Here is a 57,671-nt window from a genome sequence, read left to right as displayed (position 1 = left end):
TTTTTGAAGTAGAGAGAGTGCCAATTCTTTGGAGTCTTCATCAGGATAATCCGCACCGATGCATGATGGACATCCTGAACGGCATGGGCAATTGCCTATTAGTTCACTTGCACTTGTAAGTAGTTCATTTATATAGTCGTACGCTTTTTCGCTTAACCCGACTCCTCCCGGATAACGGTCATAAAAATAGACAACGGGTTTTTCATCGTGCGTGGACTTGACTTGAGGTACCACCTGCATATCCATCGGTTCACACATTAATAACAATGGAGTCACATGTTTAAGGGCATGAGCGATACCCAAGAGACTTTTCTCCAAATCATCACCTTTAAGTCGCTCTGTAATTTCTTCTTCAAGTGTAATCCACGTTGCACTTGTCTGAAGCTCTTCTTCTGGAAGGTAGATTGGCCCTGAACCGATGTTTTCGTGCGTTTCAAATTTTATCTTTTTAAAAATAGTTGCCATCGCCCGTACCGAAACATCTCCAAACGATATAGTGCCTGCTTGGTAATCGGTCTGTTTGTCCACCTCAAGTACATCAAGGGAAACAGCAAGATTCGCATCGGTAAAATAGTCTACATTTACTTCTCTTACAAATGCTTTCTTTTCTTCCCAGTCAAGTTTCTCTACTTGATATTGAACACCCTGGTGCAAATAGATCGCTTCATCATGAAGAAGTGTCATAGAACTGAAACGGTCCATTTCCCCAATCACTTTATTAGCAGGTTCTGATGATTGGTCAATAATAATGACATTTTCCTGTGAAGCTGAACGCAAGCTGATGTTATGTGCCGGGAAAGCATCATTCATCCAATGAAATTTCCCTCCGTTTTCGTGAAGTACTCTTTCTTCTGCCAAATAGTCTAAAATATCCTCAAGCTCCACGCCATCAAAGGTATCGCCTATTTTAAACGGTAACTCATAGGCAGCACACTTTATATGGTCCACTAGTATCACGAGATTATTTGGATTAATCCTGGCTGACTCGGGATTACTTTTCAGGAAAAATTCCGGGTGTTGGATAACATATTGATCTAACGGGTTGGAGCTTGCCACCATGACAATAACCGCTTCTCCTTGTCTGCGCCCAGCTCTGCCAGCCTGCTGCCAAGCACTTGCAATCGTTCCTGGATATCCTGTCATGATACAAACCTGCAATTGCCCTATATCCACTCCAAGTTCCAGCGCGTTAGTACTGATAACACCATAAATTTCTCCGTTTCTTAAGCCTTTTTCAATCGCCCGGCGCTGGGTGGGAAGATATCCTCCCCTGTACCCTTGAATGGACTTTTCTCCGAGTTGATTTTTGACTAGATCCTTTAGGTACGTTAACAGAATTTCTACTCGTACCCTGCTTTTGGCAAAGACGATGGTTTGAATTTTTTCCTGAAGAAACTCTGCAGCCAGCTTTCTTACCTGAAGCGTTGCACTCCTTCTGATATTCAGCGGCTTATTGACAATCGGTGGGTTATAAAAAACGATATGCTTTTTACTCGATGGAGCTCCATTATTATTGATAAGTTCAAAGTCCTCCCCAGTTAGTTCCTGAGCCAGTTCTTTTGGATTTGCTATCGTTGCAGATGTACAAATAAATGTAGGGTCACTTCCATAAAAATTACAAATCCGCTTTAACCTTCTAATAACATTAGCAACATGACTTCCAAACACACCTCTGTACGTATGCAACTCATCAATCACGATATATTCCAGGTTTTCAAAAAGTGAAACCCATTTAGTATGATGAGGAAGGATTGCCGAATGTAGCATATCAGGATTGGTTATTACTACATGTCCGGCTTTTCTTACCTTTTGTCTGATAGTAGGGGCCGTGTCGCCATCATATGTATAACTGTTGATCGGCACCCCCATTTGGGTAATGATTTCGTTCAGTTCACTCTTTTGATCCTGGGCAAGTGCTTTTGTCGGGAACAAATACAGTGCTCGCGCGTCATTATTTTGTACAATTTTTTGAAGTACCGGCAAGTTATAACATAAGGTTTTTCCTGAAGCAGTCGGGGTAACCGCTACAAAATGTTTTTTATGGATTGCAGCCTCGAATGCCGCTGCCTGGTGGGTATATAAAGAGTTGATACCTCTTTCGGTCAATGATTTCATCAAACGTTCATCTATTTGAGCAGGAAACGGGACTGTTTGTGCTTCTTTCGGTGGAACAGTTTCCCAATGTACAATATTTTTTGCTATGGATTCCTCACTTTTCATCCAATCAATCACTTCATAAATCGTTTTTCTCCATTTCATTGCAACTCACCTCATTCTCTACTCTCTATTTTAGCGAATAAGCGTTCGGTTCGTAAAGTCCAAAAAGAAAAACCAAGCACTTGAAAGGCGCTTGGTTTTTCCATCTTGGTATATTTACATCTTCTGATTTTGACTGTAGTTATTGATGACTGCTAGCACTTTGGTAGATTGTGTCATGCCGCTGTGGCATAGAGGACATGTTGGGATGTCGCTTTCGCTGTTCTTAAAATTATCTCTCATCCAACCATTGCAATCCTCTGATTCACAAACCCAAACTTTCGTTTCCTCGGTAACGATTTCTTCTACTTCTCTTCTTCCAAAAGCCATAGTACCACTCTCCTATCTTTTGAGGTGGGGCGCAGTTTATCCTCACTAATATACTCTTAGTATGCCAATATACGAGGAAAAAATAAGAAAAAAATAAAAAAAGCATCCTCGTCATACAATCTCTTCCAATATATTATAGCATAAATTTAGGTTAAATGCATTCTTCTAAAAGATTTATCCAATGCAAAATCTGCAATATAAAAACACCAAATACAGTAACCCGACTAAGCCCAAAACTATATAGTAATGATAAAGAGCACGAAAGGAGTCCTACCATGAAAGATGAACAAGGTAAGCTTCCAAACAAAAATATCCCTCAAAACAATATTATGAATTCTATTGATACATTTTTCAGCAACTCACCAATAAAAGGGATGCTTCAACAAATGGATAACTTCTTTGGCCATGCATTTACAGAAGCTTCATTGCCAGTGGAAACACGAGAAACAACTGGAGAGTTTATTGTTATTTGTAAGCTCCCTGGAATTAAAAAGGAACAAATTACAATAGAGACCTTTGATCGATACTTAACCATTGGAGTCAAAAATGAAGAACAACTCGAAACAATTGATGAATCCACATCTTTTGTAAGCAACAGCTATACAATGAAGCACCAAAAACGGACTATCCCTGTCCCACCATATGCAAAATTACATGCCCTTCAAGCCAACTACCGAGACGGACTACTCCAAATCCGCATACCAAAGAAAAACATCAAACAAATTAAAATTGATGATTGAAAGCATAGTAAAATTCAATAAATTTTAGTTGATAGCTATTCGCCGCTGTTCCTTTCCGCAAATGACTTCGCTTTCCGCGGGACGGTGCTTGAGCCTCCTCACAACGTTTCAGGGGTCTCAATCTACCGTTACTCCCCCGCTGGAGTCTCCGCCATTTGCTCCAATCCACAGCTAGAAATTTTAAGAGCTTAATGGAAATATTTTTACAGTGTAATCGGTTAGAATTCCTACTCTTTGGTAATGAAGCTCTTGTTGATTGCCGTGGAAGTTGCGCAGACTCCTATGGGAGGAAGGGACAGGGAAGACCCCGCAACGGAGTGAGGAGGCTTCCGGACCGCCCATGGAAAGCGAAGCAACTGGAACGGCAATCAACGGTTAAATGCAATTTTGATATTCTCAATAACAACAAAAGCAGTCACCCATAAAAGTGACTGCTTTAGTTTAGTTTTTATGCGATTTTGATCCGTACTTCGCATTCTCTTCAGGAGTAGAATCCATCTGAATGCTTGCCAATTCCTTAGAAACTTCTTGCTGATGCTGATTATTAGGATATTTATTCTTGCGTTCTCTATTATCATTTCTATTCGTCATCATTACGCCTCCCAAAAAAAGTTTTCTACCTACCTCTATAGCATGGATGGAATCAAAAATTTTATGAATGGAAATAAAAGTCCTAATACACCCCTACATAAATCCCTCACCAGTACACAATATAACCAATAGGAGGTGTACAAGATGAGCAAACAGTATAAAAAAGTGTATGCAAGCCCATCCACTTCGCCATCACTCGTAATAAAAACCAACCTTGATAAAGAACAAAAAGAAGAAAATCCATATTACAGTTCCTCCCTTAATCATCAGGAAGAAGAAAAATTGGACAACTACTTCTTTGAACGAACAAGACCCAAAAGGCGATTATCATAAGTAACGCCAGGAGAGAACCTTCTCTCCTTTTTTTACCATTCAGGGGGGATAAGAGTGAAGATGCGTGTATTGAAAAAAAATGACGCAGAGCAATTTAGGCAATTGCGTTTAGAATCCTTATTAAAAGAACCCGATTCCTTCTCTTCCAGCTATGAGGAAGAACATAATAGATCCTTAGATGACATAGAAAATCGTATTCCAGAAAATCAAGAATCCTTTATTTATGGTTTATTTGATCAAGAAATTCTTGTTGGTATGATTGGTTTTAAACGAGAAGACAAAATAAAGTTCAAACATAAAGGATTTATTTGGGGCGTTTATATCGCAGAGAATTATAGAGGACAAGGCTATAGCAAGCAGATGCTAAGAGATACACTAAATAAAGCGAACGACATACCAGGATTAAAGCAAATTCAATTAACGGTGGCTGCGACCAATAACTCTGCAAAAAAATTGTATGAAAGTTATGGATTTAACACTTTTGGATATGAGAAAGGTGCTCTATATGTAGACGGTTTTTATATAGATGAAGAACACATGGCTTTACATATATCAAAATAAGATGCCCTCTATTGGAAGGCATCTTTTATTATGCTTTAAATGTTGAAGCAAGTCCTTTAAACATATTATTAAGTTGATTGACTGTGTTCATCATTTGCCCAGCTGTGTCCATCATTTTCTTCATATCCACATTCCCGTCCTGCCCTTTAAATTGATTCATAAAGGAATTCACTTGGGATGTTTGAGGCTTAGTTGATTGTCCCTGGGTAGGATATGGATTCATAAATGGCATACTCATTTGATTTGGCATAAAATTACCGCCAGGTCCCCCACCCTGTTGTGGAAATCCTTGAGGATATCCGTTCTGACCCATTGCATTAAACGGCATGCCTTGGACAAAGCCATTTTGCCCCATACCGCCGTTCAATGGCATAGTTTGTGGGAAACCATTCTGACTCATATTATTCATCATATTAAAAGGAAACGCCGAATTTTGTGTACCATTCCCTGAATATGGTATCGCATTCATAAAGTCAGGACCTATCCCTTGTTGATTCATCCAGCCTCCGTTCATTACCTGCTGAGGAAACATCCCTTGCATGGATCCGCCGCCGGAATAAGGCAGTAAATTATTTAAAAAAGGAAGCTGACTTAACATATTCATATTCCTATTATGTGATAAATGTCTAGGCCTCGCGTACATTCTCCTAAACATTCGAATCCCTCCTCTTTTCTAGCTATAAATAACGTATGAAAAAACCCGGGAAAGGTGCCTATTCAACTTTACAATAAAAGAGCAATGAGTCTTGCCACAATACTCCATTTTTGTCCCAATTTGTCGGAAGTTTCATTTTTTCAAAAACAAGAAAAATTTATTTTGCATGCTATGATGGAATTAACTTCAAAGGGGGGATTGGATTGGTACTTGAAGAGTTGCGTCATAAATTTATAAGTTGTAAGACCTATGAACCAATGGAGCATAATGAATTAATGGATTTTGCCAGACAGCTGTACCTTAGAGGGGAATTAACGATTGGTCAGTTTCGAAATTTGATTCGGGAGCTCGAATCAAAAGGTGCTGTTCCACCAAATACGTTTGAAGACATTTTAGAAGTAACATGATAAACAATATTGTTAGGAGACCTTTATGGGTCTCTTTTTTTTACCTTAATTGCGTAATGAGAAGTGCAATGTGGAAAGCTAAGTAGGATAAAAAAGGAGGGATATAGATGAGTCGCGGAAAAAACTTTAACCATATGAAAAAAGGACACGAACCTACTATCGGGGCAAAGCCGGCTGAAAGAAAGGTGTTCGAAAAAGTGGAATACGCAATCGAGCCTGTGGCTACTGCTGAGGAACGCCCAGTAACGAACAAAGCTGAGAAAGATCGATAAAATGACCCAGCCTGATCTGCTACTGATCAGGCCGGTTTAATTACATATTTTTGGATATTGTATCATTCAATACATAGCGAATAGACTGTAACATGCCTTTAAAACGTTTTTCACGGGTATCCGGATAAAAGCATTGCACAGCTACCATATTGATATTTTCAACTGTACTATCTATTTGTTGGACGTGTATATATTTGGGTTTTTCTGATATGATCCAGTCCTTAACATTACTCTCCCATTGTTCGACTGTCGCATACACTTTGTCAGCATACGGCTTCACTGTTTGAAAGAAATCAGGTTCCTTTTTACTAGCTTTAACTTCAATAAAGTTTGCTTCTATCCTGTCCAATTCCATCAAAATTTGTTTTGTTAATTCCTTTACACTATTTTCATTGCCAGACATCTCACTTCACCTCTAGCAATACATTACCATATCTTCTTAAACAGAGTAAGCACTCTGACTAAAGTCAATTGTTTTTGGAGAGTGTATTTTTAACAGCCGTTGCTCCCCCATCACTTTTTCCACTTCATCTAGTGTGACATGCAACCGTCTAATTTGATGTTTCATGACTTCTTCCATCTCTTCTCGCTCTATTTTAAGTGAATTTGACATCGTCTCCTCTAATACATCCATTTGAAGCATCATTTCATTGAACAAGTCCGCGATCTCATTTCTTGAAACAACTACATTGGACATACAAATCCCCTCCATACTTTGTTAGTTTATATTTTCTCCGTTCATCTCTCACTCCCTTCCTGTGTGACAAAACTAGAAGCAATTCGTCAAAGAAAGTGTTTATTTGCAAAAACACCTCCCATTTTTCGCATGATTGCTTGCCACTTTGTAAAAAATAAGATGGTAAAAAAATTACTAAAGGAGGTTTTAGCAATGTCAAAACAAAAGAAAAATCAACAACAACGTAAAAACCAAGTTGAAAGTGCACCTGGCCAAGAAGATAAAAAGTTAAAAGGACCAAACCGTCCTTCCACCTGATATCATTCCACTCAAAAAACAGCTCCTTTTTCGGAGCTGTTTTTATATGCTATAACCACTTTTTTAAAGCAATTAAACTATGCATCTGATGTTGTTTATGAATAAACCACTTCGTTATCTCTATCTCCTCTCGCTCTGTGTTCCTTGCCCTTTGCTTCCACTTTGCAAGATGCTTTTCCTGCCTAAAAACCCAGTCTTCTTGTAGGAAAGGACGATGAGGAATCACAGGATATACAGCTCTAAGAACAGGAGTTTCTCTAAATACCCCTTTATGCAAATGCTGCTCATAGTCAAATCGCGATCCTGTAGGTTCTGTTTCCTGCGAGAAAATCAAAAATGAATCAAATAGTCTCCGGTCAAACAGAAGATCTGCCAATCTCTTTCCTAAATCAATTCTATTATGGAGCTTTTGAAATCCATGCACAGAATATCCATATAACTTCCCTTTAATTGTTGGAAAAATGACACAACTAAAATGACCAAGATCTTGAAAGGCATATACACTTGTTCCAAAGACCTTTCTTTTCAACTTTTTGTTTTGAAGAACCGGTTCTTGAATAAGATTTTGTTCATTAATAATAAGGGAAGTCATTAACCTATCTATATCCCTTTTCTCCCAAAAATACTGCCACTCCGCTTCCATAAAACAAGAAACATGGAACTCTTTTAATAAATGAAAAAGTGGTTTGTTATATTTCTTGGACAACTCATATAGTAATAATTGAGGGTAGGCATCCTGGAATATCATCCAATTTGCTAATTCGTAAGTCAAAAAAATTGGATATCTCTTTCTCCAATCTAAAGCAAGCTTGAACCATTTCCCCTCCAAGTCCGTTATGTTCCAGCCAGCATTTCGTGAGACCATGCTAGCCAAAAAAGCCCATCGAATTTCTTTGTTTCTATTATAATAATCAATATAGGCTTTGGTCCTAGAAATATTGTCAGCATTGTATTTCGCTGTATTTTTTTGAATAGTAGTGATAAAATTACTTTCTTGAAAGGAGTACTTGTATGTCAATCTTCTTTTTTTTATTTCCGAATATGGAGTACTCTGTTTCACTAACATATCCTCCTCCTTTCAAACAAAAAGTGACAAAGTTTACAAAAAGATGACGTTTTTTTCTAATATAAGATTAGTTTTAGTCTAGAGGGGGAAATTTATGACTATACGATACCCAAATGGTAAAGTATTTCAGGGAAATAGCAGTTCACCTTCCAAAAAGACTGGCCCAACATTGTATGGCAACAGAGGAATGAGTTTAGAGGATGATCTTCATGATTCCAATATGTATTATCTCCACCAAGGAATTGCTGTTGTCCATAAAAAACCGACACCAATTCAGATAGTTGATGTGCACTATCCAAAAAGAAGTGCTGCCGTTATCAAAGAAGCTTACTTCAAACAAGCATCGACAACAGATTTTAACGGAGTGTACAAAGGAAGGTATATTGATTTCGAGGCAAAGGAAACGAAAAACAAAACTTCCTTCCCTCTCCAAAACTTTCATGAACATCAAATTCAACATATGAGACAAGTTGTGAAACAAAATGGAATCTGTTTCGTCATATTAATGTTCCGTCTTTTTAATGAAGTATATCTGCTTCCGGCCGAAAAGTTATTTCATTATTGGGAAAGGAAAGAATCCGGTGAAAGAAAGTCTATTACAAAACAAGATATCGAACGGTACGGCTACTTGATTCCTCAAGGTTATCAGCCAAGAATCGATTACATCAAAATAATAGACATGTATTATTAATAGCTCCGGAATTACTGTATGTGTGAAGAAAGGCAGGTCTGAAACATGACTGAGAAGTATCAATCAAGAGAACAAAGACGAAAAGCTATGGAAGAAGAACGAAGTGCCAAGTCCGGCACGAAAAAGAAAGGGCCTAAAAAAGGACTTTTCAAGAAAATATTTTTATCCGCACTTATTATAGGAATTGTAGGATTAATAACAGGTATTGGTACATTCGCATACTATGTCCAAAGCACTCCACCGTTGGACGAAACGCTACTTAAGGTCCCTGTACCGTCCAAAGTTTATGGGATGGATGGTGAGCTGGCTGCTGAAATAGGCGGGCACGAAGCTAGGGAATATGTAGATTCTGATGAAATCCCAGACCTTGTTAAAGATGCCTTCTTGGCTACAGAGGATGTTCGATTTTATGAGCATAATGGTGTAGATTACAGACGTTTGGCTGGAGCAGTACTTGCAAACGTTACAAGAGGCTTCGGTGCTGAAGGTGGTAGTACCATAACTCAACAGCTAGTAAAATTATCATTTTTATCAACTGATAAAACCTTAAAGAGAAAAGCACAGGAATTCTACTTGGCTTATCAACTAGAATCCCGTTTCACCAAAGACGAAATACTGGAAATGTACTTAAATCGTATCTATTTTTCAAATTATGCATATGGAATTTCCAATGCTGCAAAAAATTATTATGGAAAATCTCTAGACGAGTTAGAATTGCATGAAGCAGCGATGCTTGCTGGACTCCCTCAAAGTCCTAACAATTATAACCCTGTTACAAATCCTGAAAATGCTGAACAGCGCCGTAATATTGTACTGACACTTATGGTGAAGCATGGAAAAATCACAGAGGAAGAAGCCGATGCAGCAAGGGCAATTCCGGTAGACTCGACACTAGCAGACGATGTAGAGAAAACGAATTACTCGAATAAATACAACGCGTTCATTGATCGTGTAATTGAGGAAATCTCTGATCAACTAGGGGATGTAGACCCTCAAGCAGATGGACTAGAGATTTACACCACACTTGATGTCAATGCACAAGAACAAGTGGAATACATTTTATCAGATGAGAGTGGCATCCCGCATTTAGAAAATGAAGACTACCAAGCAGGTATTGCCTTAATTGATACGCAAAGTGGTGAAATTCGCGCCATTGGCGGTGGTAGAAACCATATGAAGACCGGTACCAATTACGCTACAGACATAAGAGTTCAACCAGCGTCAGCGATTAAACCAATTCTAGATTATGCTCCTGCAATAGAGTTTTTGGATTGGTCAACCTATCATCAAATTAATGATGAACCTTACAGTTACTCTTCCGGAACGGAAATCAATAACTGGGACAACAAGCATAAAGGTTTCCTTAGTATGAGACAACATATAGCCGACTCCCGTAACATCCCGGCATTAAAAGCCCTTCAAGAAGTCGGTTTGGACAGAGCAAGGGATTTTGCAGTTAAGTTAGGCATACCTCTTGAAGAAGAAATAAATGAAGCATATGCAATTGGTGGATTTACAAACGGTATTTCCCCTCTTCAAATGGCTGGAGCATACAGTTCATTTGGAAGTGGCGGTGTATATACCGAACCGTTCGCAGTGACAAAAGTCGTCTTCCAAGATGGAACTAGCGTCAACCTGAACAAAGAATCTGAAGTGGTGATGAAAGATTCCACAGCTTTCATGATTACTGATATGCTTAAAACATCCGTAAGAAGCGGATTAGCAACCGCTGCAAATGTTCCTGGATTGAATATTGCAGGGAAGTCAGGAACTACAAACTTTTCTGATGAAACAATGGCAGAATATGGGATACCTGAAGGCGGTGTTCCAAGCACTTGGTTTGCTGGGTATACCCCAACATATACTGCTGCAGTTTGGACTGGATTTAGAAGAACCGGAACTGATAATTATCTGCGACCGATTAATGGCGTAAATCAAGATCAATATTTATCTCGGATTATCTTCAAGCAATTGATGGAGAACATATCTACGACAAATGAAGATAAAGCAGATTTCCCTGTTCCTAACAGTGTTGTCCGTGTTGCAATTGAGAAAGGATCTAATCCACCATTAAAAGCAAGTCAGTTCACACCATCTGACCAAATTACAAATGAATATTTTGTCAAAGGTACAGAACCAACAGAGGTATCTAAAGAATATGATAAGCTGCCTACTCCGTCAGGTTTCACCGCACAGTATGACGAAGAAGCAAATGTTATCAACTTGAATTGGAAATACCCTGAAGAACGATTAGAAGGTGTGACATTTACAATTAACGTAGCTGTTAATGAAGGTTCCCCTCAATCTCTCACTGAAACGAAAGATCTAGGTTTGGTTGTGGAATCACCAGACCCTGGTGCTACCTTCACCTTTGAAATTATAGCAGTACAGGATGAAAACAATGAGAATAGAAGTGATGCAGCAACACAGACTATAACAATTCCTGAATTGGTTGAAGAGGATGAAAGTATCATTCCTGAGATTCCAAACCCGCCTGGGGATGGGGAAGAGCCCCCTGGTGATGGCGAAGAGCCTCCTGGTGACGGGGAAGGTACTCCTGGTGATGGCGAAGAGCATCCTGGCGACGGGGAAGAGCCTCCTGGGGATGGGGAAGAACCTCCTGGGGATGGCGAAGAGCCTCCTGGCGACGGGGAAGAGTCTGATGATGCTAATACACAGAGCAACACAAACAGAAATGGGCAACGAAATAATTCAGAAGAAGACAACGATTAAAGCAAAAAGGGCTACCTGCTATGGTAGCCCTTTTTGTGTAGTCTCTAGATTTACTTCTTCTCTAACACCTTAATTTTATAAAACAACTTGGCACATTCGGTGTAGAGCTGTTGAAGTTGAATAAATGAATGATACATTTCAGGTTTTTTAATGACAAATTCCAACCTCTCATCCACATTTATCGGCTTCCATTTCAATCTGCACACTTCAATTTTCCAATCGGTCAAACCTCTTACTGGTTGCCCATTCATCCAAAACAGCAATTGCAGAAACCAAGCAATTGGCAGCACAATTTGTTTTCTTGCTTCCTTTCGATCCCTTACTTCGTGAAGAGAGTTTAAAAGGATCTCTTTCTCTTTCCAACTAGTGAGAATATGCGGTATGGAATCACTTGTCATCTCCCAAGGCAATTGATCTGGCGCTACTCCCAGGTAGTATGCTATGTCAAACTTAAATGGGACTTCTATGATATCTGCCAAAGAAAAAATTTTTATGGAAATGGAGTCTTGATTCGAGTAAAAATGGGGATGAAGAAAGCTTTCTGGTATCTTCATTAGCCCACCTTCTTCTTCATTCTCTTCTTGCCTTCTCTGCACATTTCAAGTAAAGGACAGCTTTCACATTGAGGATTCTGAGCTTTACAATGATATCTGCCAAAGAAAATAAGGCGGTGATGCGTGTCAGACCATTTTTCTTTTGGAATTTTTCTCATCAACGTCTTTTCTACTTCTAAGACGCTGTCTTTCCACTTACAGATACCTAAACGCTTACTAACTCGTTCTACATGAGTATCTACTGCAATAGCTGGGACACCAAAAGCAACAGAAACTACTACATTTGCTGTTTTTCTACCAACACCCGGAAGCTTAACGAGTTCATCCCTTTCTTTTGGAATTTCACCATTGTATTCCTCTAAGAGAAGTTGGCATAAACTTCTAATATTTTTTGCTTTATTTCGATAAAGACCGATAGAGCGGATATCTTGTTGCAATTCTTCCAGTGTAACGGCAAGGTAATCCTCAGGCTTTTGGTATTTTTCAAATAGGTTCTTCGTTACTTTATTAACAAGAGCATCTGTACACTGAGCTGACAGCGCGACTGCAATCACTAATTCGAAAGGGTTTTTATGATTGAGTTCGCAATGTGCATCAGGAAACATCTCTCCCATTACATCTACTACTTCGTTTATTTGTTTAAGATTTAACATTCCATAGGTCCTGCCTTTCTTCAAATAATTGATAAAAAAGGGAACACGCAATTCCTCATTACGTGTCCCCTTTTTTTAATCAAGCCAGTTATAAAATGGAACAGTTGAATTGCTTGATTTATTGGGTGGAACGGAAGTTATCTTTTGTTGATTTTTACGGAACTTTTTACCATACTCATTAGCTTGATTGATTGTCTTTATCCCATTCTTCTTCCATTCAAAAAGGATCCTATCAATATAACGAAAATTCAACTTCCCAGAAATAACAGCCTCTCTTAATGCCGCTTTAATAATGGTTGGATCATGGTGATCCTGGTCCATCCACATATTCAAAGACTCACACTCAAACGGCGATAATGGTCTTCCGAATTCCTGCTCAAACACAGTATAAAGATTCATTTCTTGTTGTTGATTCAAATGTTGTGTCGCTTGCTTGTTTTGGTCCATCATATAGGTAATCATTTTTTCCCAAAGAGGTTGGAGAGAATAGCGTTCATATTTGATGGAGTATTCATCCATTTCATCACTAATGGATACATACCCTTTTTGAAGTAGATGACGCAAGATTTCCATACATTCTGAAGGGTCAATTGTCATCTTATCTGCGATTTCCATAGGGGTTGGAAAAATAATTCCACTTTCCACGAAAGAATGTACATGTAGAAGAAGGATAAACTCTTTTTCATTTAACCCAAGATTTACGTAATTGTTTAACAAATATTTAGGAACGGACAGGTTGCCCTCTTCCATGAATTGAATAAATTGTTCTTTTTTCATCTGAGACACCTCTCCGATAAGTATAACAAATATCTACTGATTCTTCATAGGTAATATATTTCAATCTGTTGATGGTTATTTAAAGTGTTATGTTATTTCAAACAAAGGTATGGTTTTAGCAGTATTACAAAAAAAAAGCCTCTCTAGCTCTGTTTGGCTTAATTGAGGGCTTAATTACAACTCTCACGACCTCTCATGGCCTTGTTCGGCTTAACTGAGGTCTTCATTCTACTTCTCATGACCTCTCTCCTCTTTGATTGGCTCAACAGAAGTCTTCATTCAGCTTCTGAAGGCCTCTCACAGCTATGTTCGGCGCAACTGAGGTCTTCATTCCACTTCTCATGACCTCTCTCAGCATTGTTCACCGTAACTGAGGTCTTCATTCTACTTCTCATGACCTCTCTCAGCTCTGTTCGCCTTTACTGAGGTCTTCATTCCACTTCTCATGACCTCTTACAACCCTGTTCGGCGTAACTGAGGTCTTCATTCTACTTCTCATGACCTCTTACAACCCCGTTCGGCACAATTGAGGTCTTCATTCCACTTCTCATGACCTCTTACAACCCTGTTCGGCGTAACTGAGGTCTTCATTCTACTTCTTAAGACCTCTTAAACCCCCGTTCGTCCGCATCTGAGGTCTTCATCCAATTCCTATGACCTCTCTCAGCATTGTTCACCGTAACTGAGGTCTTCATTCTACTTCTCATGACCTCTCACAACCCTGTTCGCCGTACCTGAGGTCTTCATTCCACTTCTAAAAACCTGTCTACCTATACTTTAGTATTGAGATGACGAAAAAGTTCATAAAAACAGTCACCCGTCTTCCAAAGCGGGTGACCATTGTTATTTTTATGGATATAGACGATTTAGTAATCTTGGGAATGGAATTGCTTCACGAACGTGTTCTGTTCCGCTAATCCATGCTACCGTACGTTCAAGTCCAAGACCAAAGCCAGAATGCGGCACAGAGCCGTATTGGCGAAGCTCCAAGTACCACTTGTATGCATCAGACTCCAAGTTATGCTCTTCTAAGCGTTGTTTAAGTAGGTCATAATCATGAATACGTTCTGATCCACCGATGATTTCTCCGTATCCTTCTGGAGCAATTAGATCTGCACACAACACTACATCGTCGCGCTCTGGATGAGGCTGCATGTAGAATGGTTTAATTCCTGTAGGATAATGCGTAATGAAAACAGGCATATCATAGCTTTCAGCAATGGCTGTCTCATGAGGTGCACCGAAATCATCGCCCCACTGGATATCATCAAAGCCTTTTTCATTTAAGAATTTAATGGCATCATCGTAAGAAATTCTTGGGAATGGAGCTTGGATTTTTTCAAGCTTAGATACATCTCTATCTAGAATACCTAATTCCAATTTGCAGTTTTTCACAACCGATTGAACGATGAAAGAAACATATTGTTCTTGAACAACAAGGTTGTCTTCGAACTCATAGAATGCCATCTCAGGCTCAATCATCCAGAACTCAATTAAATGACGTCTAGTTTTAGACTTTTCCGCACGGAATGTAGGGCCAAATGAGAATACTTTACCTAGCGCCATCGCTGCTGCTTCCATGTAAAGTTGTCCACTTTGAGAAAGATATGCGTCTTCGTCAAAGTATTTCGTTGCAAACAGTTCAGATGTTCCTTCAGGAGCACTACCTGTTAAGATTGGAGGATCTACTTTTGAGAACCCATTTTCGTTAAAGAATTCATAAGTCGCACGAATTACTTCATTTCTTATCTTCATGATGGCATGTTGTTTTTTGGAACGCAACCATAAATGGCGGTTATCCATTAAGAATTCTGTTCCGTGGTTTTTTGGAGTGATTGGGTAATCAACCGCTTCATGGATTACTTCCACTCCTGTAACCCCAAGTTCGTATCCAAAAGGTGATCTTTCATCTTCACGCACGATACCTTTTACATATACTGACGTTTCCTGGGTGACAGATTTTGCTGCTTGGAATACAGACTCCTCTACTTCCGCTTTTACGACTACTCCTTGGATAAAACCGGAACCGTCACGTAATTGTAGGAATGCAATTTTCCCACTAGATCTTTTGTTGGCAATCCAAGCACCAATGGTTACTTCTTCTCCAACATGTTTATGTACTTCAGATATTGTTGTTTTCACTACTTTATTCCCTCCAGCAATGTTCTTGCAATGTATTTACACTTTTATGTACATACCCTCTATTATACAAGCCTGTAATATCGTAAGCAAACAATTTTCCATACATTCTACAAAAGGTGAAGGCTAAGTAATTTTACTTAGCCGCCACTTTTGCCATATAGTTTGCAATCCGCTCTACAGCACTTTCCAATAAGTCCAGACTTGTTGCATAAGAAAGACGAACATAATCATCCGCTCCAAATCCTGAACCAGGAACAAGTGCCACCTTTTCTTCCTCCAGCAATGCTTTTACAAAACTATCTACATCATTAAAACCTGCCATTTTTGCAGCTTCAATGGCTTTAGGGAAAAGATAAAATGCCCCCTGTGGCTTAAGGCAATGGAAACCAGGAATCTGATTTAGTTTTTCAAAAATAATGTTTAGTCTCTCCTCAAATGCTTGTCGCATGAGTTCTACATCATCCTGCGGTCCTTGGTATGCAGCAATGGTTGCATATTGTGAAATGGATGTTGGATTTGATGTACTATGGCTTGCTAAGTTTGTCATCGAGCTGATAATGGTTTGGTTTCCTACAGCGTACCCGATTCTCCACCCTGTCATAGAGTGGGATTTGGATACCCCGTTAATGATGACTGTTTGCTCTTTCAATTCTGGTGAAAGTTGAGCAATGGATACGTGTTGGTTTCCATCATAGAGAAGTTTTTCATAAATCTCATCTGATACAATAAGAATATCATGTTCTAGGCATACTTTCCCTAGCACCTCTAGTTCTTCCTTGGTATAAACCATACCTGTTGGGTTACTTGGAGAGTTCAATACTACTGCCTTGGTTTTAGGAGTAATTGTGGCTTTCAGCTGCTCAGCTGTAATTTTAAATTGATTTTCTTCTTTTCCTTCTACATATACAGGTACACCTTCAGCAAGCTTTACTTGTTCTGGATAGCTAACCCAATAAGGAGTTGGAATGATCACTTCGTCCCCTTCATCAAGGATAACTTGGAAAAGAGTATAAAGCGCATGCTTAGCACCGATACAAACAATCACTTCTGAAGGTTTATACGTTAATTCTTGATCACGTTGAAGCTTATTGATGATCTCTTTTTTCAAAGTAGGAAGTCCGCCTGATGGCGTATACTTAGTGAATCCTTTATCCATTGCTTCTTTTGCAGCGTCCATAATATGTGCTGGTGTATTGAAGTCAGGTTCTCCTGCTCCTAAACCGATAACATCATGACCTGCGTCTTTAAGTTCCTTCGCTTTTGCCGTAATTTCCAATGTTGTGGATGGTGTTAATGTTGATACCCTTTTGGCTAATTTCATTTTTACTTCCTCCCGTTACCATTAAAAGATTATTCGTTGAAAGTATTCTCCATTTTCGAATTTAACGTAATAAAGATTATATTGATCATTGATGTCTTTATATTTAATTTCCCATAATGGGGTGTTTTTTTCCATTGCAAGAGAGATGGAAATAATCTCTTTTGGCTCCCTGTCAGTCTGAAGATAGTTCAACACTTCTTCTTTTGGAATTCCGTCGTTCATTTTCATTGTATGGACAATTTCCTTACTTTCTTTCACCCACACAACAAGCTCTTCTTTTTCACTATCGGTTCCTTGTACAATAACATAGGAGTCTGTTCCATTGTATGCCGCTACATCTTCCACTGTTTGCAGCTCTGCCCCTTTTTGGGCAACTGCCACCCCTTTTTCAATCTGATCTTTTACTGGTGACATGGCTGTTTGGTATATAGAGATAAATTGCCACAAAATGATGATGGCAATTATAATAATGCTAAAAATAATCCATTTTTTCATTTCATCACTTCTTTATGTACGATATATTGTAATGACGGCTTTTTCTTTATCTTCCTGGTCTAAAGCCAAGCCAAACATAAGGTTTTCTCTTTTTAATGTTCTGTTTAATGTATCCACGATTTTATATAAATCCGATGAATTCTCTACGGTCACAGTTGACAGAACCTCAATTTTACTTTCCATCCCAAAATCCTCCTGCGTTTAAACAATTTTTGTTACTTATACTGACCTGTATTGTCGGTTAGAATATAAGTACTGAATCACCTATAGTGTTCAAACACATTATAACAGTTTCTATTCAGTTTAGTACATTGATGTACGTGAAAGTATAAAATTTGCTCCTATCCCACACCAACTTTGATGGGTGAATCCTTCTAAAATGGAAGATTCACCCCTTTTTTTATATAAGCCGCAGTTAATTTCCGCAAAAGGCTTCGCTTTCCTAGGGGCGCTGCTGGAGCCTCCTCGGCAAGCCTGCGGGGTCACCACCTAGCGCTATCTCCCTCAGGAGTCTTCGCCTTTTGCTACAATCAACTGCTTTAGACTAATTTAAATTATTCATGATGGCAAAGAAGGAGTCCTTCTTAACAATTGCGTTAGGGATGGATTGTAGGAAGGTGTTACCGTATCTTTTTTCCACCACTCGCTTATCAAAGATGAATATTTCTTTTGGACCTTCTGCTTCTAAAAAGCGACCTATCATTGCTTTGAATCTTAATACTGCTATTGGTAATGATACATCTGTAAATGAATTGCGGCCTTGTCCCTCAACAGTGGTAATTTTAGCTGCCATCACCGGTTCGTCCATTGATTTGAATGGAAGTCGCATGACAACAAGTTTGTCTATTTTTTCACCTTGTAAGTTAACTTCTTCTAGGAATCCGTTAGTAACCAACAGGATGGCCTTTTCAAAGTTGGCTGCAGCTTTTAAAATTTTTTGCTTTCCACCTGACAAACTACTTTGACTGACCACTACTGTTTCATCTGCATTTGGCAGGGATTTGATCGCCTGATAAACAGCAGTCAACATCTCAAGGGAAGAGAAGGTAACAAGAATTCTTCCGCCTCTATCTTCCAAAAGCTCTAATAGTTGCAAGGCAGCAATCTCATTGAATGCTTCATTTTTCCCTCTTGTAATCGCTGGCATATCTGTTGGAATAAATACATCTGGATAATTAGTTCCTGTGTTTTCAACAGTTATGGTCTTAGGATAGAAGTCTGTCAGTCCTAACTCCTCAAGCATATAATCAAAATTCTTGTCCACACTTAATGCTGGTGATATAAAAAGTATACTACTTTTTTGCTGATAAAACATTTCAGCAAGAGTATGGGAAACATCAAGAGGTTGTTCATAAATGGTAACCGAATTCTTTGCCCCTTTTGTGTGAACATCAAACCAAGTTAATCCATGTTTCTCGATACTAAATAACAGGCCATGAAAGGTATCCCTCATTTGTTTCAATGGTGTTGATTCAGCTTCTTTTTCCAACGATAAAAGGACTTCTGTCAACTTCATATACAGCCTCTGGGCAGCTTCTAGAACAGCATACCACCCTGGTGATTTTTCCTTCAACACATCATATCTGTAAATGACTCTTGATTGCTTCTTTTTTGTTCTCAATAGGCAGTAACTTCGGATTAACCGAAATGCCTCGTCCAGCTCCTCTTTTGCCTGTTGGACGACAATGGTTTCCTTAAGTCTGGATAAAGCAAAATATAAATCCAGATAGCTGATTTCTTTCCCAAGGAACCTGCTTACACTTTGGTGAAAAAGACTGGCATCTTCAACAAGAAAATGGTCCATTTGCCTAAAAGCTTCGGGCTTCCAAATTTCCTTTGCTAAAAACATGTGATTTGTAAAGATAATGGAGGCACTTTGTACTCTATTCTTTGCTCTTGTATAAAAACAAAGGTCATCTTGTGAGTCATCAGTTGATTCTCCGTAAGAACAATTGATGGAATCCCAGAGCAACCTTCCACCAGAAGAAAGAGAAAGTTCTTCCATATCACCTGTTTCCGTTTCTGTTAACCAAACAAGAATCTGCGCCTTTGTTAATACAGCATCATAGTTATCATCCGCTTCTCCTAGCACGGTCCCGAACCTCGACAAGCTAAGATAATAATACTTTCCTTTTATTTCTGATAAGAGAAATGCCGCATGCTTATTTAGTGCTAACACTTGTCTCTCAAGCTCCCGCTTCGTTTCTTTTGATACAGAACTCACTACCACTTTCTTGTTTTTTTCCAGAGAAAAAGCGAGCGCGCCTATATTATGCGTTTTGTGAGAGGCTGTAATTTCCAATAAACCATGTTGGCGAGCATCGAGAAGGGCAGTCAATTCTTTATCAATGGGATTTAGCTGACCCTTGACTTTTGTTAGCATCTCATTTTTCACTTTTGCTAGTTCTTCCATAGGCTGCAGGGAAGCTTTTCTAACAGCAAGTTTTTCATCATATAGAACATGGTTAGGAGAAGAAGACACACCATTTTGTTGAAATAAAAGGTGAATATCACTTTTCATCGTATGTAAAAATGTATGTAACTGATGAATTGTAATGGAGGGTAGACGTTGAATCTTCTCCATCAACTTTAGAAAAATAATGGCCGTTGCTTCTGCATCACTATCTGCTCTATGTGGATTGTCATGATTCAACTCATAAAATATAGATAAGTCCGTTAATTTATAGCTTTTTTGTGTAGGCAGTAAAATCCGGGCCAATTCAACTGTATCAAATGTATTTCCTGAAAATGTAGGATGGCCGCTAGTTTTTAGCTCATGTTGCAAGAAAGAAAGATCAAAAGGTACATTGTGAGCAACTAAGGATGAACCTTTTAGCATTTCACAAAGCATAGGAGCTATTTGTGCAAATGTCGGAGCCCTGTCGACCATTTCCTGATTGATATTGGTTAGTTGCTCAATAAAAGGCGGGATGGTACATTGAGGGTTCACAAAGCTTGCAAAGCGCTCGACTATTTCACCATCTTCTATTAAAACAGCGCCAACTTGTATTATTTTGTCATTTTTCTTGGGAGTATTCCCTGTCGTTTCCAAGTCAAGAACGACAAATCGCTGTTTCATTTCATTCCACCTCATTACATCTGTTCAACATATATAAAAGGTACCATAGACATCATCTGAAAAAAATATGTATTTTTATTTTTCCCATGTTTAAATAGAAAAACCCCCTGTTTTGAGGGGGATATGCATAAAACAGTTGATTTTCGAGCATTCCAATGCAATCAACAGATTGTCTCATTCAATTTATAACATCACCGTTGAGGCTGGTTCTGTCCCTAGCATTTCTATGATTTCATTGTATTCGTTCATAACCGCGACTTTTGGTTGATGGTCTTTTACTTTTTCCTCAGCCATCATAGCATAGGATATGACGATGATGACGTCGCCTTCTTGAACGAGTCTTGCTGCTGCACCGTTTAGGCAAAAGTCTTTCCCGCCTCTTTTACCAGGTATAATATATGTTTCAAAGCGTGCACCATTATTATTGTTCACAATTTGTACTTTTTCGTTTGCAGCCATACCAACCGCATCGAGGATATCCTCGTCAATGGTGATACTGCCTACATAATTCAGATTAGATTCCGTTACTCTGGCACGATGTATTTTTGCGTTCATTAGTGTACGAAACAATTTTTATTCCCCCTTAGAATATGAAAAAACCATGTTGTCAATGAGTCTTGCTTTTGAAAATTTCACTGCAATAGCAATGATAATGCTCTCCTCTTCCTTTACCTTCTTTAGTTCTTGAAGGGTCGGATACGTGTAGATCTCTATATATTCCGCTTTGTGTCCTGTATGGAGGAGAATATAGTCCTCCATTTCTTGTTTTACAGCATAGACATCCACTCCGTCTTCCAACTTCGCCTTACCGAGTGAAAGTGCTTTAAACAAGGATGGAGCTTTGCTTCTCTCCACGTCGCTTAAATACACATTACGGGAGCTTTTTGCAAGACCATCTTCTTCCCGGACTGTCCCCACTCTGACCAATTCAATTGGCAGATGGTAGTCATTTATCAAACCGTCAATCACTGCAACTTGCTGTGCATCTTTCATTCCGAAGTATGCTGTATCTGGTGTCACAATCTGGAAAAGTTTCATAACAACTGTTGCTACTCCGTCAAAATGGCCCGGACGATGTTTACCACAAAGAACATCTACTCGTTGTTCCACCTTTATGATGGTTGTACGATTTTCTTTGTACATTTCCTCTACTGAAGGATAAAAAAGATAGTCCACTCCTCGTAATTTTGCAATCTCTTCATCCCGTTTAAAGTCACGAGGATAGGCTTCTAAATCCTCATTTGGTCCGAACTGCAGAGGATTAACAAAAATACTTAACACGACAATATCATTGTTTTCTCTAGCTTCCTTTAGTAATGTTTGATGTCCTTCATGTAGAAAACCCATCGTAGGAACAAAACCGATCTTTTTACCTTGCTGCTTTTCTATTTTTATGACATGTTGCATGTCGTTTATTTGTTTAATGATTTTCACGTTTTATCCCCCATATAAGCGATGCAGTGTTTCCTCTTTCATGGTAAAACTGTGCTCCGGTTTAGGAAAAATATTTTCTTTTACCTCATGAACATACTGTTGCAGACCATCTTTCATTAACATTTGCGAATCCACATAAGAATGCACAAACTTCGGAACCCGGTTTACTCCGTATTTCACGACATCATGGTAAACAAGTACCTGACCGTCAACATCAACACCTGCACCTATGCCGATCACTGGAATGGTCAGTTGAGCAGCTATATCTTTCGCTAGTTGCTTTGGCACGCATTCTAGTACAAGAGCCATTGCCCCTGCCTCTTCAGCTGTCCTTGCATCCTGGATCATTTTCTTGGCACTTTCTACATCTTTACCCTGTACTTTGTAGCCGCCAAGAACCCCAACTGATTGAGGAGTCAACCCCAAATGGGCGACAACTGGAATACCAGCACTTGTCATAGTGGAGATAACATGGAACACTTCACCGCCACCTTCTACTTTCAACGCATGTGCCCCTGATTCCTGAACGATTCTTTTAGCATTTAAGAGGGTGTTTTCCATTGAAAGGTGATAGGACATAAATGGCATATCTGTAACGATAAACGTAGAAGGTGCACCCCTTTTTACTGCTTTCGTATGATGAATCATGTCATCCACCGTGACTGGTACCGTAGATTCGTATCCAAGCACGACCATGCCAAGAGAATCACCCACAAGTATCATGTCAACTCCAGCTTCTTCTGCGAGCTTTGCAGAGGGATAATCGTATGCCGTTAACATGGCGATTTTCTCATTATTTTTTTTCATTTTTAAAAAATCTGATGTAGTTTTCATTTTCCGTCCTCCTTTTTAGTAAGGAGAGGAAAAGAACCGAAAAAATCCCTCTTTTGCGCATGCGAAAGAAGGATGTGGTGTTTAGCTCAAAAAATCATTCAGTTCAATCCCTCTGTCCCAGTCCTTTGGATCAAGGCAGATATTTGGTTGGTTGTATTAAAAGTTTTGAAAAATTGTCAGGTGCAGTTCTATGATAGATACTGCCCAACACCACTATTATAGTGTATGTGATGAAAGAATGCCATCATTTAATCGCTTCCAATTTGAATATCTGCTGAGTGAATATAGTGGGTTACTTCTTGGTCATCCTCAAGCATCAGGACACCATCTTCTGTAATGCCTTTAGCTGTTCCTTCTAATGTTCCTGTGATAGTGCGAGCAATGATCCTCTTGCCGATACTGATAGCATAAGACTCCCATAAAAGTTTGATCGGATAAAATCCATGCTGCAAATACTTATGATAAAGATTTTCAAATTTCATGAGTATGGATTGAATAAGCTCCGCGCGATTGACCTTTTCTCCTAGTTCAATGGACAAAGAGGTTGCAATGGAATGAAGTTCTTCCGGAAATTGTTCCAAAGATTGATTCACATTTATTCCCATGCCGATGATGACAGAATTGATTTTATCTGCTTCTGCCTGCATTTCAGTAAGGATACCTACTGTCTTCTTTTTATTAATCAAAATATCATTAGGCCATTTAATATCTGGACGTAAGCCTGTCACCTCTTCAATCGCCTGAGTGATGGCAACTGCTGTCAATAAAGTCAATTGAGGTGCTTTGGCAGGCGGTAGGTTAGGGCGTAAGATCAGACTCATCCAAACTCCGGTATATTTCGGTGAGTACCAGGCCCTGCTCAGTCTTCCTCTACCAGATGTCTGCTCCTCTGCCACAACCAATGTTCCCTCAGGTACACCATCATAGGCTAATTGATGGGCAATTTTTTGGGTGGAGGTGACAGAATCTTCAAAATGGATTCTTCGCCCCAGTGTTTCCGTTTTTAAGCCAAGAGAGATCTCATTGTGGGATATTTTATCGGGAATTGTTTTTATACGGTATCCTTTTCTTCTTACTGCCTCAAGCTCGTAGCCTTCCTGTCTTAAGTCTTCGATATGCTTCCAAACGGCCGTTCTTGAGCACCCTAACTCTTCGCTTATCTTTTGGCCTGAAAGGAAATCACCTTCAATTTCGGTGAACATTTTCAATAATCTCGATCGTATTTCTGTAGCCAATTGTACACCCACTCCTTCAAAGCCGCTCTTTCATTTTCTATTTCACCATGAATCAAAGCCATTTCCATGTCTGCTAGTATCTCAGAAATCCACTTTCCTCGTTTTCCGCTTGCCAATTCCATTAGGTCATGTCCATTGAACACTATATCTTTCAAACTGTATATCGGAAGTTTGTCGTATAATTCGTTTATCTTCTTTTTAGAAGTTTCTTCGTCCAGACCTAGCACGCACATTACTTGATGAGCTTCTAATGACCGTTCAAGTCCCGCTCTGTAAACAGACTCCTTGTTCCAGCTAAATTGTTGGACTTGTTCCATGAGCAGTAAATTCTCTAGGACCGACTTATTGATTTTCTTTGGTAGTTTCCAGCTAGTTAAAAAAACTTCCACTTCATGCATTTCAAGCTTTAAAACATATGACAATACCGTCCAAATGGCTGACCGGTTCTTAAGATGCTGTAGTGGCATGTCCCCTAGCTCCAACAATTGCTTCTCTTTCCCTTCAAGCTTCGGGAGAAATGCATGAAGACCTGTAGTAACCAAAAGTTCTAATCCAAACTTAAGCCCTTGTCCAAGTAGGAGTTTTTCCATTTCTATCGTTTTTCTTTCAATAGAAACGTTTTCAAGCAACTCTTTGTCTTCTTGTATTCCCAAAAAAGTATCTGCTTCTAAAGAAAAAGACAATTGACTTGCAAAGCGGACAGCCCTAAACATCCTTAAGGCATCCTCTCTGAAGCGATCCGTCGCCTTGCCTACAGTACGAATAACTTTCCTATTTATATCTTTCTCTCCATCAAATGGATCTAGAATTTTACTATGTTTATTCATCGCAATCGCATTCATCGTGAAATCTCTTCGTTTCAAATCTTCCTCTAAGCTCTTCACAAAGATTACTTCATCTGGATGCCGGTTATCGGTATACTTTCCATCTGTTCGGAAAGTAGTCACTTCATAGCTTTCCTGCTCAGACGTTATGACAATAATTGTTCCATGTTCCGCTCCGACATCTACCGTTTTTGGAAAGAAGGCCTGTATTTCTTCAGGAGTGGCGGAAGTGGCTATATCGATATCGCCGATTTCTCTGCCCATTAAGGTATCCCGAACAGAGCCTCCTACAAAGTAAGCCTCATGTCCGTTCGCTTCTAAACGCTCTATGATTTCAATTCCTTGTCGGAAGGCTATGTTCATGGTCTTTCCCCCGTTTTCACCCGTCAGTGCTTAATTAGTTGCTTATACATATCTTCATACTGCTCCACAATTCTTCTTGAACTGAAATGCTCTTTTACTCTTGTAATGGCATTTTCAGCAAATTCTTTATGTAGGTTTGCGTTATCCAATATCTTTACCGCATTTATCGCAATATCTTCTACATCTCCAACATCGCTTAAATAACCTGTCACTCCATCATCTATTACCTCTGGGATTCCACCAATCTTGGTCCCTACTGAAGGAACGCCGCAAGCCATTGCTTCTAATAACACAAGGCCAAAACTCTCTTTTTCTGATAAAAGAAGCATAAGGTCGCTGATGGAGTATAAGTCTTCTAAGTTCTCCTGTTTTCCAAGGAACAGCACCTTATCTTTTAACCCAAGCTCTCTTACTAAATTACAGACCACAGAAATTTCCGGTCCATCACCTACAAGCAGCATTTTGGAGGGTACTTGCTTTTCTATAAGATGGAAAGACTTCACAACATCTTGAACTCGCTTTACTTTCCGGAAATTGGACACATGGATGATGACCTTTTCCTCATCAGATATCCCGTATTGTGTTTTCAAATCTTGCGTATCTTTTTTTGAATACACTCGTTCATCAATAAAGTTATAAACGGTTTGAATGGCCTTCTTTGGTTGCAGTAGGTCATAAGTCTGTTGAACAAGTGACTCAGATACTGCCGTTACTACATCGGATCCTTCAATACCAAAACGAATCATATCGTTTAAAGATGGATCATAACCTAATACCGTAATATCTGTACCATGTAATGTGGTCACTATTTTAAGTTTATCATCCGTCATCTTTTTGGCCAAATAAGCACATACCGCATGAGGGATAGCATAGTGTACATGCAGCAAGTCTAATTTTTCCCTTTTTGCCACTTCTGCCATTTTGCTTGCTAAGGCCAAGTCATAAGGCGGGTATTGAAAAACAGAATACTGATTTACCTGTACTTCATGATAATAAATATTACTATACACTTTATTTAGTCGAAAAGGCATACTCGAGGAGATGAAGTGAATTTCATGCCCCTTTTCCGCCAAGAGTTTTCCTAATTCCGTTGCAATTACCCCAGATCCCCCTACAGTTGGATAGCAGGTAATGCCAATTTTCAATTTCAATTAAATCCCACCTATTAAATCATAATTTAGGACAAGTGGTCCTTTGGCAAAAAAGCCTTCTGCGTACTTGGAGCCGATCTGCTTCCCATATGCCCGTTCACGGCTTATGACTGCGTCCACATACCCATTGGTAAGCGGTGTTTCCACGCCGTCTTTATCTTTTTCGAATTGGCTTGTATAGGCTTGAAGTGCCATTGTTTTTTTATTTATTTGATCTGATACATCTATGTAAAAATCAGGTTTATTCATCCCATTAATCTGATAAAAATAAAGGTTTTCTGGTTTATGTGCTTTTTGGTTCTTGTAATCTTCCACCATTCTAACACCAGAGGAAAAGACTGCCTCTTCCACTAACTTGGCACAATTGCCATGGTCAGGATGGCGGTCTTCAAGGTATGGGGCAAATACAACGCGTGGCCTGTATGTTCTAATGACAGATACGATCTCAGTTATGTATTCTTCTTTCAAATATAATCCCCTATCCGGTAAAGATAGCTGAATAAGTTCATCAAGTTCCAAAATACTTGCAGCCTTGGCTGCCTCACTCTGGCGGATTTCTACGGTGCCGTTGGAAGATTTCTCTGCAAGTGTCAGATTACATATACCGATTTTTAAGCCTTGTTCTTTATACTTGGCAAGTGTGCCTGCCATACCGATTTCAACATCATCAGGATGTGCCCCAAAAGCGAGGATGTCCAGCGGCTCAGTCATGGCTCTCTGCCTCTCTACCGTGAACAATCTCTCTCCAGCTAAGTTCTCCCCTTGCAAGGCCGTGAATTAAAATCTCCGCTGTCCCCATATTGGTTGCTAAGGGAATGGAATATACGTCACATAAACGAAGTAATGCTGTCACATCCGGCTCATGAGGTTGAGCAGTCAATGGATCACGGAAGAAGATTACCAAATCCATTTTATTCTGGGCAATCATGGCGCCAATTTCTTGATCCCCACCAAGTGGTCCAGACTGAAATCGATAAACACTCAAACCAGTCGCCTCCGCAATCCTAAGGCCAGTTGTACCTGTCGCAAAAATTTCATGCTTTTCCAATATGGTTTTATACGCGGTAGCAAATTGAATCATATTCGGTTTTTTCTTATCGTGTGCAATTAAAGCTATCTTCATGACAGTCCCCCCGTTACTCGATAATATTTTCCAAGCCGTATACTAACTCTTCCAGATTCATGATCGTTTCCACAGACAGTTTAACCCCAGACATGAAGCTTGCCCGATTGTAGGAATCATGACGGATTGTCAAAGATTGTCCTTCCCCGCCAAACATTATTTCTTGGTGCGCTACAAGCCCTGGCAATCTAACACTGTGAATTCGAATGCCATCCTTGGTTTCTGCTCCTCTTGCTCCATTGATGGTTTCCTCTTCCTCAGGATGGCCTTGGCGTTTTGGTTCACGCGTCTTAGAAATAAGTTCTGCTGTCTTTATGGCTGTGCCAGACGGAGCATCCAGTTTTCTATCATGATGCAATTCCATGATTTCCACGTCTTGAAAATGTTTTGCTGCCATTTGGGCAAATTTCATCATTAATATGGCTCCCACCGCAAAGTTTGGAGCAATGATAACACCGACTTTTTTGGATTCTGCAAGTTCTGTTAATTCTTGTAGTTCCTCTTCATTAAAGCCAGTAGTACCAACGACAGGGCGAATCCCATGTTCCACTGCAAGTTTGGTATTTATCTTCCCTATTTCAGGAGTGGTAAGATCTATAAGTACATCTGCTTCTATCTCTTTAAAACAAGTTCTTGGATCATTGAAAATTGGCGCATCAATTTTAGGGAACCCTTCCACATCAGAAAGCAATTTGCCTTCATTTACTCTGTCGAGGCAAGCAACCAACTGAAAGTGTTCTGTATTATGTATTAAATCCACTGCTTCTCTTCCCATGCGTCCACGAGGGCCGGCAAGAATGATCTTGATGTTTTTCATTATTTCCCTTCCTCCTCAATCCTTGTCCATCTATCTTTATCTCTTGTTTGAAATTTTTCCATCACACGGTCGTGTGCTTCTTGTAGATCTATATTAAGAGAATTGGCGAAACAAATCATCACAAACAGCATATCACCTAACTCTTCTTCCATCGTATTTTCTTTTTCTGTGCTTTTCTTCGGCTTTTCTCCGTAAAAGTGATTAACTTCACGAGAAAGTTCTCCAAGTTCCTCTGTCATCCTTGCTAGCATCGCTAACGGACTGAAATAACCTTCTTTAAACTGGGAAATATAATGGTCAACTTCCTTTTGTATTTCTTGCATCGTCTTTTCACTCATGCTCATGTCACCTCACCATATCATGTTAGCTAAAACCCTATCATTTGACAAATGATTGAGCTTGATTCTTGCGATTACGCAACACCATCCTGTCAATTATAGTGCAAGGTGTGAGAATCCGGCGGGAGGTAGCGGTAGACTTGAGACCCCACAGGCGCAGCCGAGGCCACTAAAAAACTGATATTATATAGTACTTGGTATTTTTGAGCTGTTGATTGGAGCAAAAGGCGAAGACTCCTGAGGGAGATAGCGCTAGGTGGAGACCCCGAAGGCTTGCCGAGGAGGCTCCAGCAGCGCCCTTAGGAAAGCGAAGCCATTTGCGGAAATCAACAGCGTTGTCTAAACAATTGATAAAATCAAAGCTTTTTCAGTGGCTTAGGCGCAGCCGAGGAGGCTTAAGCACCGCCCCGCGGAAAGCGAACACCTGGAACGGAATCGACAGGAAGTGATAAAAAAACAAATAATAAGCCTTACCCTTTATCTCATTTACTTCTCTTCTCCTTGTCTATTATAATAGAGAGGTTGTAAACTATCTAGGTCTTGGAGGTTCATCATGTTAAAAGGCTTGAAAATCAAAAATATCATCTACATACTAATCGGTTCTGCTATCTTCGCTTTTGGACTTGTCAATTTCAATATGCAAAACAATTTAGCAGAAGGCGGCTTTACAGGTATTACCCTACTTTTATACTTTCTTTTCAGATTTGACCCTTCTTATACCAACCTATTGCTTAATATCCCTATCTTTTTCATTGGTTGGAAGCTGCTTGGTAGGAATACATTTTTCTACACACTTATAGGAACTTTTAGCTTGTCCTTATTTTTATGGATCTTCCAAAGGGTTCCATTGATGTTCCCTCCTCTTGAAGATGACTTAACTTTAGCAGCGTTGTTTGCGGGAGTATTCATCGGAATAGGTTTGGGGATTATTTTCCGATATGGAGGAACAACAGGCGGAGTGGATATTATCGCTCGTCTTGCGCATAAATATATTGGCTGGAGCATGGGAAAAGCGATGTTCATGTTTGATGCAGTGGTCATCGTACTTTCGTTGATCATGTACTTAACTTATCAGGAAGCGATGTACACACTTGTTGCTGTTTTTGTTGCCGCTCGTGTGATTGACTTTATGCAAGAAGGAGCTTATGCTGCCAAAGGCGCTACTATCATTTCCGAAAAGAATGAAGAAATTGCTTCTAAAGTTCATGCGGAAATGGACCGCGGAGTGACGATTTTGCGCGGACAAGGTTCGTTTTCGAAGGTTGAGCGGAATGTGTTGTATTGTGTTGTTGCGAAAAATGAGTTGGTAAAACTTAAAAATGTCATCACTTCTGTAGATCCTCATGCATTTGTGGCCGTCAGTGATGTACATGATGTGCTAGGGGAAGGCTTTACGTTGGATGAGAATAAGAATCCGATGGAGCGATGAGATTTGCTTTTTAAAGTTGGCTGTGGGTTGTCTTGATTTCACTATGAAGACAATTCCACAGCTTTTTTTCTGGCCAAATTGTCTTCATCACCATTGTGAAGACAATTTCAACGTCTTTTACTTGTCAAGATTGTCTTCACCTCCTTTATGAAGACAATTCTACACCATTTTTTTGCTTTAGATTGTCTTCATCCCAAATATTGAAAAGAGCAGCCACTATAATGGCTGCTCCAAATCAATCTAACTATTCCCTACTACCCAAATATATCAAAATAAACCGCACCAGCTCCGCTACCGCAACAGCTGCTGCTGCAACATAAGTCAACGCCGCCGCATTCAGTACTTTCTTTGTTTCACGCTCTTCGTTGTTATTAATGATTCCAAGCGACACCACTTGATCCATCGCACGATTAGATGCGTCAAATTCAACAGGCAAGGTTACCAACTGAAACAAGACCGCAGCCGCCATAAAGATGATTCCAATAAGAATCAGGTTACTTGCACTAAAGATTATCCCTGCGAAAATCAGGAAAAATGACATATTCGAGCCAAGACTAGCGACCGGTACTAACGAATGGCGAAACCGTAAAAATGCGTAATCTTGATTGTCCTGGATGGCATGACCAACCTCATGAGCCGCAATTGCCGCACCCGCTATGGAATTACCGTGATAGTTGTGTGAAGATAACCTAATTGTTTTAGAGCGCGGATCATAATGGTCAGTCAAATGACCCCTGGTTTCTTCCACCCTCACATCGTGAATCCCGTTATCGTGTAATATTCTCCTAGCAACTTCTGCTCCCGGCATTCCGGAAGAGGAAGCAACTTTTGAATACTTTTTATACGCGCTTTTCACTCTTGACTGCGCCCATAGTGGGACAATCAGCAAGAAAGCAAAATAGATTAGATACATTCCCAATCCCATTAGTAAGTCCCTCCTTAGCTTGATTACATAGCTAACTGTAGTCTTCCTATTAGGATTATTTTATTTCCTTTATTTTATCCCTGTCAATCTTTAAGCTTTTTCCGCATTTCGAGCCTCTTAGCTCCCAAGTACTTACGGAAGGCCACATAGGACAGTGTCAATAAAATAAAGCTGCCTGTTGAAATCATTACCCACAAGAGTGAGGGATCTGTTTCATCCTCTTTGAGTTCTTTAAATAGTGCTTTAAGATCTGCCTCAATCACCTGCATATCGTCGAATTCCTCTGAATGCGAAAGTAAAGCCTCTCTATTTTTATCCAAATAATCGATATGGGCATCCATCTTTTGAATATACTCTGGTTTTACATCCATTCTGACACTAGGATGAATCATGTCGTATTCCAATAAAAGTCGTCGATATAATGCCTCATAAGAATCACTGTCCCTCGTATCAACCGAATCTTTCAGCTGTTGAAAGGTCATGATTAACGGGTCTTCCATCTCCACCCACATCGGCTGGTGTTCAGAAGTCATGGCATCTACCGCCAGACGGAGTCTGATGATTGCCCTTACTTTTTCTTCGTGCGGAAGAAGTGTGTCACTAAGGGAGGCCATTGATTGTTGATGAACAACAGATATGATCCTAACTTCATCAGATGGGATTTGCTGATTCGTTACCATCAGCTTTGTAAATTCATCAGAAAAAATATCCATTAGGTTGTGCGCTTCTACATATCGTTCCGTTTTTACCAGCTGAAGTGCATCATCCATAATAAAATTAAGAGCAAATGGCTCTAACGGTTCATGAGAGTGTGCTGTTATACCTGACGGGAAAATAAGTAAAAATAATAGAATAGCTAGTATATGTCTTTTTGCTTTCATCGCTTGTCCCTCCCATATTCTCTACTAAATGTTATGAGAGTGTGGACAAGGTTAGAACATTAATCCAAGGACAACTTTATTCTATTGTTTCGTAAAGAGAAATAATACGCGAGGCCGATGGAAAATATACTTAACCAAAATGTGAAATATCCTATTTGAGGGAAGTATTTCATTAAGCTTCCATACCAAGGCATCATTTTAAATACATAGTCAATAACATCATTATGTAAAGTCCATATTCCTGCTGCTACAAGGTGCCATAGTTTAAAACGATAATATGGACTATATAGAACTCCTTGCACAGCCATCGCTCCATGAGAAACAATTAGCATATACCCTTCTATCGGCAAGTAGCCTGTTTCCATAAGCGTTAACATATTCATCACTACAGCCCATATTCCATATTTAACTAGCGTAATGATCGCTAACGCCTCAAACAGTTTGAAATTCTTTTTTAAAATAAATCCTACCAAGACAAAACAGAAGAAAAGACTTGCCGTAGGACTGTCCGGGACAAAAATAAGAAAAATAGCAGGGGTTTCTGCTAATTGATAACCATACCATATATATCCATAGATGGTCCCAAGAACATTAATAATCAACACCAACCACAGCATCACTGGTGTCTTCAATAAGTGTATAAACCAAGTTAACATCCTATTTCCTCACTTTTTATATTGATGTTTCCATTATACAAAAAAGCTGGCTAAATTAGCCAGCTTCCATGTTATTCTGCTTCCGCAGCTTTTTCATTCATTTCAACTAGGTAGTCACCTAGGATTTTACGCTCTTCGTCCGTACCTTTGAAAATACCGGCTCCCATTCCACCAATACCTTCTACTGCAATCGTCTGATAGTCTTCAGAAGTATAGTCTGGGTTGTCTAGTAATGATGGAGCAACACCAGGGCTACCTTGTAGGTTGTTAGCATGGCATGAAAGACAGGTATTTTCTTGTAGAATCAAGTAACCTTCTGCATTCTCATCAATTTCAATCGCAAGTTCATCTCTGATCTCACCTTGTTCTGCTGCAGCTTCCCAGTCATGAGAATCTACAGACTGCCAAGTCAAGAAGAAGATTGAAGCGATACCAAGTAACATTAGACCAGTAGCAATTGGACGCTTACTTGGGCGACGCTCAGGACCACGGTCTAAGAATGGAGCAAGTAACAATGCACCAAACGCAAGACCAGGCATAATCATTGCACCAATAACAGTGTATGGTCCAGCTGCATATTGATATTTAAGTAGTTCGTATAAGAATAAAAAGTACCAGTCTGGCAACGGGATATACGCAGTATCAGTAGGATCTGCGATACGCTCTAATGGTGATTGGTGAGCGACAGTCAGGCATAGGAATGCGATTAGGAAAACCGCACCAACCATCCATTCTTTTAGCAAGAAGTTTGGCCAGAATGCTTCCGTTTTACCAGGAAACTCGGAATAATCTTTTGGAATATTAGGTTTGCGTACTGCCGGGACACGCGAGTCACCAACAAACTTCATACCTTTTCCTCTATGCATATAGGTTCCCCTCCTTTGTTATCAAAAATAATGAATCTTATAGCGGTCCAGAAATACCTTGCTTACGAATCATGACAAAGTGAGCACCCATTAAGCCAAATAGAGCTGCAGGTAAGAAGAATACATGAATCGCAAAGAAACGAGTCAGTGTTTGAGCACCAACAATTTCAGGATGTCCAGCAAGTAAGGTTTTCACCATATCCCCTATTAATGGGGTTGCAGCGGCGATCTCTAAACCTACTTTTGTTGCAAATAATGCTTTCATATCCCAAGGTAATAGATAACCTGTAAAACCAAGACCTAACATAATGAAGAAGATAAGTACTCCTACCACCCAGTTAAGTTCACGTGGCTTTTTATATGCACCTTGGAAGAAAACACGTAGTGTATGTAAAAACATCATTACGATAACTAAGCTTGCTCCCCAGTGGTGCATACCGCGTACGATTTGACCGAACGCAACTTCATTTTGTAAATAATACACAGATTCCCACGCATTTTTAATGTCCGGAACATAGTACATAGTCAAGAACATACCTGATAGTACTTGGATAACGGTTACGAAGAATGTCAATCCACCGAAGCAATAAACGAATGCGGAGAAGTGATGTGCTGGGTTTACGTGCTCAGGTACCTCGTGGTCAGCGATATCGCGCCACATTGGCGTAATATCTAATCGTTCGTCAACCCAGTCATAAATCTTATTTAACAATTATTACGCCTCCCCTTTAGGTTTTGCGCTACCTAGATATACTTTTCCATCTTCCACTTTATGTGTATAAACATCTAGTGGAGCTAGTGGAGGAGTATTAGGTACGTTGTCACCATTTTTTTCATACAAGCCATAGTGGCATGGACAGAAGAATCTATTCGGATTCGCTTCATCAGAAGCCCAGTTCACCGTACAGCCAAGATGCTTACATACAGGAGATAGTGCAATTACATCTCCATTTTCGGATTTAAAAATCCAAGCAGATCTTGGTTCTTCAGATTCATACCATGCATCAACTTGCTCAATTTTAAAATCAAAACGTTGTGGTTCAGTTGTTAGTTCGCTTTCTTCACAAACATAAACAAGTTCTTGGTCAACTCCAGCTTTAAGCACTGGATCAATTGCAAAACGGACCATTGGCATCAGCATACCTGCTGCCATGAAACCGCCTACACCAGTAAGGGTATAGTTTAAAAATTGACGTCTAGACACGCGATGGTTTTTCTCACTCATTGTTTTCCCCCCTCTATAGAAAGAACTAAGTCCATACGGACAGTAGATTATAACACATAGAAAACTAGGACATTCTCATGATATATCAATCTTGTCCCAAGGTCAATAATCTCCTGCCTTGAAAAAATGGCAAGGTTGTGACGTATTTTTAAACCTTTGAAAATATTTTCGTTTTTTTATTGCTTTTTTAATATCATTTTGCTAGCAGTTTGCCTTTTGGGATATTTTGCACCAATTTCTAACCTTTTAATCCTGCCATTTTTGGATAAACATCGGTAATAACTGATTCATCTGATCTTGAATGATTTTTTGTTTATATTTATCTTCCATATCCTCTAAAGGGATCGCAGGTAACCATATGAGCTTCCCTTCTAATTGCTGTTCTTGCTGACTCCACGAACTGTCGGAAGTCATTAGAAAAACGTGTTTAATATTGTTTTCTTTAATATGTAGAGAAAGGTTATTAAGTTGTGCTACTTTGTTTTCAGCTTGGTCTGATTCAATATAGCTGAATGGAGGCAACAGGATAACTCTTCCTTTAAATTGTCTTTCCAATTCGTAACTTAAAATGTTTATGTATTCTCCGTGGGAGGCAATCGTTTTGATATGGTCCCCGAAACTAATCGGCATCAAGGGAATGATGACGGTATCTATATATTCTTTTGCTTGAACGTATTGGGAGATATCTTTACTTGTCCATTTCATGGTTTGGTTTCATCTCTTTCTTTTAGGGATTTATGGTCGTTCTTTAAATATAAGTTTTGTGATGGGAGAGGTCAAATGTTTTGGGATAACCCACGTGTTTTTCCAATCAAGAACAAATCATCTCTTTCTCAAATACTTAAGAACAAGTAAAAACTGCACAAGATGCAGAATTCGTGGACGAGAAGCATATCGATAATGAAATCCTTGAAGCACAAGCTTTCTTAACAATTCCTGAGCTTCATCATTGACCATTTTAAATTGAAACTTCATTGTCACTGAGGTCTTCATCATAACGGCGATGAGGACCTCTCTTCTCCTTTTTCCTCCTCACTGAGGTCTTCATAACAGCGATGAGGACCTCTCTTCTCCTTTTTTTTCCTCACTGAGGTCTTCATAACAGCGATGAGGACCTCTCTTCTCCTTTTTTCTCCTCACTGAGGTCTTCATAACAGCGATGAGGACCTCTCTTCTCCTTTTTTCTCCTCACTGAGGTCTTCATAACAGCGATGAGGACCTCTCTTCTCCTTTTTTCTCCTCACTGAGGTCTTCATATCTACCATGAGGACCTCTCTTCTCCTTTTTCCTCCTCACTGAGGTCTTCATAACAGCGATGAGGACCTCTCTTCTCCTTTTTCCTCCTCACTGAGGTCTTCATAACATCGATGAGGACCTTTCTTCTCCTTTTTCCGCCTCCCTRAGGTCTTCATAACAGCGATGAGGACCTTTCTTCTCCTTTTTTCTCCTCCCTGAGGTCTTCATAACAGCGATGAGGACCTCTCTTCTCCTTTTTTCTCCTCCCTGAGGTCTTCATAACAGCGATGAGGACCTCTCTTCTCCTTTTTTCTCCTCACTGAGGTCTTCATACCTCCCATGAGGACCTCTCTTCTCCTTTTTTCTCCTCCCTGAGGTCTTTATAACATCCATGAGGACCTCTCTTCTCCTTTTTTCTCCTCCCTGAGGTCTTTATAACATCCATGAGGACCTCTCTTCTCCTTTTTCCTAGTCACAGTAGTCTTCATATCTCCCATGAGAACTTCTCTTCACCTTTTCCACATCACTCAAGTTTTCATCCCGAAGATCAAGCATAAAACTGAAGACTATTCCAACTTTCAATAAATTTATAATTTTCCAATCAACAAAAATCCCCCAACATTTATGTTAGGGGTAAGAACTATTATAATCTCTTCAATTGACCTGTCAGTTTGCGAAATGCTTCTTCATCCTGGCGGTCTAATGCCTCATCAATCATCTTCAATAACTTCTCTTTTTGAAAAGTATAAATGGATTCTTCTAGCATTCTTTCTGCTAAAATACGATCCTTTTCATTAATTTGGGACTGCTTTGGCATAAATGGATTATCTTCAAGTACCGCTGCGTATTGCGGTGAATGATAGACAGACCGGAAATTTAACTGGATATAAATATCCTCATCACGATTAAGCCTAATGTCATGGAAGGACTTCTCAGCGTCCGTCGTCATGACATTTTCCTTATAAAACCTGAATGGCACTTCCTCTACACAATGGGTTGACATGATAATTCCCCGTGGACAAAACTGGGCTTGCTCAACAAAGTGAACTTTCTTCATCAACTGGTCATGACTCATCAAATAGTTTAAAATCCATACACATTCACGTCTTTTTAACTGATAGTTTCCCAAGAACCACCTTATAAAGTCCTTCTTCTCGTTGACAGATACAGGGGTAGCCACAACTATCGTCCCTCCTCTGCGTAGAATATTCCCTACTCTTGTAAATTTAAATACAGATCTTGCAATTCTATGTTGGTTGGGTCAAGTTGTATTAGTTTTTCAAAAAGCGGCTTTGCTTCTTCTCGTTTCCCTTCCTCCAATAAAAAGTGTGCATAATCGTAAAGGAAGCTGCTGTCATCTTTAAAAGAAGTATATGCTTGACGGTAATGATTTAATGCATCCGAATATTTTTCGGTTTGTTGGTAGGCAACAGCTAAGTCCCAATCATATTGCGGGTCGGACTCTCCAAAGTTATTGAGTTCATTTAGGCAGTCTATAACATCTTCATAGCGCTCTTCCTGCAAGAAGATTTTCGTTAAAGTTAAGGCTGCTTCCACATATCCAGGATCGATGGCAATGGCTTCTCTTAATAACTTTTCTGCCTCTTGCACATTCTGCTGTTTCATTGCCACTTTTGCTCCGTACACTTGCAGTTCTTTGTTATATTCATTAACCGCTAACCCTTCTTTTGCAACACGCAAGCTATCTTCTAACAATCCTTCGTGTTCATATGCTTTTGCAAGATACAAGTAAAGAGAGGAGTATTCATAATCCATTTCTTTTACCTGATTAAGTTTTTCGATACTGGTCTTGAAATATCCTGCCTGAAAAGCGGTAAAACCGTATTGAAATAGTACGTCAATTTTCAACTCTTTCTGCAATGCCTGGTCGAAATAAGGCATTGCTTCTTCAAATTGCCCTGTAGCACTGTAGCATTCTGCAAGTCTTTCTTGCAAGGAGAACTCAATTTCATCGGCATGCGGAAGGACTGATTCATAATATGGAATGGCTTTTTTATAGTCGCCTTGAGACAGATATACTTCCGCCAAGGCAAGGCTGATGATCGGTTCTTTTGGTGCAAGTTTTTTCGCAGCAAGTAACTTTTGCTCACTTACCTCAAATAATCCCTGTGCCTGATAAAGGTCTGCAAGTAGAAGCAGAGACTGGATATAGACCTCATCATCTTCTGCTATGTTTTCTAATAACCCCATCGCTTCATCTTCTTCATCTAGATCTATGTGGACTTCAGCCAGTGAAATAATGAGGTCAGACTCTTTTGGAAATTGGTATAGGAGGTTTTGGTAAAGTTGTTTGGCGTCTTCAAGCATGCCGAGTTGTTGATAGATCTGGGCAGTCTGAAACAAATCCTCTTCTCCAAATTTTGATTCGTTTTCTTTTAGGATAGTAAGACCCTGTTCTATGTCCCCGTTATCTATTAGTTCTAGAGCTTTATCAATTACTGTGTAAGACAAAATACTACTTCCCTTCGTTTTTAAAATCCGCCATCACATGTTCTTCAAATCTTTTCAGTGAGTAAGAAGTGCCCTGGAATGGTTACTGTACATTCTTTTCCAAAGCCTGGACGAAATAAAACCTCATCTCCCGCTTTGATAACCGTTCCTTTTTGAACTGTAACTTCTGGAATATGACTATCATAATCCAGATTTTCGATAGTTTCAATAATATGGCCTTCAGGTGACAAATAGAGATTATAGTCTAATTCTCCACCGACCCTCAAATCTCCTTTTGACGGGTAGATACCAATTTTCATTAATAGATCCAAATCAAGCGGTTTCCCCTGTTCTGGACACTCAGTAGAATGTGTTAATTTTTCTTCTTTCATGATCAGTTTCCACTCTTTTTTCTTCTTGTTTTTTTTGGACGGAGAAATGTTTTGCCAGCACGGGAGAAATGTGACCGGAAATTGATACAAGGCATCTTTTATCCACCCCCATGGGACAGAAGAGAGTTCTGTTGTATCATCCATTTGCAAAAAGATGGCAGAAATCTTATACCGTCTGCATTGCCTTACAAATGAAGGTGTGAGTTTATGAAAGGGAATTCTGACAGCAAAATAATAATCAATTGGACTATTTAATAAGAAAGTTCTCGCTCTCTTTAATGTTTGCAATAATTCTTTTTCCCGTTGAACGGTAATGAGAGAAAGAAGGGTTGTACAACCTTTTTTTAGATAGTTGCTTGTGATGAATTGTTTAAACTGCGGAAAAGGCATTTGCTCAAGATTATCGACAAGCATGACATGTCCAGGTGTCAGTACATAGGGGGAAATATCCATTCGCATGGACTTCGCATTGGTAAATGGTCCTTCTTTCATGTAATGGATTTTGTTGTCTTTCACTAGCAGATTGGTATGGAGGAGTGTTGATTTGTTCTTGACTACATTTGCAGCTTCAATAATATATTCCATAGCATCCCCCTCTTTATGTTCTTAAGACAAGCTATGCTTGTGGAGGGGGAAATATTCTATTAACGTGATGATTGGGGTGTACGAAAAAAGTTAGGATTGCTAGTTGAAGGTCGCAAGTAAGGACTGCTACACAAAAATCGCATACCCCCTGCTGGTATCCTGCCTAAAAATCGGGCGATATTTCGAGTTTACAGGCGATTTTCAGCGAAATCGGGCGATAATCTCAATTTACGGGCGAAAACAAAATTTCAAGGTTGAAACGAGTCCCCCATCCTTCGCAAAACTATTGATATACCCCCCCTGCTAGGTTCCAACGACCCTTCAAAGTTAAAGCTACTAAGTACAACAAACTAAAAAGGGCCCATCTGTACGTAGGACCCCTCATCGTAAAATTATCCTCTTCTCAAACTTTCCATATGCTCAAAGAAGCTAGGATACGAAACATTAATTGCTGCATCATTCTGAAGCACGGTTTCTCCTTCTGCAACCAGACTAGCAATGGCTCCCATCATGCCGATACGGTGATCCCCGTAACTGTCTAGAGTGCCAGCATGCAACCTAGTTTTGCCCTTAATGATCATTCCGTCCTCAGTTGCCTCAATGTCCGCTCCAAGCTTTTTCAGCTCGTTCACAACCGTGTCAATACGATTTGTTTCTTTCACCTTCAACTCTTCCGCATCCTTGATTACGGTTGTTCCTTCAGCCTGAGTAGCCATCAATGCGATGATAGGCACTTCATCAATTAGGCGCGGGATGATATCGCCTCCAATTTCGATACCTTTAAGGTCTGAAGTTTCTACTGTAATATCCGCATATGGTTCCGGTCCGTCCTCTACCACTTTAGAATAAGAAACACTTGCCCCCATATTTTTCAGAACTTCTAAAATACCAGTACGAGTAGGATTCAACCCGACCCTTTGCAAAGTAACCTTGCTTCGGGGCACAATTGCACCTGCCACCAGGAAAAACGCTGCAGAAGAGATATCTCCAGGAACGACTATATGCAGATCAGACACCAACTTCTGTCCACCTACCACGCTTACCTTGCATTCTTCCTCTTCTTTTACTTCCACTCCGAATGCACGCAGCATTCTCTCTGTATGATCACGGGATTTAAAAGGTTCACTCACGGAGGTTACCCCTTCAGCCTGCAACCCGGCCAACAGAATGGCAGATTTCACTTGAGCACTAGCTACTGGTGACACGTAATCAAGGCCGCGTAAGCCACCTCCCTGAATGGAGATAGGCGTGAAATTCCCATCTTGATTCCCTTGTATTCTTGCACCCATATCACGTAATGGAACAGTCACCCTCTTCATAGGCCTTTTAGCGATAGACTCGTCCCCAATCAGTACTGAGTGTATGGGCAAGCCGGAAAGGATTCCTATCATTAAACGTGCTGTTGTTCCTGAGTTCCCTACATCCAATATTTCTGATGACTCTCGAAGTCCCTTCAATCCGTTTCCATACACCGTCACATTGGAGCCTTCCTGTTCGATTTTCACTCCAAGCTTGGAGAAACAACTGATTGTACTTAGGCAGTCATCACCCGGGAGGAAGTTCTCCACGGTCGTTTTCCCTTCCGCCATAGAGCCAAACATGACGGAACGATGGGAAATGGATTTATCCCCGGGAATCTGTATGGTTCCTTTTAGCCCGCTCGCGGTACTTGTAAGTTTTTTCATTTACACTCTCTCCTAACTAGACAATATAAGTTTCATACATAGTGTGCTTGCCCAAGCAATCTTCTGCAGATTGGCGATCGTCCTCTGATTGAAAGCTTAGTCTCAACACTCCATAGATTTCTTCTCTTGTTTCCATGATGCGGATATTGGTAATGCTTATTTTTTCTTTTGCAAGTATGCCGGTAATCTCTGAGATGATACCAGGGTAGTCGGGAACATCGACATATAAATCGTAAAATGAAGGAATAGCTCCCTTAGACTTTACTGGAAGACCGTCACGAAACTCCTTGGCTTTGCTGAAATACTCAAGCAAGAAAGCTTCGTTATCCTGTGACAACTGGTCCCTCACCACCACCATTTGCTCCATCCATTGATCTAAAAGGGTAAGAATGGTTCCTTTATTATGTATCAAAATGTCCTTCCACATCGTCGGGTTGCTTGAGGCAATCCTTGTGATATCCCTAAACCCACCTGCTGCCAACCTTGAAACAAATGGATTGATAGATTGCATGTCCTCTGCCTGATGAACAAGGCCAGCTGCGACCACATGAGGAAAATGGCTGATGACTCCGGCAACCAGATCATGCTCTTCAGCAGACATGGTAATAAAATTCGCCTTCGTCCCGGCAAGCCACATTTTTGTTAAAGCCACTTCTTTTGGATTGGCATCCTCTTTAAATGGTGTAAGCACATAAAAAGCATTTTCAAACAGGTGGCTTTTGGCGGCAATCACACCGCTCTTATGGGAACCTGCCATAGGATGCCCCCCTATGAATGTAACATTATCCTGAGGGAAAAGGGTAGCCGCTAAAGTTGTAATAGTATTTTTTGTACTTCCTACATCGGTAATCACAACTTGTGGTTTTGTAAATGTAATCCCACTTAAATGTTTTAACACTTCATTTGCCTGCATCACAGGTACAGAAATGACAATAAAATCGGCATCTCTTGCTTCCGCATCATAATTTTCACAGAACTCATCGATGACTTTTAATGACTTTGCTAATTTCGCCTGCTGAGTATTTATATCGTAACCAATTATACAAGCATTAGGATGTTCTTTTTTTACTGCAAGGGCTATGGACCCACCAATCAGCCCAAGTCCGATTACTAAGACTTTTCCGTTCACTGCACTTCACCGCCTGATGTCTTTAAATATGTAAATAGAGAGGGATGTCTCCTCTCTATTAGATGGCTTGTTTCATTTTATATTCTTTCAAGTAAGAGATAATTTCTTCGTTTTGATCCTTCGTTCCGACTGTAATACGCAAGCAAGTCGGGTAACCTAAAGCTTTTCCAGATCGAACAATATACCCTTTTTTCATCAAGTATTGAAACAATACATCGGAGTCCGTCTGAAAGTCTATCAAGATGAAATTCCCTTCAGATGGGTAATAAGCTAGCTTCATTTCCTCACAAAATGCGTAATATTGCTCTAAACCTTCTTTATTCTTTGTCACACATTCTTTAATAAAAGATTGGTCCCCTACTGCAGCCTTTGCGGCAACTTGGGCCAGAGAATTCGTATTAAAAGGTTCCCTTGCCGGTTCAATGAGTTGGATAAGCTTTTCATTGGCAATTCCATATCCGATACGAAAACTTGCAAGGCCGTATGCTTTAGAGAAAGTACGGGTAATCAGAAGGTTAGGATAGTCTTTTAGAAGTTTCACTGTTTCAGGATAGTCTACTGATGTAACATACTCCTTATATGCTTCATCTACTACAATTAAAGTACTGCTAGGGACTTTCTCAAGAAAAGAAAGAAGCAGCTCTTCCTTAATATAAGTTCCTGTAGGATTATTCGGGCTGCATAACCAAACGATTGCCGTGTTCTCATCGATAGAGTTAAGCATTTCGTCAAGCTGGTGATAACCATCTTTTAATGGAATTTCTCGAACTTCTGCCCCTTCAATGATGGCATTATGCTTGTATTGAGGGAAGGAAGGCGTTGGCATCACAGTATTCTTACCGGGTTCTAATAGTGCTCGGCAAACAATTTGAATGACTTCATCAGATCCATTACCAAAAATAAGCTCTTTTTCTCCTACACCTGTTTGCGCAGCCAGTACTTCTCGCAAGTCTCTTGCATAGCCATCAGGGTATGTGGCAGAATTGTTAAGTTCGGCCATCAATGCCTCTTTAACAAAATGAGAGCAGCCATATGGATTCTCATTAGAAGCGAGTTTCACTATCTTCTCTAACCCCAATTCCCTCTTCACTTCTTCCATCGGTTTACCTGGTTGATACGGGGTCAAGTTAAGCAGTTGTTCTTTTACATCCATCTTCAACATTCACCTTTCTGCTAAAAGTGGAGAAATAAGCTCCTCTACTTGTTCTTTTAATTGTTGCAAGGTTTTTTCTTCATCAACTTTAAATTGCTTTTCTTTTTGTTCAATCATTTTTATGAGTGCACTTCCCACCACAAAGCCATCACAATATGGTTTTAAGGTTTGTATGTGTTCACTCTCTGAAATTCCGAATCCTACTGCAGTCGGGACGTTGCTTTTCTTTTTCACTTCTTCTAGAAAAGCATACAACTCCTCGGAAAATTCCTTACGCACCCCTGTCACGCCAAGCGATGAGATACAGTATAAAAACCCTTGGGCATGTTCCATTATTGTATTCATCCGGTCTTTGGAAGTTGGGGCTACAAGCGAAATATACGTTAAAGCATGTTCGCTGCATTTCTTACGTATGCGTCCGCTTTCTTCGAACGGAAGATCAGGAATGAGGAGCCCGTCGACCTGATTTTGCTTCGCTAAAGCGAAAAAGGATTCTTCACCTAATTGTAACACAGGATTGTAATACGTAAAGAGGATGATCGGAATTTTCAGTCCTCTTCTTCTCATATCTCCAGCAAGCTCCATGGTGCTCTTAATGGTGGTTTTATGGGCCAAAGCCCGCTTGGAAGCACGCTGTATGACAGGTCCATCAGCTAACGGATCGGAGTACGGGACTCCAAGCTCTAGTACGGTTGCGCCAGCTTCCTCTAAAAGAAGGGCCAGTTTTATTGTCAATTCCGGTGTAGGGTCTCCAGACATGATAAAAGGAATAAAAAGCTTGTCATGTTTTGGTAGTCTCTCTAAATACGTAGTCATTCTACAGTCCCCTCCATTCTATTCATTAATGTATGCACGTCTTTGTCGCCTCGCCCCGATAAACATACAAGTACTGTTTTATCACTCGGCAATTTTGCCGCTTCTTTATATGCGGTAGCGAGCGCGTGAGCCGACTCGATTGCCGGTATGATGCCTTCTTCTTTTGCAAGGATATGAAGAGCCTCCAACGCTTCTTCATCCGTCACACTCTGGTATTCAACTCTGTTGCTGTCTTTTAAATAGGCATGCTCCGGTCCAATACCAGGATAATCAAGGCCGGCTGAAATGGAGTATGGCTCAATGATCTGACCATGTTCATCTTGAATTAAGTAAGTCAGCGATCCATGAATGACACCTTTTGTCCCTTTTGTTAACGTTGCAGCATGAAGAGGGGTGTCTATGCCTTTTCCGGCAGCTTCCACACCAATCAGTTCCACCTCATCATCTACAAATGGAGCAAACATTCCAATTGCATTAGAGCCGCCGCCGACACAGGCTACGATTTTGTCTGGCAAACCGCCTTCTCTTTCCTGGAACTGCCTCTTGGATTCTTCTCCAATCACTCGTTGAAACTCGCGAACCATATACGGATATGGATGTGGGCCTACAACAGAACCGATCATATAAAAATGGTCTTCACAATGTTGTACCCAGTAGCGAATAGCTTCATTGGTGGCATCTTTAAGCGTTTTATTGCCGCTTGTAGCAGGTATTACTTCTGCTCCTAATAATTTCATACGAAAAACGTTCAATGCCTGGCGCTCAATATCTTCCTCGCCCATGAACACCTTGCACTCTAATCCAAACTTGGCCGCAACCGTTGCGGCTGCTACTCCATGCTGTCCTGCCCCAGTTTCCGCGATAATCTTCTTTTTCCCTAAACGTTTAGCGAGTAAGGCCTGGCCGATAGCGTTATTTATTTTATGTGCACCTGTATGATTTAGATCTTCTCTTTTCAGGTAGATTTTCGCTCCGCCAATTCGACGTGTCAGTTTTTCAGCATATGTCAACGCTGTAGGTCTGCCGGAATATTCCTTTAGAAAATAATGATAGTCTTCTAGAAAGGTTGGGTCTATCAACGCCTCTTGTATGCCTTGTTCTAATTCTTCCAGCGGCAGCATCAATGTTTCAGGTACATACTTGCCCCCGAACTCTCCAAATCTACCGAAGCTATCTGGTGTTTGTACGTTTGTCATGTTCCCTCACCATTCTTTCTATCAGATTCATTTTTTCAGTACTTTTAACAAAATCCTCTTCTATTCCACTTGATAGATCGATTCCTTGTGGAGAATAAGGCAACAACTTTGGGATTGTGTCTACATTTATCCCACCTGCAATCAAATACGGGATATAATATTGTTTTGAGAACTTGTCATAGAGTGGGATATGCTCCCAGTTGAAGCTTGTTCCCGTCCCACCGTACTGATTGCCGACCTTTTTATCTACAACAAAACCATCTATTATTTCAATGAAAGGTTTTAATTTTTCTACACTAGTTTCATCTTCATGGTGGATTACCTTCCAGATGTCCACATTACATTGGGATTTTAACTCTTTTATAAAAGTCAGGTCTTCATCACCATGGCATTGAACGGTATCAAGTGGAACTGTACGGACAGCATGAAGAACTTCTTCTATCGTTTGATTGACAAAGATTCCAACGAGCCGCTTGTTCTGAGGAGAAACTCCAGCAACCCATTGTGCCACCTGTTCGGGTTTAACCTGACGCCTACTCTCTGCGAAAATAAAGCCTAGATAATCTGCGTCAGTCTGATTGGATGCCTCATAATCTTCCAAATTTTTGTTGCCGCAGAATTTTAGTTTCGTTTTAGACACGTTCAAGCTCTCCAAATAATCTTCTTACTCCAGTCCCCGGCGTTTGATCTTTCATGAACGCTTCCCCTACAAGTACAGCGTTCGCTCCAAACCCTTTTACTTGGCGCAGGTCATCTGCTGTTAGGATGCCGCTCTCACTTACAAGCAAGGAAGAGCTAGGAATGTGAGCTGCCAGTTCTCTGGTAGTTAGAATATCCGTCTCAAAGCTTGCAAGATTTCTATTATTGACTCCGATGATTTTTGGAGTGATTGTTTCTAGTAGCCTCGTGAGCCTTTCCAAGCTGTGCACCTCTACCAGTACATCCAAGCCTAAATCTGACGCTTGGTTATATAACGAAGCAAGTTTTTTATCAGGAAGAATCTCCGCTATTAACAAAATCGCATCTGCACCAATACGGGCACTTTCCTCAACCTGAATCGAATCTATGATAAAATCCTTTCTCAGGACAGGCAGGCTTGTTGTTTCCTTTACCATCATCAAATCATGCTTTGAACCCTTAAAATAGGTCTGATCAGTGAGCACTGATATCGCATCCACCCCAACCTTTTCGTATTCGGCTCCAATATCTATTGGGGCAAAGCTTTCTTTCAAAATCCCTTTAGATGGAGATGCCTTTTTCATTTCTGCTATCAAGCCTAGGTCACGTTTGGGACGTGCAAGTGCATCATAAAAGGAGTAACGCTGCACCTTCTTCTGGGATGGTAACGTTAGATTTTTCACTTCCATCTTTTTTGTCTCTACAATGTTAGTTAACATGTTCCGTCACACCTGCCTTTTTAAGTTGTTGTAATAATTCATACGGTTGGTTTGTTTCGATTAATTGAACAGCTAGTTCTACACCTTTATAGATGGTTTCCGCAATACCCGATACATAGAGGGCGGCACCTGCATTTAGACAAACAATATTTCGTGCACTTTCGTTGCTTTTGTTTTGAAAAATCTGTTTGATCAGACGGGAACTCTGTAAACTGTTAGATACCTGAATATCTTCCAGACTTCCACGTTCAAACCCAAAGTCCTCAGGCACTATCGTATAAGAGGAGATTTTACCGTTTTTCACTTCCACCACATGGGTGCTAGATGTGATCGTAATTTCATCTAACCCGTCTTCTCCTGCCACTATCAATACATGTTCGGAACCGAGCTCATTTAACACTTCTGCCATTTTATAAGCATAATCCTTTGAAAAAACTCCTATTACCTGTTTTTTACAACGAACAGGATTTGCAAGCGGGCCAAGAAGATTAAATATAGTCCTGAATCCTATTTCTTTTCTAGGAGCAACCGCATGTTTCATCGCCTCGTGATAAATAGGTGCAAAAAGAAAGCTCATCCCATTGTTCTTAAGATTTTCTGTTGCTTCTTCAAGCGTTTGCTGTACAGGAAGTTGGAGTTGCTCTAGCACATCCGCACTTCCGCTGGAGGAAGATACTGCTCTGTTTCCATGTTTCGCCACTTTCGCTCCGCCACTTGCTGCCACGATCGCAGAAGCAGTGGAGATATTGAAGGTAGAGGCTCCATCCCCTCCGGTCCCGCATGTGTCGATTAAATGAGGATGTTCATAAGCTATCGGCTTCATATGTCCGCGCATCGCTTTAGTAAATCCTAGCATTTCCTCTGAGCTTTCCCCCCTGAATCTGAGAATAGATATAAAACTTGCAATCTGACTGGAGGTGACCTCTCCTTTCATCATTAGATCCATCGCACTCTCTGCTTCTTCCGTTGAAAGGTTCGCTCCATCTATTAATTTTGTCAAATAGGCTTTAAACATAGCTGCATGAGCCTCCCGTCTTTTTTGCAAAATATTTATTCGCCAGTTGGATTGTTTCAATTAATGCTGACGCTTTGTTTATTGTTTCTTGATATTCGAGTTCCGGGACAGAATCTGCTACCACTCCTGCACCTGCCTGAACATAAAAACTGTTATCACGCTTTTGAATGGTCCTAATGGTAATGCACGAATCAATATTACCGTCAAAACCGATATAACAAATGGCCCCGGCATATGTGTTTCTTACTGTCGGCTCAAGCTCTTGTAAGATTTGCATCGCTCTTACCTTTGGTGCGCCGGAAACAGTTCCAGCTGGAAAAGCTGCAAGCAGCGCTTCCACAGGAGTGTAGTTTGGAGCAAGCTCTGCCTTCACGATTGAAATCAGGTGCATTACCCTTGAAAAATAAACAAGCTCTTTCATGACCGGCGTATGGACGGAACCATATTTAGCGACCCTTCCTAAATCGTTTCGCGCGAGATCCACCAGCATATAATGTTCGGCCTGTTCTTTTTCGTCTTGCATTAGGTCCTCCGCAAGCTGCTGGTCTGCCTCTTCCGTTTTCCCTCTTTTTCTCGTACCGGCAATCGGATGAATCTCTAACTTCTTATCTTGTATTTGTATCAGCCTCTCTGGAGAACTTCCGATTAATTCCATTTCATCGTATTTGAGATAAAACAGGTAAGGAGAGGGATTTTGTCTTCTTAGCACTCGGTATACATCAAACCCTTCCATGTCTGCCTGTAACTCAAAACGCTGGGAGAGAACACATTGAAAGATGTCACCTGTCTGGATATATTTCTTTATCTTTTCTACATGTTCAATGAATCTCTCTTTTGTGTAATTGGATTGAACAGGTAACTCAGCCTTTCCATTATCCACTTCCACAAGAGGATCGCTCTCTTGTCGTTTTCTTATTAGAGAAACTTTTTCAAGTATCGATTGTTTTGCCTGATTAAATCTATCCTGTAGTTCTTTTTCATTTTCCTTTCCATCTAAACGAATATAATGAATAAAATGCAATTCATTTTCCTTGTGATCACATACGACAATATCCTCGCAATATAATAGATTTGCTGTGTATTCTCCGCCATAGGAAGGGTGCATAAGCACTTTTTCAATCGTCGGGATAAAATCATAACTCAAATAGCCAACGGCTCCACCTGTAAACCCTAGCTTTTTTTCAAGGTGTTTCACTTGAAGCAATTTATTGGCTTGTTGGATGACCTCATTCAATTCCTTAGAATGGTAGATAGATTTATTGGTCTTTACTTCTCGCAACGTGATAGTGGTATCCTCGGCTGTTATTTTCAAAAATGGATTCAATCCGATAAAGGAGTACCTCGCCCAATCTGAATTGGGCTCTTTACTTTCCAATAGATAGACCGCTTCTTTTGTTAATGCCTGAAAGATGGATACTGGTGTTAAGGTGTCTTCAAAAAAACTTTCAATGATGGGAATGGTTTTGAAATGTTTGCTTGCATCTAGAAACTCTGCAAACTGTTGCATCTGATCTCCTCCATTTTCAAGAAATGGAGAATGAGACTTTGTAACGAGGTGTTACAGAATGAGGAAAAAACAAAAACCCAAAGACAGAGGATAGTCCTTGGGTAGATTTATAGAATACATTCTAACCTCAGCTAATCTCGACTCATTCTCAACTATTCTCTTCTCAACTCGGCTCAAAAATAAATTTCTTGGTTTGGTCATACTCTTTGGCTCTATAGCCCTCAACTTAATTCACTAAACTAATCTCTAAACTGTTTTACTTCTTGTAAGTACTATATGATAGAAGATTGCTAATTGTCAACCGATAAAGTTTTTGCAAGATCGGGTCGTAAGCTTACCGCCTCGTGCAGATAGATGTGGTGAATGTCTTTTTGCGCCACTTCCGTGTTTACTGTCATCATGATCCTGATACAGGATGGCAGTGAATTTGGCACGGCAATTTCTTTTGTACACATGACAGGGACATAATCCCAGCCTTCAAGGTTTCGGAGTGCCTTCGCCGGGAAACATGCCGTAATATCTGCAGTGACGGAAATCAGTACTTGCGCGACATTCTCTGCCACTATGTTGTTCACTTGAATCATGTTTTGTAATAATTCTTCTGTTTTACAGATAATTTCTTTTTCTGAATTCTCAAGTATGGTTGTTGCGCCTCTTACACCACGAATCACCGAATTCCCCCTTATTGGATGATTTTTTAATAAAATTCTTGCAAAGTTTCAAGTATAAGTTCATCTGGCACGGATTGCAGTTCTACATTTCCAATGGACTGTATCAATACCATATGTATATGACTGTTTTGAGTTTTTTTGTCTTTTTTCATCCAATCTAACAGTTCTTCTGGGGAAACGGATGGTTGAATCTTTGTCGGAAAGCCGAAACGACTCCACACTTGTGACAAGTCATTGGTTAAATTCAGTTCCGGTTTCAACTTTTCACTTAATCTAGTTGCAAAAAGCATTCCTAGAGCTACTCCGTCTCCATGCGTTATTTTCCCATAGCCATAAGCTGCCTCAAGTGCATGACCAAGTGTATGGCCAAAATTTAAGATGGCACGCAAGCCCGTCTCTTTTTCATCACTTGATACAACTTCCGCTTTGATTTTAATTCCGTTTTCCAAGCATGCAAGCAGTTTGTCTTCTGTAAGGTCATTCAGATTTTTTATGGCTTCTTTTATCCAATGATAGAATGCTTCGTCCCAGATAAGGGAATGCTTTACAACTTCGGCAAAGCCTGAACGCATTTCACTAACAGGCAGACTCTTTAAGAAATTCACATCATATATGACCGCTTCCGGTTGATAAAAGGAGCCGATCATATTCTTCCCTAACGGATGGTTAATAGCAACCTTCCCGCCGACTGCACTGTCATGTGCAAGGAGTGTAGTAGGAACTTGGATGAATTTGATTCCCCTCATAAATGTCGAAGCAACAAAACCCGCAATATCACCGACCACCCCGCCACCAAGGGCGATGATAGCAGAATGACGATCCAAGCCATTCTCCAGTGCAAATGTTTGGATGGCATAATAATTTTCGAATGATTTTGCTTCTTCGCCATTTGGGAGAACATAGGAGTGGACGATAAAATTTCGCGTTAAACTTGAGACTATTTCCATAAGGTACAGGTCAGCAACTACATCATCTGTCACAATTAGCACTTTACTGGGTTTCTTTTGAAAAGACCCCAGTAACTGTGGCAGTTCTTGAATTGCCCCTTTTCCTAAAAAAACGGGATACTCCTTTGAAGCAGTTTGAACGGTAACCTGTTTCCAATTAGAATTTTGCGGCATGGTCTCGCATCCTTTGGACATTTTCCTTAATAAGGTCCATTCGGTCCTGGCCGAACTGTTCTACGATGGCTTGTGCGATTTCCCACGCGACCACCGCTTCTGCTACCACACTTGCTGCTGGTACCGCACAACTGTCGGAACGTTCTATACTTGCCTGGAACGGTTCTTTTGTATCAATATCCACGCTTTGCAGCGGCTTGTAGAGGGTAGGGATTGGTTTCATGACACCTCTTACCACAATCGGCATACCAGTTGTCATACCGCCTTCAAAACCTCCAAGATTATTGGATAGACGGTAATAGCCACGTTCCTCGCTCCAAGCGATCTCATCATGTACCTTACTGCCCGGTAGGCTGGCTGCTTGAAAACCAACACCAAACTCCACACCCTTAAATGCATTGATGCTCATAATGGATGCTGCTACTTTAGCATCTAACTTTCGATCATAATGCACATAACTTCCTACTCCAGCTGGAACTCCCTCTACAATGACTTCTACAATACCGCCAATGGAATCTCCGTTTTCTTTAGCTGTGTCAATCGCATCCATCATCTCTTGCTCTACTTTTTTATCGTAGCAACGAACAGGGGATGCTTCGGTTTGCGCTTTTAAGTCATCTAGATTTGTAATAGGTTGAGGCTCGGCTTTCACCCCTCCTATTTCCGTTACATGTCCAGCTACCTTAATGCCTAGTTCAGCGAGGAACTTTCTAGCAACAGCACCTGCTGCTACCCTAACTGTCGTTTCCCTTGCGGAAGAACGCTCTAGGACATTCCTCATATCACGGTGACCATATTTAATCGCTCCATTTAGATCTGCATGTCCAGGTCGGGGCTTTGTCACCTTCCGTTTTACTTCTTCTTGGTCTTCTTTAGTAAGGGGCTCTATCCCCATAATTTTCGTCCAATGCTTCCAATCATCATTTGTTACCGCCAAGGTTATGGGAGAACCTAACGTTTGACCATGACGAACTCCACTCAGAATATCTACGGTATCCTTTTCAATTTGCATTCTTCTGCCACGGCCATGCCCTTTCTGTCTCCTTGCCAGATCATCATTAATATCCTCGACAGTCAGTGGCAGCCCAGCTGGGACACCTTCCAATATGGTTGTCAATTGCGGTCCATGCGACTCGCCAGCAGTCAAATATCTCATCGTCATCAGCCTCTCCTTTATCTCTTTAAAGCTTTTAAGCGTGTAAGTGAAATTAATTATGTAATACTATAACACAAGTGTAGCGGATTGTTCTAGTAAAAAAAAGCAGGTTGTTGGGGAAAAGGGGAGAATTGCGGGTTTAGAATCCGTTCTATCAGAAAGGTTGGGATCTTTATGTTGGTGTTTGGGAAGTTAGATCTGTTCTATTAGACTGTTTAGGCCTTTCTTGTGGTTGTTCGGGCTTATAGAACCGTTCTATTAGACAGTTTGGGCTTCTTTCGTTGCTGTTCGGGCTTATAGAACCGTTCTATTGGACAGTGTGGGCTCTTCTTTTGGTTGTTCGGGCTTATAGAACCGTTCTATTAGACAGTGTGGGCTTCTTTCGTTGTTGTTCGGGCTTATAGAACCGTTCTATTAGACAGTTTAGGATTCTTTCGTTGCTGTTCGGGCTTATAGAACTGTTCTATGAGACAGTTTAGGCTCTTCTTKTGGTTGTTCGGGCTTATAGAACCGTTCTATTGGACAGTTTAGGCTTCTTTCGTTGCTGTTCGGGCTTATAGARCCGTTCTATTAGACAGTTTGGGCTTCTCTCGTTGCTGTTCGGGCTTATAGAACCGTTCTATTTGACAGTTTGGGCTTCTTTCGTTGCTGTTCGGGCTTATAGAGCCGTTCTATTAGACAGTTTGGGCTTCTCTCGTTGCTGTTCGGGCTTATAGAACCGTTCTATTGGACAGTTTAGGCTCTTCTTTTGGTTGTTCGGGCTTATAGAACCGTTCTATTGGACAGTGTGGACTTCTCTCGTTGCTGTTCGGGCTTATTGAACCGTTCTATTAGACAGTTTGAGCTTCTTTCGTTGCTGTTCGGGCTTATTGAACCGTTCTATTAGACAGTTTGGGCTTCTTTCGTTGCTGTTCGGGCTTATAGAACCGATTTAATTTACAGTTCAAAGTTCATTTTATAAAGAGATAGCATAAATAAAATGTTATATCTTCCTGTAAAAAAATGTATCCACCACTTCAAAACCATATTTGGCAGGTTGGAAGATTTGTTCAGTACTACCTACAAACAATATCCCGCCCTTTTTTATCGCATGACTAAATTTGTGATAAAGCTGCTCTTTCGCTTCTTCTGTAAAATAAATCAGAACGTTGCGGCAGACAATCAAATCGTGTCCAGATTCAAAGGAATCAGACAACAGATTAAGTCTTTTAAAAATAACCGTATTCTTTATTTCGTCTTTAACCTTATAGAAACCATCATGCTTGGTAAAATACTTATTTTTTACTACCGCCGGAACTTCTTGCAGGGATCTTTCTTGATATGTAGCTAGCTTTGCCCTTGCAATGACGTTTGCGTCAATATCGGTAGCTTTCACTTTAATATTTTTTTGAGGAAGGAAGTTACTAAGCACCATGGAAAGTGTATAGGGCTCCTCTCCTGTCGAACATGCCGCACTCCACACTTTTGGATTTTTGTTTTCCTTCAACATTAATGGGAGGATTTTCTCCTCTAAAATCTCCCACCGTTTGTAGTTGCGATAGAACTCCGAAACATTGATAGTCATTCGGTCTAGAAATTCAAAAAGTTCATCGCGATTTTTATCAAGCAGACGGTAATATTCGTTAAAGTTCTTCAATCCCTTTTTTTCGTAGAGAGAGGTCAGCCTTCTTTTCATCTGCCCTTCTTTATACAGTGCCAGGTCAATGCCTGTCTTCTTTTTTATTTGTTCAATAAACTGAATGTAATCGTCCCTCATGTTTTCATCTACTTTCTCTCTATATCTGTAATTTCAGTATAGCTGATTTGAGAATGGAGAGGGGAGAGAATTTAAAAATTGATGGGAAGGATAAGCGTTGAGAGCAGGCATTCTCCAAGTTCTACACTTAAATCTCAACCTTCTACCGTTTTACAGCAACCTTCTACATTTCCCAGAATACCTTCTACATTGCCCAAACAACCTTCTACTTCTTAACTCAAATGTTCTACACAATAACCTTCCCCCTAAGAAGCAATCACAAAAAATATCCCCACCATCAAAAAACTTCAAAAAAACGCCCCTCTCCAGAAGAGAAGGGCGCATCTTATAAAGCGTTTTCAATTTATCGTAACTATTAGTAGATCCAGTTGTTTACGTCTCTTTTGTATTCAACAAGACCTTCGCCATTGAAGAAAAGACCGATTTCGCGCTCTGCACTCTCAGAAGAATCAGAACCGTGAATGATGTTTTTGCCTACGATTACGCCGTACTCTCCGCGGATAGTTCCAGGAGCTGCATCTTTAGGGTTTGTAGCACCCATCATGTGGCGCGCGGTAGCGATTACATTTTCACCTTGCCAAACCATTGCGAATACAGGACCAGAAGTGATGAAGTCTACAAGCTCTCCGAAGAAAGGACGCTCTTTATGTTCACCGTAGTGCTCTTCTGCCAATTCAGTTGGAATTTGCATTAATTTTGCACCAACAAGTTGGAAACCTTTTTTTTCAAAACGAGAAACGATTTCACCAATAAGGTTACGTTGTACGCCATCAGGCTTTACCATTAAAAATGTTTTTTCCATAATAATTTCTCCACCCCATTACGATTATGTAAGGTTAGGTAAACCCTAACCTACCAAAATATATCACGGTTTTTACAGTTTCGCAACAGAAGATGGAGAATTATCGTAATATTTTACAAAGTTCATCAAATTGGTTCTAATATTTCCGTTTTCCAATGTACTTTGCCACATTGTTGAAGGTGCGTTTAGCAAGTCCGTTTGGAAGTTTCTCCAGCTCCTTGAAGGCCCTCTCCAAATAACGGTCACTAAGTGCAAAGGAACGGTCAATGGCATCAGACTTTTTAATCAACTCAATGATTTCCTTTATTTCTTCCGAACCGCTGTGTTCGTGAATAGTGCGAATCTTTTCGTTTAATTCGGGCGATTCCATAGCATATAAAACAGGCAACGTAATATTCCCCTGCAGAAGGTCACTTCCGGCAGGCTTTCCGAGCTGTTCTTCGGTCGATGTAAAGTCTAGAATGTCATCTGTAATTTGAAAAGACATACCGACATAATAACCAAACCAATATAGGCTTTGATGAACAGAAGCGGGGACCCCGGATGTGATGGCCCCAAGCTGACAACTCACTGCAATAAGGATAGCGGTCTTCCTTTTGATTCTTCGCAGGTATGTACGTAGGTTTTGATCATAGTTATATTTATCCCGAATCTGTTCAATTTCACCTTTACAGAGTTCCACAAGAGTATTAGAGAGGATGCGGTGAGCTTCAATGTCTTCTACTCTGGTCATCATTTCAAGAGATCTGGCAAAAATATAATCGCCTGTGTACATAGCAATACGGTTATCCCATTTGGCTTTAATGGTCTCTTTACCACGCCTCAACTCTGCATCATCTATGACATCATCGTGAACAAGAGATGCCATATGCATGAGCTCTAAGGCAACCGCCACATTCTTGACTTTATGGATGTCGTACGTTCCGAGTTTTGCGGCCAATAGGACAAAGACTGGTCGGATTCTTTTCCCCCCAGCCTGAAGCAAATGTAACGACGCCTCTTGCAACAACGCACGTTCGGTTTGTATTGTGGCTTCTAATTCATTTTCAATTATTTGCAAATCATTATTTAAAAAAGAATACATCATCTTTAATTTCATGTAGGTCACCTTTACAAACTATTTTCTAGGTTTAACTCCTAAATGCATGGCAGCGACTCCACCGGTATAAGCCTTTACTTCAACTGGTCGGAAACCTACTTTTTCATACATCTTTTTTAGTTCTTTCATCCCTGGAAAGTCTTTGGCCGATTCATGTAACCAAGCATATTCATTATAGCTTTTGGCGAAAACCTTACCAAGCATTGGCATTACGTATTGAAAATAAAGAAAATAGACTTGACGGAAGCCTGGCATGGTAGGTTGTGATGTTTCTAGGCAAACAACCTTGCCTCCAGGTTTAACTACTCTGTACATCTCTTTTAACACTTGGAAGTAGTCAGGTACATTACGTAAACCAAAACCTATTGTGACATAATCAAAAGTATTATCTTCAAAAGGAAGTGCCATCGCATTCCCATGAATCAATTCAATGTTGTCCATTCCAAGGCCTTTCACTTTTTCTTTTCCGATAGAAAGCATGTTTTCACTAAAGTCAAGGCCAACAACTTTTCCACTCGGGCCTACTGCCTCTGCCATAGAGATGGTCCAGTCCGCTGTTCCGCAGCATACGTCCAATGCTTTTGCGCCATCTTCCACATTCATTCTTTTCATCGTATCTTTTCGCCACGCTACATGGCGTTGGAAACTGATGACGGAATTCATTTTGTCATAGTTTTTATATATTTTTTCAAAAACGTTATGAACACGCTCTTCTTTGGATGGATGTTGCATGGCTTAACCTTCTTCCGCATACTTTTTTGATGAAAATGGTATTTCGTAGAAAAGTTCTTGTATTCTCGCTTCTAATAAATTGTTCATTGTCGGGATGGTGTGAGTCAATTGTTCCATTTTCTGCTTTATATGATCAATATACCGATCAATCATGTATAACATATATGTTTCCTGTTCTTTTGAGGCGACATCCTTTTCTCCTTTTGAGAAGGCTATCCTTCGCAAGGTGTCGAAAAGAAAAGTTGATCTTTCATTACAGAAAAGTTTCCGTTCTTGAATTAAGCGCTTTAATAAAAGAAAGTTGCCGCCCAATTCTTTTAGGAGCGAGTCGGAAAAGAAGCCTGAAACAGACTGAATAAGAGAGGATTCGATCTTTCCTAGACTGTCCATCAATGGTTCAATTCCTTCAAGTTCTTTATGATAATAGGCAATTTTATGTTCATTTATTTGTTTAATGGAATGTGCAAGTGTTTTTATCATGGAAATGTCATTCACATCTGCCAGAAGCCTGTAATACAGGCCACTATAAAAATCCCCTGCCAATACAGTCAGTTGACGACTTTTCTCATCGCCGACTTCTAGTTGACCTGCTTTTGCATTTGTCACCATATCATGAGTATCAAGGGCAATCTGTACAAGCATGGTTGATAATATGTATTGTTCTTTTTTCTCATCAGATATATCAATGGGCTCCAAGATAGAATAAAGCAGCAATAACTTATCTTCATCAATGGCAGGGTATTCAATATGTTTAATTAAATATGGATGTGTAATCAGATTATGTAGTTTCTCTTTTATTATGGATATATGTATATGACTCACTAAAGACCACCCTTGTTCCCTTTTCTTGACTGCCGTCCGTTTCATAAAAAGATTTACAGACGCTAGAGTCGAACTAAAATAGACAAAGTTAATTATAGCACATTAGTGGAGCATATTGTTAAAATGGGCTATCTTTCTTTAGTTTAACCCGCTATTGAATAGATAATAAGAAAAGCAGAGAAATATTTATTCATCTGCT

62 protein-coding genes (1 of these 62 running past the window's edge) are annotated in these 57,671 nt (G+C 40.2%); 9 read left to right on the top strand and 53 right to left on the bottom strand.

The genetic code is table 11. The features are described from left to right. A protein-coding gene (locus FZC76_RS12015) for a DEAD/DEAH box helicase (RefSeq protein ID WP_148988407.1) crosses the window boundary here: on the bottom strand, nt 1-2,259 show its 5' portion. 9 nt of this gene lie to the left of the window's left edge; the window shows 2,259 of its 2,268 coding nt (coding positions 1-2,259); its start codon is at nt 2,257-2,259; the stop codon falls past the left edge of the window. A 114-nt stretch (nt 2,260-2,373) separates the two neighbouring features. Beyond that, nucleotides 2,374-2,586: a cold-inducible protein YdjO-related protein gene (locus FZC76_RS12010; protein WP_148988406.1), complete on the bottom strand. Its 213-nt coding sequence runs from the start codon at nt 2,584-2,586 to the stop codon at nt 2,374-2,376. 275 nt (nt 2,587-2,861) lie between these two features. Here FZC76_RS12010 and FZC76_RS12005 point away from each other — a divergent pair, with 275 nt between their 5' ends. Continuing rightward, on the top strand, nt 2,862-3,326 hold the full coding sequence (locus FZC76_RS12005; RefSeq protein WP_187442054.1) for an Hsp20/alpha crystallin family protein: 465 nt from the start codon (nt 2,862-2,864) through the stop codon (nt 3,324-3,326). 441 nt (nt 3,327-3,767) lie between these two features. Here FZC76_RS12005 and FZC76_RS23050 read toward each other — a convergent pair whose 3' ends face one another. Then, the gene (locus FZC76_RS23050; protein WP_169291539.1) at nt 3,768-3,920 is read right to left on the bottom strand and encodes a hypothetical protein; all 153 of its coding nucleotides are present in this window, start codon (nt 3,918-3,920) and stop codon (nt 3,768-3,770) included. A gap of 141 nt (nt 3,921-4,061) precedes the next feature. On the opposite strand from FZC76_RS23050, the gene FZC76_RS12000 reads away from it, so the two are divergent. Both FZC76_RS12000 and FZC76_RS11995 read left to right on the top strand, forming a co-directional pair. Beyond that, nucleotides 4,062-4,250 carry a hypothetical protein gene (locus tag FZC76_RS12000; protein ID WP_148988404.1) on the top strand — a complete coding sequence of 63 codons (189 nt, stop codon included), beginning with the start codon at nt 4,062-4,064 and terminating at the stop codon, nt 4,248-4,250. A gap of 60 nt (nt 4,251-4,310) precedes the next feature. Further along, entirely contained in the window at nt 4,311-4,811 is a 501-nt protein-coding gene (locus FZC76_RS11995; protein WP_262372574.1) for a GNAT family N-acetyltransferase, read from the top strand. A 28-nt stretch (nt 4,812-4,839) separates the two neighbouring features. Here the strand turns inward: FZC76_RS11995 and FZC76_RS11990 are convergent, their stop codons facing one another. Beyond that, the gene (locus FZC76_RS11990) at nt 4,840-5,466 is read right to left on the bottom strand and encodes a YppG family protein (RefSeq protein ID WP_262372559.1); all 627 of its coding nucleotides are present in this window, start codon (nt 5,464-5,466) and stop codon (nt 4,840-4,842) included. A 203-nt stretch (nt 5,467-5,669) separates the two neighbouring features. On the opposite strand from FZC76_RS11990, the gene FZC76_RS11985 reads away from it, so the two are divergent. Both FZC76_RS11985 and FZC76_RS23045 read left to right on the top strand, forming a co-directional pair. Beyond that, nucleotides 5,670-5,873 carry a YppF family protein gene (locus FZC76_RS11985; RefSeq protein ID WP_148988402.1) on the top strand — a complete coding sequence of 68 codons (204 nt, stop codon included), beginning with the start codon at nt 5,670-5,672 and terminating at the stop codon, nt 5,871-5,873. Between the two features lie 107 nt (nt 5,874-5,980). Beyond that, the gene (locus tag FZC76_RS23045) at nt 5,981-6,145 is read left to right on the top strand and encodes a hypothetical protein (protein ID WP_187442053.1); all 165 of its coding nucleotides are present in this window, start codon (nt 5,981-5,983) and stop codon (nt 6,143-6,145) included. A gap of 40 nt (nt 6,146-6,185) precedes the next feature. On the opposite strand, the gene FZC76_RS11980 is transcribed toward FZC76_RS23045, so the two are convergent. Both FZC76_RS11980 and FZC76_RS11975 read right to left on the bottom strand, forming a co-directional pair. Continuing rightward, entirely contained in the window at nt 6,186-6,548 is a 363-nt protein-coding gene (locus FZC76_RS11980) for a YppE family protein (RefSeq protein ID WP_148988401.1), read from the bottom strand. A gap of 36 nt (nt 6,549-6,584) precedes the next feature. Then, nucleotides 6,585-6,842, bottom strand: a complete 258-nt coding sequence (locus FZC76_RS11975; protein ID WP_148988400.1) for a hypothetical protein — start codon at nt 6,840-6,842, stop codon at nt 6,585-6,587. Nucleotides 6,843-7,034: 192 nt separating this feature from the next. Between FZC76_RS11975 and FZC76_RS23345 the strand changes: the two genes are divergently transcribed. Next, nucleotides 7,035-7,139: a hypothetical protein gene (locus tag FZC76_RS23345; RefSeq protein WP_010193728.1), complete on the top strand. Its 105-nt coding sequence runs from the start codon at nt 7,035-7,037 to the stop codon at nt 7,137-7,139. A 49-nt stretch (nt 7,140-7,188) separates the two neighbouring features. Here FZC76_RS23345 and FZC76_RS11970 read toward each other — a convergent pair whose 3' ends face one another. After that, nucleotides 7,189-8,205, bottom strand: coding sequence for a DUF2515 family protein (locus FZC76_RS11970; protein WP_148988399.1), 1,017 nt, complete (start codon nt 8,203-8,205; stop codon nt 7,189-7,191). 94 nt (nt 8,206-8,299) lie between these two features. Here FZC76_RS11970 and recU point away from each other — a divergent pair, with 94 nt between their 5' ends. Both recU and FZC76_RS11960 read left to right on the top strand, forming a co-directional pair. Beyond that, entirely contained in the window at nt 8,300-8,896 is a 597-nt protein-coding gene (recU, locus tag FZC76_RS11965) for a Holliday junction resolvase RecU (RefSeq protein WP_148988398.1), read from the top strand. Between the two features lie 45 nt (nt 8,897-8,941). Beyond that, nucleotides 8,942-11,629 carry a PBP1A family penicillin-binding protein gene (locus FZC76_RS11960; protein ID WP_148988397.1) on the top strand — a complete coding sequence of 896 codons (2,688 nt, stop codon included), beginning with the start codon at nt 8,942-8,944 and terminating at the stop codon, nt 11,627-11,629. A 50-nt stretch (nt 11,630-11,679) separates the two neighbouring features. On the opposite strand, the gene FZC76_RS11955 is transcribed toward FZC76_RS11960, so the two are convergent. The 18 genes from FZC76_RS11955 to FZC76_RS11870 form a co-directional block, all read right to left on the bottom strand. Further along, a complete protein-coding gene (locus FZC76_RS11955; RefSeq protein WP_148988396.1) occupies nt 11,680-12,183 on the bottom strand; it encodes a YpoC family protein in 504 nt (167 codons plus the stop codon). Beyond that, nucleotides 12,183-12,836 (bottom strand): endonuclease III, encoded by a 654-nt coding sequence (gene nth / locus FZC76_RS11950; RefSeq protein WP_148988395.1) that lies wholly within the window; start codon nt 12,834-12,836, stop codon nt 12,183-12,185. Before nth ends, FZC76_RS11955 begins: the two co-directional genes overlap by 1 nt. Nucleotides 12,837-12,911: 75 nt before the next feature. Continuing rightward, nucleotides 12,912-13,613 (bottom strand): DnaD domain-containing protein, encoded by a 702-nt coding sequence (locus FZC76_RS11945; RefSeq protein ID WP_148988394.1) that lies wholly within the window; start codon nt 13,611-13,613, stop codon nt 12,912-12,914. A gap of 849 nt (nt 13,614-14,462) precedes the next feature. Beyond that, nucleotides 14,463-15,755 (bottom strand): asparagine--tRNA ligase, encoded by a 1,293-nt coding sequence (asnS, locus tag FZC76_RS11940; protein ID WP_148988393.1) that lies wholly within the window; start codon nt 15,753-15,755, stop codon nt 14,463-14,465. A 133-nt stretch (nt 15,756-15,888) separates the two neighbouring features. Then, on the bottom strand, nt 15,889-17,076 hold the full coding sequence (locus tag FZC76_RS11935; RefSeq protein ID WP_148988392.1) for a pyridoxal phosphate-dependent aminotransferase: 1,188 nt from the start codon (nt 17,074-17,076) through the stop codon (nt 15,889-15,891). 21 nt (nt 17,077-17,097) lie between these two features. After that, the gene (locus tag FZC76_RS11930) at nt 17,098-17,571 is read right to left on the bottom strand and encodes a cell wall elongation regulator TseB-like domain-containing protein (RefSeq protein ID WP_148988391.1); all 474 of its coding nucleotides are present in this window, start codon (nt 17,569-17,571) and stop codon (nt 17,098-17,100) included. Nucleotides 17,572-17,583: 12 nt separating this feature from the next. Then, entirely contained in the window at nt 17,584-17,754 is a 171-nt protein-coding gene (locus FZC76_RS11925) for a YpmA family protein (RefSeq protein ID WP_148988390.1), read from the bottom strand. A 361-nt stretch (nt 17,755-18,115) separates the two neighbouring features. Further along, nucleotides 18,116-20,650 (bottom strand): exonuclease domain-containing protein, encoded by a 2,535-nt coding sequence (locus FZC76_RS11920; RefSeq protein ID WP_187442052.1) that lies wholly within the window; start codon nt 20,648-20,650, stop codon nt 18,116-18,118. A 183-nt stretch (nt 20,651-20,833) separates the two neighbouring features. Continuing rightward, nucleotides 20,834-21,220, bottom strand: coding sequence for an aspartate 1-decarboxylase (gene panD, locus FZC76_RS11915; protein WP_148988388.1), 387 nt, complete (start codon nt 21,218-21,220; stop codon nt 20,834-20,836). Nucleotides 21,221-21,223: 3 nt separating this feature from the next. Further along, complete coding sequence (gene panC, locus FZC76_RS11910) at nt 21,224-22,084, bottom strand: pantoate--beta-alanine ligase (protein WP_148988387.1); 861 nt, start codon at nt 22,082-22,084, stop codon at nt 21,224-21,226. A gap of 3 nt (nt 22,085-22,087) precedes the next feature. Further along, the gene (gene panB / locus FZC76_RS11905) at nt 22,088-22,918 is read right to left on the bottom strand and encodes a 3-methyl-2-oxobutanoate hydroxymethyltransferase (protein WP_148988386.1); all 831 of its coding nucleotides are present in this window, start codon (nt 22,916-22,918) and stop codon (nt 22,088-22,090) included. Between the two features lie 248 nt (nt 22,919-23,166). Then, the gene (locus FZC76_RS11900; protein WP_148988486.1) at nt 23,167-24,120 is read right to left on the bottom strand and encodes a biotin--[acetyl-CoA-carboxylase] ligase; all 954 of its coding nucleotides are present in this window, start codon (nt 24,118-24,120) and stop codon (nt 23,167-23,169) included. 2 nt (nt 24,121-24,122) lie between these two features. Next, nucleotides 24,123-25,340 carry a CCA tRNA nucleotidyltransferase gene (locus tag FZC76_RS11895; protein WP_148988385.1) on the bottom strand — a complete coding sequence of 406 codons (1,218 nt, stop codon included), beginning with the start codon at nt 25,338-25,340 and terminating at the stop codon, nt 24,123-24,125. Between the two features lie 23 nt (nt 25,341-25,363). After that, the gene (gene bshA / locus FZC76_RS11890; protein WP_148988384.1) at nt 25,364-26,491 is read right to left on the bottom strand and encodes an N-acetyl-alpha-D-glucosaminyl L-malate synthase BshA; all 1,128 of its coding nucleotides are present in this window, start codon (nt 26,489-26,491) and stop codon (nt 25,364-25,366) included. Continuing rightward, the gene (gene bshB1 / locus FZC76_RS11885) at nt 26,492-27,202 is read right to left on the bottom strand and encodes a bacillithiol biosynthesis deacetylase BshB1 (protein WP_148988383.1); all 711 of its coding nucleotides are present in this window, start codon (nt 27,200-27,202) and stop codon (nt 26,492-26,494) included. It abuts the gene before it with no gap. After that, nucleotides 27,195-27,614, bottom strand: a complete 420-nt coding sequence (mgsA, locus tag FZC76_RS11880) for a methylglyoxal synthase (protein ID WP_148988382.1) — start codon at nt 27,612-27,614, stop codon at nt 27,195-27,197. Before mgsA ends, bshB1 begins: the two co-directional genes overlap by 8 nt. 13 nt (nt 27,615-27,627) lie before the next feature. After that, nucleotides 27,628-28,431, bottom strand: coding sequence for a 4-hydroxy-tetrahydrodipicolinate reductase (gene dapB / locus FZC76_RS11875; RefSeq protein WP_148988381.1), 804 nt, complete (start codon nt 28,429-28,431; stop codon nt 27,628-27,630). Then, a complete protein-coding gene (locus tag FZC76_RS11870; RefSeq protein ID WP_148988380.1) occupies nt 28,431-28,769 on the bottom strand; it encodes a nucleotide pyrophosphohydrolase in 339 nt (112 codons plus the stop codon). The genes dapB and FZC76_RS11870 overlap by 1 nt, the downstream gene beginning before the upstream one ends. Before the next feature lie 553 nt (nt 28,770-29,322). Here FZC76_RS11870 and FZC76_RS11860 point away from each other — a divergent pair. Beyond that, on the top strand, nt 29,323-30,198 hold the full coding sequence (locus tag FZC76_RS11860; RefSeq protein ID WP_148988378.1) for a YitT family protein: 876 nt from the start codon (nt 29,323-29,325) through the stop codon (nt 30,196-30,198). Nucleotides 30,199-30,442: 244 nt separating this feature from the next. Here FZC76_RS11860 and FZC76_RS11855 read toward each other — a convergent pair whose 3' ends face one another. From FZC76_RS11855 to FZC76_RS11725, 28 genes are all read right to left on the bottom strand, one after another. Continuing rightward, nucleotides 30,443-31,123, bottom strand: a complete 681-nt coding sequence (locus FZC76_RS11855) for a zinc metallopeptidase (RefSeq protein ID WP_187442051.1) — start codon at nt 31,121-31,123, stop codon at nt 30,443-30,445. Nucleotides 31,124-31,206: 83 nt separating this feature from the next. Next, on the bottom strand, nt 31,207-32,004 hold the full coding sequence (locus FZC76_RS11850; RefSeq protein ID WP_148988377.1) for a sporulation protein YpjB: 798 nt from the start codon (nt 32,002-32,004) through the stop codon (nt 31,207-31,209). Between the two features lie 59 nt (nt 32,005-32,063). Further along, nucleotides 32,064-32,660: a lipoprotein heptaprenylglyceryl N-acetyltransferase LhaT gene (locus FZC76_RS11845; RefSeq protein WP_148988376.1), complete on the bottom strand. Its 597-nt coding sequence runs from the start codon at nt 32,658-32,660 to the stop codon at nt 32,064-32,066. A 71-nt stretch (nt 32,661-32,731) separates the two neighbouring features. Next, nucleotides 32,732-33,526 (bottom strand): menaquinol-cytochrome c reductase cytochrome b/c subunit, encoded by a 795-nt coding sequence (locus tag FZC76_RS11840; RefSeq protein ID WP_148988375.1) that lies wholly within the window; start codon nt 33,524-33,526, stop codon nt 32,732-32,734. A 37-nt stretch (nt 33,527-33,563) separates the two neighbouring features. Beyond that, the gene (gene qcrB / locus FZC76_RS11835; protein ID WP_010193681.1) at nt 33,564-34,238 is read right to left on the bottom strand and encodes a menaquinol-cytochrome c reductase cytochrome b subunit; all 675 of its coding nucleotides are present in this window, start codon (nt 34,236-34,238) and stop codon (nt 33,564-33,566) included. Nucleotides 34,239-34,241: 3 nt separating this feature from the next. After that, a complete protein-coding gene (locus FZC76_RS11830; RefSeq protein ID WP_148988374.1) occupies nt 34,242-34,751 on the bottom strand; it encodes a ubiquinol-cytochrome c reductase iron-sulfur subunit in 510 nt (169 codons plus the stop codon). 246 nt (nt 34,752-34,997) lie between these two features. Next, nucleotides 34,998-35,456, bottom strand: coding sequence for a YpiF family protein (locus tag FZC76_RS11825; protein ID WP_148988373.1), 459 nt, complete (start codon nt 35,454-35,456; stop codon nt 34,998-35,000). A gap of 117 nt (nt 35,457-35,573) precedes the next feature. Continuing rightward, nucleotides 35,574-35,747, bottom strand: coding sequence for a hypothetical protein (locus FZC76_RS23040; RefSeq protein ID WP_187442050.1), 174 nt, complete (start codon nt 35,745-35,747; stop codon nt 35,574-35,576). 883 nt (nt 35,748-36,630) lie between these two features. Next, the gene (locus FZC76_RS11820) at nt 36,631-37,167 is read right to left on the bottom strand and encodes a ReoY family proteolytic degradation factor (RefSeq protein WP_060663948.1); all 537 of its coding nucleotides are present in this window, start codon (nt 37,165-37,167) and stop codon (nt 36,631-36,633) included. Between the two features lie 32 nt (nt 37,168-37,199). Then, the gene (locus FZC76_RS11815) at nt 37,200-38,459 is read right to left on the bottom strand and encodes a tetratricopeptide repeat protein (RefSeq protein ID WP_148988372.1); all 1,260 of its coding nucleotides are present in this window, start codon (nt 38,457-38,459) and stop codon (nt 37,200-37,202) included. A gap of 44 nt (nt 38,460-38,503) precedes the next feature. Then, entirely contained in the window at nt 38,504-39,415 is a 912-nt protein-coding gene (locus FZC76_RS11810; protein ID WP_148988371.1) for a hypothetical protein, read from the bottom strand. Nucleotides 39,416-39,807: 392 nt separating this feature from the next. Then, nucleotides 39,808-41,100 carry a 3-phosphoshikimate 1-carboxyvinyltransferase gene (gene aroA / locus FZC76_RS11805; RefSeq protein ID WP_148988370.1) on the bottom strand — a complete coding sequence of 431 codons (1,293 nt, stop codon included), beginning with the start codon at nt 41,098-41,100 and terminating at the stop codon, nt 39,808-39,810. 16 nt (nt 41,101-41,116) lie between these two features. After that, entirely contained in the window at nt 41,117-42,229 is a 1,113-nt protein-coding gene (locus FZC76_RS11800; protein ID WP_148988369.1) for a prephenate dehydrogenase, read from the bottom strand. Between the two features lie 58 nt (nt 42,230-42,287). Further along, nucleotides 42,288-43,382: a histidinol-phosphate transaminase gene (gene hisC, locus FZC76_RS11795; RefSeq protein ID WP_148988368.1), complete on the bottom strand. Its 1,095-nt coding sequence runs from the start codon at nt 43,380-43,382 to the stop codon at nt 42,288-42,290. A gap of 9 nt (nt 43,383-43,391) precedes the next feature. Continuing rightward, nucleotides 43,392-44,198 carry a tryptophan synthase subunit alpha gene (gene trpA, locus FZC76_RS11790; RefSeq protein WP_148988367.1) on the bottom strand — a complete coding sequence of 269 codons (807 nt, stop codon included), beginning with the start codon at nt 44,196-44,198 and terminating at the stop codon, nt 43,392-43,394. Continuing rightward, a complete protein-coding gene (trpB, locus tag FZC76_RS11785; RefSeq protein ID WP_148988366.1) occupies nt 44,195-45,394 on the bottom strand; it encodes a tryptophan synthase subunit beta in 1,200 nt (399 codons plus the stop codon). The genes trpA and trpB overlap by 4 nt, the downstream gene beginning before the upstream one ends. Continuing rightward, nucleotides 45,369-46,034 carry a phosphoribosylanthranilate isomerase gene (locus tag FZC76_RS11780; protein ID WP_187442049.1) on the bottom strand — a complete coding sequence of 222 codons (666 nt, stop codon included), beginning with the start codon at nt 46,032-46,034 and terminating at the stop codon, nt 45,369-45,371. Before FZC76_RS11780 ends, trpB begins: the two co-directional genes overlap by 26 nt. After that, on the bottom strand, nt 46,027-46,791 hold the full coding sequence (gene trpC / locus FZC76_RS11775) for an indole-3-glycerol phosphate synthase TrpC (protein ID WP_148988364.1): 765 nt from the start codon (nt 46,789-46,791) through the stop codon (nt 46,027-46,029). The genes FZC76_RS11780 and trpC overlap by 8 nt, the downstream gene beginning before the upstream one ends. Further along, nucleotides 46,781-47,806, bottom strand: coding sequence for an anthranilate phosphoribosyltransferase (gene trpD / locus FZC76_RS11770; protein ID WP_148988363.1), 1,026 nt, complete (start codon nt 47,804-47,806; stop codon nt 46,781-46,783). The genes trpC and trpD overlap by 11 nt, the downstream gene beginning before the upstream one ends. Next, nucleotides 47,799-49,313 (bottom strand): anthranilate synthase component I, encoded by a 1,515-nt coding sequence (trpE, locus tag FZC76_RS11765; protein ID WP_148988362.1) that lies wholly within the window; start codon nt 49,311-49,313, stop codon nt 47,799-47,801. Before trpE ends, trpD begins: the two co-directional genes overlap by 8 nt. 290 nt (nt 49,314-49,603) lie before the next feature. Continuing rightward, complete coding sequence (gene aroH / locus FZC76_RS11760; protein WP_148988361.1) at nt 49,604-49,984, bottom strand: chorismate mutase; 381 nt, start codon at nt 49,982-49,984, stop codon at nt 49,604-49,606. Between the two features lie 26 nt (nt 49,985-50,010). Further along, complete coding sequence (aroB, locus tag FZC76_RS11755) at nt 50,011-51,105, bottom strand: 3-dehydroquinate synthase (protein WP_148988360.1); 1,095 nt, start codon at nt 51,103-51,105, stop codon at nt 50,011-50,013. Continuing rightward, on the bottom strand, nt 51,089-52,261 hold the full coding sequence (gene aroC / locus FZC76_RS11750; protein WP_148988484.1) for a chorismate synthase: 1,173 nt from the start codon (nt 52,259-52,261) through the stop codon (nt 51,089-51,091). The genes aroB and aroC overlap by 17 nt, the downstream gene beginning before the upstream one ends. 982 nt (nt 52,262-53,243) lie before the next feature. Continuing rightward, on the bottom strand, nt 53,244-54,017 hold the full coding sequence (locus FZC76_RS11745; RefSeq protein WP_148988359.1) for a CheR family methyltransferase: 774 nt from the start codon (nt 54,015-54,017) through the stop codon (nt 53,244-53,246). Between the two features lie 355 nt (nt 54,018-54,372). Beyond that, entirely contained in the window at nt 54,373-54,819 is a 447-nt protein-coding gene (gene ndk / locus FZC76_RS11740) for a nucleoside-diphosphate kinase (RefSeq protein WP_060663963.1), read from the bottom strand. A gap of 136 nt (nt 54,820-54,955) precedes the next feature. Further along, complete coding sequence (hepT, locus tag FZC76_RS11735; protein ID WP_148988358.1) at nt 54,956-55,918, bottom strand: heptaprenyl diphosphate synthase component II; 963 nt, start codon at nt 55,916-55,918, stop codon at nt 54,956-54,958. A gap of 18 nt (nt 55,919-55,936) precedes the next feature. Further along, complete coding sequence (locus FZC76_RS11730) at nt 55,937-56,650, bottom strand: demethylmenaquinone methyltransferase (protein WP_148988357.1); 714 nt, start codon at nt 56,648-56,650, stop codon at nt 55,937-55,939. A gap of 3 nt (nt 56,651-56,653) precedes the next feature. After that, entirely contained in the window at nt 56,654-57,472 is an 819-nt protein-coding gene (locus FZC76_RS11725; protein ID WP_187442048.1) for a heptaprenyl diphosphate synthase component 1, read from the bottom strand. Between the last annotated feature and the right edge of the window lie 199 nt (nt 57,473-57,671).

This window comes from Sutcliffiella horikoshii, from assembly GCF_008180725.1.
In the GTDB taxonomy this organism is placed as follows: domain Bacteria; phylum Bacillota; class Bacilli; order Bacillales; family Bacillaceae_I; genus Sutcliffiella_A; species Sutcliffiella_A horikoshii_B.
Note: the sequence above shows the minus strand (reverse complement) of the source record. Positions and strands in the feature narration are given on the sequence as shown.

Coding starts and splice junctions, on each gene's coding strand:
- FZC76_RS12010 (WP_148988406.1), bottom strand. CDS start 2,586: ATGGCTTTTGGAAGAAGAGAAGTAGAAGAAATCGTTACCGAGGAAACG.
- FZC76_RS12005 (WP_187442054.1), top strand. CDS start 2,862: ATGAAAGATGAACAAGGTAAGCTTCCAAACAAAAATATCCCTCAAAAC.
- FZC76_RS23050 (WP_169291539.1), bottom strand. CDS start 3,920: ATGATGACGAATAGAAATGATAATAGAGAACGCAAGAATAAATATCCT.
- FZC76_RS12000 (WP_148988404.1), top strand. CDS start 4,062: ATGAGCAAACAGTATAAAAAAGTGTATGCAAGCCCATCCACTTCGCCA.
- FZC76_RS11995 (WP_262372574.1), top strand. CDS start 4,311: ATGCGTGTATTGAAAAAAAATGACGCAGAGCAATTTAGGCAATTGCGT.
- FZC76_RS11990 (WP_262372559.1), bottom strand. CDS start 5,466: ATGTTTAGGAGAATGTACGCGAGGCCTAGACATTTATCACATAATAGG.
- FZC76_RS23045 (WP_187442053.1), top strand. CDS start 5,981: ATGAGTCGCGGAAAAAACTTTAACCATATGAAAAAAGGACACGAACCT.
- FZC76_RS11980 (WP_148988401.1), bottom strand. CDS start 6,548: ATGTCTGGCAATGAAAATAGTGTAAAGGAATTAACAAAACAAATTTTG.
- FZC76_RS11975 (WP_148988400.1), bottom strand. CDS start 6,842: ATGTCCAATGTAGTTGTTTCAAGAAATGAGATCGCGGACTTGTTCAAT.
- FZC76_RS23345 (WP_010193728.1), top strand. CDS start 7,035: ATGTCAAAACAAAAGAAAAATCAACAACAACGTAAAAACCAAGTTGAA.
- FZC76_RS11970 (WP_148988399.1), bottom strand. CDS start 8,205: ATGTTAGTGAAACAGAGTACTCCATATTCGGAAATAAAAAAAAGAAGA.
- recU (WP_148988398.1), top strand. CDS start 8,300: ATGACTATACGATACCCAAATGGTAAAGTATTTCAGGGAAATAGCAGT.
- FZC76_RS11960 (WP_148988397.1), top strand. CDS start 8,942: ATGACTGAGAAGTATCAATCAAGAGAACAAAGACGAAAAGCTATGGAA.
- FZC76_RS11955 (WP_148988396.1), bottom strand. CDS start 12,183: ATGAAGATACCAGAAAGCTTTCTTCATCCCCATTTTTACTCGAATCAA.
- nth (WP_148988395.1), bottom strand. CDS start 12,836: ATGTTAAATCTTAAACAAATAAACGAAGTAGTAGATGTAATGGGAGAG.
- FZC76_RS11945 (WP_148988394.1), bottom strand. CDS start 13,613: ATGAAAAAAGAACAATTTATTCAATTCATGGAAGAGGGCAACCTGTCC.
- FZC76_RS11935 (WP_148988392.1), bottom strand. CDS start 17,076: ATGAAATTAGCCAAAAGGGTATCAACATTAACACCATCCACAACATTG.
- FZC76_RS11930 (WP_148988391.1), bottom strand. CDS start 17,571: ATGAAAAAATGGATTATTTTTAGCATTATTATAATTGCCATCATCATT.
- FZC76_RS11925 (WP_148988390.1), bottom strand. CDS start 17,754: ATGGAAAGTAAAATTGAGGTTCTGTCAACTGTGACCGTAGAGAATTCA.
- FZC76_RS11920 (WP_187442052.1), bottom strand. CDS start 20,650: ATGAAACAGCGATTTGTCGTTCTTGACTTGGAAACGACAGGGAATACT.
- panB (WP_148988386.1), bottom strand. CDS start 22,918: ATGAAAACTACATCAGATTTTTTAAAAATGAAAAAAAATAATGAGAAA.
- FZC76_RS11900 (WP_148988486.1), bottom strand. CDS start 24,120: ATGTTCACCGAAATTGAAGGTGATTTCCTTTCAGGCCAAAAGATAAGC.
- FZC76_RS11895 (WP_148988385.1), bottom strand. CDS start 25,340: ATGAACATAGCCTTCCGACAAGGAATTGAAATCATAGAGCGTTTAGAA.
- bshB1 (WP_148988383.1), bottom strand. CDS start 27,202: ATGACTGAGCCGCTGGACATCCTCGCTTTTGGGGCACATCCTGATGAT.
- mgsA (WP_148988382.1), bottom strand. CDS start 27,614: ATGAAGATAGCTTTAATTGCACACGATAAGAAAAAACCGAATATGATT.
- dapB (WP_148988381.1), bottom strand. CDS start 28,431: ATGAAAAACATCAAGATCATTCTTGCCGGCCCTCGTGGACGCATGGGA.
- FZC76_RS11870 (WP_148988380.1), bottom strand. CDS start 28,769: ATGAGTGAAAAGACGATGCAAGAAATACAAAAGGAAGTTGACCATTAT.
- FZC76_RS11860 (WP_148988378.1), top strand. CDS start 29,323: ATGTTAAAAGGCTTGAAAATCAAAAATATCATCTACATACTAATCGGT.
- FZC76_RS11855 (WP_187442051.1), bottom strand. CDS start 31,123: ATGGGATTGGGAATGTATCTAATCTATTTTGCTTTCTTGCTGATTGTC.
- FZC76_RS11850 (WP_148988377.1), bottom strand. CDS start 32,004: ATGAAAGCAAAAAGACATATACTAGCTATTCTATTATTTTTACTTATT.
- FZC76_RS11845 (WP_148988376.1), bottom strand. CDS start 32,660: ATGTTAACTTGGTTTATACACTTATTGAAGACACCAGTGATGCTGTGG.
- FZC76_RS11840 (WP_148988375.1), bottom strand. CDS start 33,526: ATGCATAGAGGAAAAGGTATGAAGTTTGTTGGTGACTCGCGTGTCCCG.
- FZC76_RS11830 (WP_148988374.1), bottom strand. CDS start 34,751: ATGAGTGAGAAAAACCATCGCGTGTCTAGACGTCAATTTTTAAACTAT.
- FZC76_RS11825 (WP_148988373.1), bottom strand. CDS start 35,456: ATGAAATGGACAAGTAAAGATATCTCCCAATACGTTCAAGCAAAAGAA.
- FZC76_RS23040 (WP_187442050.1), bottom strand. CDS start 35,747: ATGATGAAGACCTCAGTGACAATGAAGTTTCAATTTAAAATGGTCAAT.
- FZC76_RS11810 (WP_148988371.1), bottom strand. CDS start 39,415: ATGGAATATATTATTGAAGCTGCAAATGTAGTCAAGAACAAATCAACA.
- aroA (WP_148988370.1), bottom strand. CDS start 41,100: ATGAAAAAACTTACAAGTACCGCGAGCGGGCTAAAAGGAACCATACAG.
- hisC (WP_148988368.1), bottom strand. CDS start 43,382: ATGGATGTAAAAGAACAACTGCTTAACTTGACCCCGTATCAACCAGGT.
- trpA (WP_148988367.1), bottom strand. CDS start 44,198: ATGACTACGTATTTAGAGAGACTACCAAAACATGACAAGCTTTTTATT.
- trpB (WP_148988366.1), bottom strand. CDS start 45,394: ATGACAAACGTACAAACACCAGATAGCTTCGGTAGATTTGGAGAGTTC.
- trpC (WP_148988364.1), bottom strand. CDS start 46,791: ATGTTAACTAACATTGTAGAGACAAAAAAGATGGAAGTGAAAAATCTA.
- trpD (WP_148988363.1), bottom strand. CDS start 47,806: ATGTTTAAAGCCTATTTGACAAAATTAATAGATGGAGCGAACCTTTCA.
- trpE (WP_148988362.1), bottom strand. CDS start 49,313: ATGCAACAGTTTGCAGAGTTTCTAGATGCAAGCAAACATTTCAAAACC.
- aroB (WP_148988360.1), bottom strand. CDS start 51,105: ATGCCGCAAAATTCTAATTGGAAACAGGTTACCGTTCAAACTGCTTCA.
- aroC (WP_148988484.1), bottom strand. CDS start 52,261: ATGAGATATTTGACTGCTGGCGAGTCGCATGGACCGCAATTGACAACC.
- FZC76_RS11745 (WP_148988359.1), bottom strand. CDS start 54,017: ATGAGGGACGATTACATTCAGTTTATTGAACAAATAAAAAAGAAGACA.
- ndk (WP_060663963.1), bottom strand. CDS start 54,819: ATGGAAAAAACATTTTTAATGGTAAAGCCTGATGGCGTACAACGTAAC.
- hepT (WP_148988358.1), bottom strand. CDS start 55,918: ATGAAATTAAAGATGATGTATTCTTTTTTAAATAATGATTTGCAAATA.
- FZC76_RS11730 (WP_148988357.1), bottom strand. CDS start 56,650: ATGCAACATCCATCCAAAGAAGAGCGTGTTCATAACGTTTTTGAAAAA.